We start from the raw sequence: 57,671 nt of genomic DNA, 5'->3' as shown, positions 1-57,671 counted from the left end.
CTTTATCCAGCTGCTTTTGAAATGGCGGCACGACTTCATGAGAGATTGCTGGCTTTGCTGCTGCACGCGTCTTTGGTGGTGTGATAGTGAGATAAAAATGTTGCCCGCGCTGGCTATAAATCATCCGGGGCTGCGGCATGGCTTGCAAAGATCCATCAAACAACTCCGAAAAGCTACACCTGCCTAAATCCTCCCAAGTTAAACCCAGCCAGTGTAGTGCCACACGATTGGCCGCAATCAGTGTGGCACCTGCAAAACCCAGCACGCCTTCACGCGGCGAGCCAAGTAATTCGGCGCGCGGGTGCAAACGCATCAGCCAATGCTCATCACTGGCCAGCCCCAGCCAGCGGTGCTCAATCTGCTGCGCCGCCAAACGCACCAAACCCAGCGCATGCAAATGATGCAAACGCGCATCCCCGGAAACATTCAGTACCCCGGCAAGGCGGCCATTGGGCGCAAAGATGGGCGCGGCCGAACAGGAAATACCCATATTTTGCGCAAGGAAATGCTCGCCACCGCGCACCTCAACCGACTCCCGCAAAGCCAGCGCCGTGCCAATGGCATTGGTGCCCTTAGTGACCTCATCCCAGCTCACCCCAGGCAAAAGCGCCACCTGCTCGGCCTTTTTCATAAACTGCGGATTGCCCGTGGTATTCAGAATCAGCCCGCTGGCATCGGTCAGCAACACCACACTTTGAGTGCCCAGCACCTGCTCGTATAAGCCATCCAGCTCCGGCAGCGCCACCCGCAGCATCTGCGCGTTATCGGCCAGCGCACCTTGCAAATCAGCCTTACCCAAACGCTCAATCGCCGCATCAGCACACCCCTGCTGCTGGCAACGCAGCCAGGACTCAACAATTTTCGGCGGCAAATCAGCAGGACAAATCCCCTCCTCAAAAAACTGGCGGCGGGCAGTGGTATGCACAATGCTCATGGGGGGCTCCTTTAAGTGCTCGCAAAGAAAACCAAAAATCTGCGGAGTAAAAAACAAAAGATCTGTCGACACAGAAAATACGGAATTAAAAAGCAGAACACGAAGAAATCATGGGGGGCGGGTGCAACTCCATATGCGCTAAGAAAATTGTTTTTCATTAACAAACAGCGAAAAAGCATAACAACCACGCTCTTTGCATAGGGCTTTTTAAAGTCCCCTTGAAACACGCCGGAGCGAGGAACAAGCGGGGCGGGGTTTCGGCCAGGGAGCGAGGCAGCGAGCTAATCCCGCCTGCCGCCGACTCGATTGTCCGCAGCGCAGGGGCCTTCGTGTTTCGTGGGGCGGCCTTCTTTGGCTTCGTTTCTTGGCCGTTCAAGAAAGGAAGGCCCCCGCGGTGGCTACCGCTCCAAAACCAACGTGCCGAAGGCACTATCTTTTTGACTTTGCTTAGCGCATATGGAGTGAAACCCGCTATTTATTGGCTTTTGAGGAGTAAATCTGGCGGGTTGCACCCGCCCTGCAGACGCGCCCGCTAATAATGAAACCTCTGTTGCACCACCCCTCACCCCACTGTTGCAAATTGCAACACTAGTAAGCAATTAATCAACATGAAATATACCCTAAGCGCTTGTAAACAAGAAAAATAATGCCAATCCGCCATCCCGCACCGCAATATCAAAATAATTTATCCCAGCTTTCAAAAGTATTTCACCCATATTGCAGCGCACTATCCAACTCACCCGGCACGCTTTCTGCTCATACCCAAGTACGCGGGCAAAATCGCCCCATACCATCAGGAGATAAGCATGAGTGCATTGATTCCAGGCCAGTATGGTTTTCCACTGCAATTAAAATCGCGCTACGCCAACTATATCAACGGCGAATGGCATGCACCGCTGGCTGGGCAATACTTTGAAAACATCAGCCCGGTTACCGGCAAGGTGATTTGCGAAGTGCCGCGTTCTGATGCTGCTGATATCGAAATGGCGCTCGACGCCGCCCACGCAGCCAAAGGCGCATGGGGAAAAACATCGACCACTGAACGCGCCAATATTCTGAATAAAATTGCCGACCGTATCGAAGCTAATCTGGACATGCTGGCCACTGTAGAAACCTGGGATAACGGTAAGCCGATACGTGAAACCCGCGCGGCCGATTTGCCACTGGCCATCGATCACTTCCGCTACTTTGCCGGGGCGATTCGGGCGCAGGAAGGCAGCATTGGCCAGATAGATAACGATACCGTGGCCTATCATTTTCATGAGCCGCTGGGCGTGGTTGGGCAGATTATCCCGTGGAATTTCCCGCTGCTGATGGCCACATGGAAGCTGGCCCCGGCGCTGGCCGCGGGTAATTGCGTAGTGCTTAAGCCTGCAGAGCAAACGCCGCTGAGTATTTTAGTGCTGATGGAAGTGATCGGCGATTTACTGCCCAAAGGCGTGCTTAATATCGTCAACGGCTTTGGCTTAGAGGCAGGCAAGCCACTGGCCTCCAGCTCACGTATCGCCAAAATCGCCTTTACGGGCGAAACCACCACCGGCCGCTTAATCATGCAATATGCGGCGCAAAACCTGATTCCGGTCACGCTGGAGCTGGGTGGCAAATCACCGAATATCTTTATGCCCGATGTAATGAAGCACGACGATGCCTTCTTTAATAAGGCCATCGAAGGCTTTGTGATGTTTGCGCTCAACCAGGGCGAAGTCTGCACCTGCCCCAGCCGCGCCTTAATTCATGAATCCATTTACGATGCCTTTATGGACCGCGCCCTGACCCGCGTTGCTGCCATTAAGCAGGGCAATCCGCTGGATGCAAGCACCATGCTGGGCGCGCAATCTTCTATGGAGCAAATGGAGAAAATCAGCGCTTACTTAGATATCGGCAAGCAGGAAGGCGCAAAAGTATTGGCAGGCGGCGCACGCGCAACGCTCGCAGGCGAATTAGCGGGCGGCTATTACATCCAGCCAACCGTCTTCCGTGGTCATAATAAGATGCGGGTTTTCCAGGAAGAAATCTTTGGCCCTGTTGTGTCCGTAACCACCTTTAAAGACGAAAACGAAGCTCTGCAAATCGCCAACGACACGCTCTATGGCTTGGGGGCTGGCCTGTGGACCCGCGACACGCATGCGGCTTATCGCATGGGCCGCGAAATCCAGGCTGGCCGGGTGTGGACCAACTGTTACCACGCCTACCCTGCCCACGCCGCTTTTGGTGGCTATAAGCAATCAGGAATCGGGCGTGAAAACCACAAAATGATGCTCGGTCATTATCAGCAAACCAAGAATTTATTGGTGAGCTATAGCCAGGATGCGCTTGGCTTTTTCTAAAATCGGGCCAGATAAAATCAATCACTGGCCCCACCTGGCGCGGGGCTGGGGAGCGTAAGTCTCTGCATGTGCTTGATGTGTTCCCCCTTTGAAAAAGGGGGAATCTGCAGCACTGAACTGCTGGCTAAAAATACGCAAATACTCAGGCGTTGGGAAGGATACATCCATGAAAAATCAAGTCAGCGCCACCCCGACCGCGCTTGCCCTGATTGAAACGCTGGCAGCCAAATATGGCCCGCTGATGTTTCATCAATCGGGTGGCTGCTGCGATGGCAGCTCGCCCATGTGCTTTCAGGCAGGTGAGCTCATCATTGGTGACAGCGATGTGCTGCTGGGTGAGATCGGTGGCATGCCGTTTTATATTGGCGCTGCGCAGTTTGCTTACTGGCAGCATACGCAACTCATCATTGATGTTGTGGAGGGGCGCGGTGGAATGTTTTCTTTAGACGGCGCAACAGGCTTACGTTTTTTAACCCGCTCTGAACTTTGCCCAATTTAAGCATAATGACTTACGTCTTATTTTAATTTTGAAAGATTATAAATAACCCAAAGAACAATGCAGTTGCTAAAATCGTGGGATCGATCACTATTTCCCTCACGAGAAAATAAATGCTCTCTAACCTTCGCTTTTTTAAAAGCTCGTTCATTGTTACGCTGATTGGTTTAGCAGCAGCATTCTGGCTGGGTGGCCCCAAAGCCATGTTTATTGCCGCTATTTTATCGGTTTTAGAAGTTTCTCTCTCTTTTGATAATGCAGTAGTCAATGCAACCGTTCTTAAAGATATGGATGCCGTCTGGCGTAAGCGCTTTATGACCTGGGGTATGCTGATTGCCGTATTTGGAATGCGAGTTATATTCCCTGTGCTTATTGTGGCCGTTATTGCACACCTTACCCCATGGGCCGCTTTAATGATGGCGGTGAGCCAGCCTGATCAATATGCAGCGGCTTTAATCTCATCCCATATTATGGTGGCTGGATTTGGTGGTGCATTTTTAATGATGGTGTTTTTAAAGTTCTTTTTTGATCAGGACAAAGATGTGCACTGGCTGCATGCTATTGAATCACCTTTAGTTAAAATGGGCAAAATGGGTGGAATTGAAATCGGCCTTTGCCTTATTCTTGCCTATGCTTTTTCTACTCAGCTGAATACTGCTGAGCAGCTTAGTTTTATTCTTTCCTCAATTACCGGTATTGTGACTTATATTGTTGTTGATGGATTTGGCTCACTATTAGGCGGTGAAGAAGGACACGATCAGACCGTTGTTGTTCGTACCGGCCTTTCAGCCTTTTTATATTTAGAAGTACTGGATGCCAGCTTTAGTTTTGATGGTGTCATTGGCGCATTCGCACTCTCCAACAATATTTTCATTATTGCAATTGGCCTGGGTATTGGCGCCATGTTTGTCCGGTCACTTACAATTATGTTTGTAGAAAAAGAAACGCTGGACCAATTCAGATTCTTAGAGCATGGTGCGTTTTATGCAATTGGCGCACTGGCCTTTATTATGTTCATTGGCACTTTCCATGAAATACCGGAAGTGGTAACAGGCTTAATTGGTGCAGGTTTGATTGGTGTTTCATTACTTGCATCTCTGCATTATAAAAAACACAATTAAAACTATTCAATCAGAAAAGGGGCGATCTTTGGATCGCCCCTTTTTTTTAAGCAAAACAATCAACTTCTGCCCCTGCTTTGCTAAACAAGCAGCAAAAAACTCTTACGTGCAAAATTCAAGAACTTTCAAAAAAACATAATAAAAACCATATCCGCTTATCAGCTTACTTAAATAAAAGGTTTTAAATACGCATAAACAGTCATACATTTCAAAGGTCATTCTGACCATTTTTGAGACAATCATGAAAGTTAAGAATAAGCTAATATTATTATCAGGAAGTCTGATCAGCATTATTTTAATGCTGACTGCGCTGAGCCTGTCTAGCTTAGAAAACGGCTCCAGAAACTTCCAAACCACAATCGCAGATCGTGTAATGCCACTGGTGCAGTTAAAAAATGTTTCCGATATGTATGCCATCAATATTGTCGACACCGTGCATAAAATCACCAATGGCAGCCTGACCCCCGCACAGGGGCTAAAAAATGTAAAAACAGCCAGAAAAACCATTGAGAAAGAATGGCAAATTTATAAAGCCACCGATCTGACTCCCACAGAAAATGAGCTGGTTCAGACCGCAGATAAAAGCATGAACCCTGCAGCAAAGAGCTTTGACGAGCTGGAGAAGCTATTAGAGACCAGTAATTTTGCGGCCATCAATGAATATGCAGCCACTACCCTGTATCAGCGTGTAGACCCGATTACAGAAGTGGTAGATAAGCTGATTCAGCTGCAACTGAATGTAGCGAGAGAAAACTTGGAATCATTTAAAGAAAGCCATCATCAGGCCATTGTGGGCGGGGCCATGTTTGTGATTATCGCTACCCTTGCTGGCCTTATTCTTACTTTATGGATTATGCGGTCGCTTTTGAATGATCTGGGCGGCGAGCCCAGCGATATGCGCTCGGCAGCTACACGAATCTCAGAAGGCGATTTAGCCTCGCCCGTGCATGTGCCCAGCAATATGCGTGACAGCTTGGCCGGTGCAATGGAATCGATGCGCACCCAGCTGGCAGCGCTGGTAGAAAACATTCAAAGCTCATCCACGCAGCTGGCCACCGATGCTGCACAAACCCGCAGCAGCAGCCAGGAAGTACACGAATCAGCCGGAGAGCAAAGCGATGCAGCAGCCAGAATGGCGGCAGCGGTAGAAGAATTATCCACAGGGATGTCCCACCTTAAAGACTATTCAAGCTATGCCTTTGAGGTAGCCAGTAATTCGGGCCTGCAAGCCGAGCAAGGTGCACAAGCCCTGCAAGAGCTGACCAGAGAGATGCAAATCGTCTCAGACAGCGCGCATATCGTCACAGATACGGTTAACAATCTGGAAGAGCACAGCGCCAGCATTGGCCGGGTAGCCCGGGTAATTCAGGATATTGCCGAACAAACCAATCTGCTGGCCCTGAATGCTGCCATTGAAGCCGCACGGGCAGGCGAGCAAGGGCGCGGCTTTGCTGTTGTAGCCGATGAAGTTCGCAAACTGGCCGAGCGCACCACCCAGGCCACCCGGGAAATCCAGGAAACACTGGGCACCATCACAAACACCACTCACGATGCCGCCACCAATATGCGGAACAGCCTGAGCCAGACGGAGCTGGCTTTAGAGCATGCAAACCGCAGCAGCGTCATGCTGGGGCTGATCAGGCAAAGTGCGGTGGAAACCAAGGAAGCCATGGCAAAAATCACCGATGCCCTTGCCGAGCAAAACACCGCTGGCCAGGAAATCGCTGTGAATGTGCAACTGATTGCGGTGATGACCGAGCGCTCATTCTCTGCATCTAAAGAAATCAATATCGCGGTAGACAACAACGCCCAGCTGGCACAAACACTAAGGCAGGCTACAGTGCGGTTTAGTTGCTAAGCGTAAAACAGCCTCTCAAATCTGAATGTGTTTCAGGATTTGAGGGGCTGAGAACATCAGACAGAGCTATTGGGATAATGATTCCGAAGCAGCCTAATCTTTAGATCCCTTTTTAAACCGCAAACCAAACCCAAACCGGTCATTCACCTGCTCATGTGCGCTTTTACCGTTGCTTTGGGCAAAGTACTCCACCAGCTTAGTCACTTGCAGATTGCCACCGATATTTTCAATCATGGCAATGGCACACATCGATGCATTGTTGCCCTGATCCAGACGCACTTCCACTGGTGCCCTGCCGGGTACTTCGATGGTGACTACGCCATCGGTTGCAGCCCAGTCTGGCGCGCCTTCGTAAATAAAAGTAAAAATCAGCAGGCGTTTAATCTGGCTGAACTGATCACCATTAATAAAGATATTTTCCCCGCCCGCATTACTGCCAGAGCGGTCATCGCCTTCCAGATGCACATAGGGCGGCTGTGTAAAGCTACCCCAGCTATTGCCCAAAGCTTGCACACCACCTGGCGTGCCGTCAGCCATTTGAAACAAACAAGCTAAATCAAGATCGATCCGATTGCTGGGCGCTGGTTTATTAATCAGCTTATTAAAAAAGCCGCTTTTTTCAGGCCCGGCCGGCTGTGCCGATTGATTCCAGTTTAAATTTACCCGGATACGGCCAAAGCCTCCGCTGGTGTTTTTCTCTAAGGAAACCTTATCGCCGCGTTTTTCCAGTGTAATTTTTGACAGAGAAATAGGTTTTGCTGCAGGCGCTGGTGCAGGAGCAGGAGCAGTTGCTTCAGCTTCAGTACCACCAAAATGCTTGAGCAAAGCCGATAAGCCACCATTAAAGCCCTGGCCTACCGCGCCGAAACGCCATAAACCATCCCGCCGGTACAGCTCACCAACAATCACCGCTTTTTCATCCTGAAAATCAGCGCCAGAAAAAGCAAACTCCGCGTTACCCAAACGCATCGAGCTGGCCCCCAGCTGACGCATCGCGCCTTCACTGCTGACCGAAACGGCAAAAACCAGCTTATGGATACTGTCCGGCAAACGAGCCAGATCAGTCATAAAACTTGCACTACCTGTTCCCAGCTCCAGCACCACGGCATTATTCGGGCACGATTTCTGATTAAAAAACACCATATAGCGATCATCAGACAGCTGATCATTGGCATCCAGACCAAAACAAGCGATATCCACTTCAATACCTGCCATATTCAGCAACACAGGAAACGATCCTGAGCAGCCCAGATCAGCCAGCTTAGCCTTCTGTCCACGCGCAAAATTTGTCATGATTCTCGATCTTTAATTAATTGAATAAGTGATTTGAAGTAGTGAAACCCAAATCTTGAAACACGGGGGACACAGAGAACACGGAGTTTCATGGAGAAAACTATGTAATAAATAAAGCCCTATTCTTTAAGTTGTCAGCATTCTCAAACCTGATAATCTGGGTTTTCATCACGGCTCGTAGCATGGGGCTTAAATCCCCCCTGAAGCACGCCGAAGCGAGGAATAAGCGGGGCGGGGTAGTCGTCAATTCGTGTTTGAGCGAAGCGAGTTGAATTGACGCCGCCTCGATTATCCGCAGTGAGGGGCCTTCGTGCTGTTTGGGGCGGCCTTCTTTGGCTTCGTTTCTTGGCCGTTCAAGAAAGGAAGGCCCCCGCGGTGGCTACCGCTCCAAAATCAACGTGCCGAAGGCACTAAAAAGATCTTTTTGACTTTGGTTAGCACCTATGGAGTTTCACCCGCCCTGCGCGCAACACTCCTCACACCATCGAATGAATCCCAAACACCCTTGCCTGCTCCAGCACCCCATGCGCCCAAGCGCGGTGGGTGGCTACTTCGCACATGGAATCGTGCATCCTGAATACGGCAGGGCTGGATTCGTCGATGATCCTCATCGCCACATCCACATCCCGGTGCTGCACCCGATAATGCTGCTCGATCAGCGCCACCTGGCTGGGGTGAATCGCGGTTTTGCCTATCATGCCGTGGGCTAAGTCTTCTTCTACTTCCAGAGCCAGCAGGCTTGGGTTATCTAAATGCTCAAACACAGGTGCAGTCAGCACAAAACCGTAGGGGCGAAAAATCGTCACCAGCTTTGAAATCACCGCCCCCAGCGGGGTTCGGTAAATTGTAAGATGCCGTGGCCTGCGAATGCCCAATAGCGCCAGCAAATCATTGCCACCAATCCGCAGCGCCTGAATATGATCCCGCACGCCTGGGCGCTCGAGGCAAAGGCGCAGCTGCTTCATCTCGGCATCATCAAACACTTCCACCGTTTCCAGCGTGGGCATCAGCATAAAATGCGTTTTGCGGATCTGCTTAAAATAGGCGTCAAAATTGTGCTGAGTAATTTTAGGCAGCACAAAGCCTGTCAGTTTTTCCACACCAGGCATTTCCAGCACACGCTTCAGCACCTCCGGGTTTCTGACCCGCACAAAACGCTCGGTTGTTGGCCGGTCAATCATCTGCTGCAAAACCAGCGACAGGCTGAACAGGGCGTAGCTCAGCTCGCTTTCTGCCACCGCGTCTTCGGTGCAAAAAATCACTGAGCGCAGCTCACCCAGCAACTCACCATCAGCAATCTGCTGCAAATCCTTGTGGGTAGCAGGCACGTAGAGCGACGCCCCCATGACTTTATGATTAGCCATCTAAAACACTCCCAATCAGTGATACCGCTTGATAAGGCAGGCCCGCATCCACGATAAGCGGAACGTTTTTTTCTATTGCCAGCAGCTTTAAATGCGCTACATCGGCCACAGCCGGATCACGCAAAATTAGCAGCCTTGGCACTCTGCGCAGCAACACTCGGGTGGCTTCGCCTATGCCGGGCTTAATCAGATTGACATCCTCAATCCAGTACTGCTCCTGAGTGGCTTGCAAAAAATCAGCTGAAATTTGCTCCATTTTGACCCGATTAATGGGCTGAGCAGCAGGCACGCCATGCTGTTCTGCCAAGGCAATAGCATCGGCCACAAGGCCATCAGAAAACAATTGCGACTGATCTTGTAACTCAAATTCATCGTAATAAACGCAGCCATGAAAATCACCCGGCCCGATCGAATCATTGAGCACCGAGCGGCTAACGAGGCCAGAAACCGTGGCATTCAGGATGCTCGACGGAATCAGATAGTCCTCGGCTGAGGCTGCACACGCGGCGGTGCCCGCCAGATCAGACAAAACATAGAGGCCACTATCGATGGCAACGCTATGCTGCAAATTAAAGGCATTTACCGCCTGCTCCAGCACGCGTGAAATCACGCCCTTGCCGGTCCAGCCATCAATAAACACAATAGATTCTGGGGAATGACCCTGCTGCAAAATATGTTGCAAGGCAACAATATCAATGCCGCGATCACGAATAATCGATACCGAGTAATGCACCACCTCCCGCCCCAAAACGCGTTGCAACAGATGCTTTAAAATAACGCCAACGGGGGTTCCGGCACGCACAAGGGAAACCAGGGTAACCGGCCCGCGGCGTCTTGCTGCAATCAGCGCCGCCAGCCTCAGGCAATCGCCTGCCATTTGCTGGCGATTAGCCGCGAGCGCATCCTTAAAAACCTGCAAATAACGCGGTGAAGGCAGGGATTCGGGCGAGAGCATTTCGCTGTAATGCCGCGCGCCGGATTGAATCAGGAATTCTTTGTTTGCCACATCAATAAACGGCTGTTGCGATAAGCGTTTAAGCAAAAAGCGCACATCATCCGGACGATAACTACCGCAAAAGCCACGATGACTCATAATGCAGCAACAGTCAGCCTGGCAAGCTGTGTGCCGTTTGGAATCAGGGCGTAATCGCAGCTGGCCATAAAACGCGCATCCGATTGGCTGTCGCCCATGCCGATGGTCATGATTTCACCGTGCTCTTTTTGCAGCAAGGAGCGCACATAATCCACCGCGCGGGCTTTATTCAGTGTTTTGGGCAGCACGGCTAAATTATTGCCATTGCGATGAATAAAGAAGTCTTTACCCTCGCCCGCCACCCAGGGCGCAACGGCTTCACGCTCGATTTGCTCCAGATTGGCATCGATCTTGTCGGGGTCTTTAATCAGCGCATAAAACGGCGTATTACAATCCTCAACCAAACGGGCACGCCCCTTTAAACCCGCTTTTTCGCAATAATCATCAATCACGGCCATCACAGCGTGCAGGCCTGGCAGTGCCTGCTGCATATCCGCACGCATGGTTTCCAGCCAAAATTCATCCACGCTGCCACAGGGCTTGAGCACCACACCGCCATAATCAATGATGGAATAACTGTTAAAAGGTAAATCAACCCGGCGCAGGGCATCTAAATTACGCGCCGTGCTTGGAATCATGGTCATGGACGCGCTCATCATCTCGAAGAACGCACGCTGACGCGGTGTTGTGAATGAAATTGCAACACCATCTTTCAGATAGCCAACCGGACGTAAATCATCCACCCCGGCGCACTTGCCCAGCGTTTGGAACAGGGTGTCATCTAAATCAACGAACAGATATTTCTTCAATATGATTCTCAGATAAGAAATGGAATAAACGCCCGCCTACAGCCTGCGCAATACGCTGTAGCGCTTGATTCGGCGGGGTTTCATGGCAAACCAATACATGATCGTACTGGCCGAGTGTGACGTTATAAATATAGTTTTCGACCCCCTCGCCATAGTTATCTGCAAAGCTCAGCGCATGGCTGACCGCCCCCCATTTCAGGATGGGTGAGCGTGTGGTCGATTGCACCTGCACATCACAACCTAAGGCTTCCAAAGCGCTGCCCAGCAGATAAGCCGGGTGCATAAACTCACCCGTACCTAAAACCAAGACCCGCTCATCCGCCCCAATAGCAGCGGCTAATTTTTTGGCCAGCGAATCAGGCGCAGCAAGCGCACGATCGAGCCCAAGGCGGCCAAAACCGCCATTTGCACCGCGATCAGCATGCGCCTCAAATACCTGCGCCGCGCGGCTGGATGGCTGTAAATCGCCAGCTGTGAACACATATTCCCCACTTAAGCTGGCGGCAATTGAAACGGGAATACCAAAGCGCTGCGACAGAGCCTCGTTTGCAGCCTTGCCCATAAAATTGGTAATGGTGGCAAGGTGAACGTGCCCGATGTTTGGATTGAGTACCCGGCAGGCATTGCTTAGATTTAAAAAGGTGTTGCCGGTGCTGGCTTCATCGTCCACCAGCACCAGGGATTTGGCATTCAGTAATAAGGCCCGCAGCCGGGCATCTTGCGGCATATGCAAAAACTGCCTTGGCGCATGGCTGTGTGCTTCGGCAAATTCGATAATCTCTGCCCCGCCAACGTGATAACGCGAGGTGTGCAAAAACAGCGCTTCTGTATCCGGGTGAGCGTTTTTATAAGCTTCAAAAACGCCCTGCCCCAGGCCAATTGCCGTTTCGGCCATAGCGATAAACACCACCGGGCCGGGTAAACCGGCGGGCACTTGCCCGGCCAGATTTTCATGAATTTTGCGCATCAGCGCAGGGCGCACCGGCCAGTGTTTGCCCAGCACCTTGCTTAAAAACAGAAACCCCCGCTTGGCATTCGCTCTTGCTGCAAAGCCCATCAGCTCATCCACGCTGAATGCACCCGCATCCACATTGAGCTCCATCAGGCCGGTGGGTAGTTCAACTTTAATGCTTTCGGGCCGGCTCATTGCAATGCCGCACACGGTACTTCAGCTGCTGCCAGCACTTCTGCATCAACCAGCACAGCAGCACGGCCCAGCTCGGCCACGCGAATGCCATGCGGCACTTCCGGGATATGCAAGTTATCAAAACCGCGATCAAAACCAGCCAAAGCTAGATAAGGTAAATTAGGCCCGCCAAGGCAGGCCATGGCGATGCCGCCAGACATACGCGGGTTAATTTCCAGGAGGCCAAGGCCGCCTGCTCTTTCTTTAAATTGCACATTGAAATTGCCATTCAGGCCAAAAGCTTCGGCCAGCTGGCGCACGCTGTCTAAAATATCGCTGCGCATTTCGATCATCTGGCCACGGCCTGCCTGCTTCATTTTTTTGCGCGGCACGGCGCAAACCAAGCGGCCATTGTCGCCAACGCAATCCACGCTGTATTCATGGCCGTCGAGATATTCCATCACAATCATGGTTTTAAAGGTGCCCATGGCAGCAAAACCCCGGCGCAGATCATCAAGGCCAATATAGTATTGCACGCCTTCTGTCAGCAGCTGCGCGCTGGAGCGCTCTTCATCGATAATGGCAAAACCCAGACCAAATACCGATTTGGCCGGCTTAATACATAGTCTAGCGTGATCTTGCCTGAGCGCCTGATAAGCCGCCTCAAACTGCGCGGCGGTTTCTACCACCCTAAACGCAGCAGGTGGCGTGCGCGGCAAATCAACAGCCTGATAAAACGCAGCCTTATCGTGCAGCAGCTCCAGCATTTCAGCGGATGCCACAGCTAAAACGCGCGTGCCCTGCCGCTCAAAGCGCTCGCGCTCTGCGCTAATGAGTACAGCTTCCTTACCGGGAATAAAAATAGTGATGGCGTGGTCAAGACAAAATTGTAAACACCATGCCAGATACGCTTCGCCCTGCAGGCCGGAAGGCTCTACCGCAAATTGATGCGCTGCTTGAAACGATGCTGCATATGGATTGGTATGGCTGGAGACGATGTGATAATCGCCCGCAAGATCGGCCTCGCGAATCAGGCTGATTGCTGCGGCAACAGAGGAAAATGTTTTATTAAACCAGACGTGCTGCATAGATGCCTTCAGGAAACGAGCCAGCAAACAGGCCGGGCTAAATTCCTGACTAAAAAGAGCCCGGTTTATTTCCAGCCCGAGCTTTCAAAAGCGATTCGCCTTTAAAAACCCAAACAGAAACTTTAATCAGACGGCTCTTTACCAGCGGCACTCAAACCCGACACATCGCCAGCAAGGGACTTGCTTCCAACAAGAATATGGAAACAAGCCCCCACGCGATAGAGAACTACAATGCTTCTTTTTACAGGTGAGTCGTGATTTGTGGCATCAGCTCATCAAAGGTGCGGCCCCATTACCAATTTCACCGATGGCGTGCATTTTCCACTCCTCACATTACAGATGCGGTGTAATTTGCGGCATCAGCTCATCAAAGGTGCGGCCATTGCCAATTTCGCCAATGGCGTGCATTTTCCACTCATTATTATGGCGATACAGCTTGGCCATAATCTGCGCATTGTGTGAGCCCAGTGCAGACAAATTAAAACGCGCCACTTCTTTGTTATCACTGGCGTTCAAAATACGGCAAGTGGCATTGGCAATTTGCGAGAAATTCTGGCCGGTGAAGCTGTTTACCGTGAAGACCAGGCTTTTCACATTGGCAGGCACACGAGTCAGATCAACCACGATTTGCTCATCATCGCCATCGCCTTCACCGGTACGATTATCACCCGTGTGGGTGATTGAGCCATCTTTAGATTTCAGCTGACGAAACCAAACCGCATCCACTGGATGGCCTTGCTCGTCAAACAAAATGCACGATGCATCCAGATCAATATCAGGTGCGCTGCCACCAAAGCCCAGGAAGCCCTTGGATTTCACTGCATCCCAGGCGAGGCCCATGATGACTTTACTTAATGCAACACCAGCCTCTTTCTCGAGGGAAATCTTCTGGCCTTTCTCTAGGTTAATCGCCATGCTGTACTCCTTGATGAATTAAGTATTTTAGGGCGGGAGGAACCCGATCCTGTCAACCGAAGAACAATCCGCAGCCTGGCTTAGCAGTCTGCGTATGAGGCTTGCCTCACTCTGTGTATATCGCGTAAGCCAACATTCTTTTTCACCTGTTTACGCTGATTTGCATCGCCCCAAAGGCCATACAAACCAGCTGAGCCAGGCTACTCAAGGCGGATATTTAGCCGCCGTTTTTTTTCTTCAGCCACTCGGCAAAAGAATCACGGTTTCTGGAGCAAATAAAGACCTTACCTGTGCCGCTAAAGCGCAGCACAATGCCTTCGCCGCTGGTCACACTATTGACTAAATTACCCAGCATGCCGCCAAGGCCACCGCCGGAATTACCTGTAGTTACAGAGATCTCATAGCGCAGGCTATTGTCCCAGCACACCACATGCGAGTTATCAATAATCACGTCTTTGCCCGGGGCCACGTCCAGCTCAAACATCGAGCCAAAGCCTGACACCACCACCTGCCCCGTGCCTGAGGTTTCCATCACAAAAAACCCGCCAGACTGGGCAAACAGCGCGTTACCGATATTTTGCATACGCACTTTCATTTCTGTGCCCGATGTCGCCGCAACAAAAGCGCCATCGTTTAATAAGTATTGTTTTGCGCCTACATCAACAATTTGCATGGCACCGGGCAGAGTGGGTGATAACAGGCAATCGCCCTCACCCCTGACCGCTTCAATCTGCTGCTGAAAGAAAGACTCGCCATTGGCAAAGCGTCGCATAATTGCCCCGCCTATTCCGCCATTCATGCTGCCTTTCAGATCCAGATTGGCTTCCATCATCACCATTGCATCAGATTCGCAATAGATTTTGTCGCCCTTTTGTAAGGACACATGCAAAAACGGATCAACATCACCGGTAGCAGTAAACACTGTCATGCTTATAAATTCCCGCAATTGCAAACAGCTTGGGCGGTTGAAACCCCTGCCGCTTTACGATCATCAAATACAACATGCCTCAGAGGAAAAAATCCCCCCGAGGCATCAACATCAGCTTATTAAGCGCTAATACCGAAAGAGCGTGCCAGCGGCGCTAAGCCACCCGCAAAGCCCTGACCCACTGCTTTGAATTTCCACTCTGCACCAGCACGGTAGATTTCACCGAAAACCATGGCTGTTTCTGTGGAGCTGTCTTCAGACAGATCATAACGCGCGATTTCTTTATCGCCATTGGCATCAAGGCAGCGGATATACGCTTTACCTACCATGCCAAAGTTTTGCTTGCGTGCTTCAGCATCATGGATGGTTACACCAACGGTGATTTTATCGATGTCTGCTGGCACTAAAGCCAGATCAATCACGATCTTTTCATCGTCGCCGTCACCCTGGCCGCTGGTATTGTCCCCTGCATGGGTAACAGAGCCGTCGGTTGATTTCAGGTTGTTGTAAAAAATGAAATCAGAATCAGCACGAACCTTACCGTCAGCTTTGAGCATAAAAGCACTGCCATCCAGATCAAAAGCAGAGCCATCTGTAACGCGTGGATCCCAACCTAAACCAATCACCAACTTTTTGAGGGAAGGCGCTTCTTTACTTAAATTGACGTTGCCGCCTTTTTGCAGACTGATAGCCATAAACGAAATTCCTTTAAAAAATTAACGACACGCCTGACTAAACCCGGCGACACCCAAAAAAACTGCTCCTGCTTAAATCATCCTCCCCCGGACATTTTTATCCGGGCTCAGATCATTCAAGTTATACCAAACCATAATTAAGCTTTATAGATTTGTTCGCCTTCCATCATTTTCAAGCGAAGCAAGCTAAGTAATTATATTTATTAATAATTTCTTGCTAGCAATATCAGCAATAACAGCCGCGTAACCGGCATTCTATTCAGCTTAAAATATTCCCGGCTTACAGAAGACAGGACAAAGACATATAAGTTTCATCCGCTTCAATTTTTATCGTCAATTTTTTCCATAATCCATCAACTATCTGCGCGCCTCTCCCACCATCTGTACCACCACCAGCCGCCCCCCTTCTGCTTTATCGAGCAAGATTTGCTGGCCGTCTTTCAGCTCCAGCTTGCCGCCAACGGCTACCGTTTTCTTGCTTGCCACATCCATTAAATCAGGCAGGCCAACGTTAAAAATCCACCACACATTATGATAGAAAATAAAATAGGCCACGCGCTGCTTATGTTCATCCGCCAGCTTTTCATTCGGGGCCAGTAAATAATTGGCGTGCCAGGGGTAAAGCGATTGTCCTTCCCACACCATCAGCCGGTGGTTATCAGGGCGGAACTGCCCTTCCTGACGGGATGAATACAGATTAAGCACTGGCAGCTGGCCATGATAAGCCAAGCCACAAAACGGGCAGGCGGGCTGGGTGGAGTTATCAAACACAAACCATTTCTGCTCGCAGCGGCAAGGCAGGGCCAGATCAATGGTTTTAAGCAGCGCCGTTTCCCAATCATTGGCCGAAGGGCGCTGATTAGGCTGATGCAGGCCATCAACAAATGCTTGTTTAAATAGCGGAGTCAGATAAGGGCCAGTCAGGGTATAAGGCAGCTTGCTGCTGTCTGCCCACGGCAGCTCGGCGGGCCTGGCCTCTGCCAGATTAATGCGATTGCTTGTATCTGTGGGATGCTCAACAAACAGGGCACGCTCGCCCATAGACAGCGCCTCGTCCCGCTGCTCATCATTCATATCGTGCACTTTGCCGCCGCGCAGAGGGTGGCGGTACAGCAGATACATATAAATCAGCACGGCCAGCGCATGCTGGTCTGTTTCGCGGCGCGGCAGATTGCGCTGCGGGTCTCCCTTGGCTAAATGACTGGTGCTGACCACTTCGGGCGCAATAAAATCAGGCGTGCCCACCACATCCGGCGGATAGCGGCCCGGCACCACCAGGCCATCCACATCAATCACGCAGGCAAAGCCACCGGACGGATCGACCAGCACGTTTTTATAAGACAAATCAGAATGCGCCAGCCCCGCCATATGCATACGACGCACCGCACGGGCAATCAGCACGCAGATTTTTAAATGGCTCAGCCAATCGCCCAGCTCGCGCTGATCGACAAAACGCTGGCGTAAATTGGCGGCAGCAAACCACTTGCCTTCCTTTTCCTTGCCCCTGATCTCGAGCATGTCATGGTTTTTGGAGCCGAATTCAAAGAAAAAATGGGCAGGATAAGTGGGAGCGATTAAGCCTAGTTTCCCTTCATATTCCAAAAGCGCCGTTGGCCAGCAAAACAGGTTTTTCCAGTAATCGCCGCCCGCCTGATTAAAAATCCCCTCGCGATATTTGCCGATAATCATCTGCAGCCGCTCCAGCGCCTGAGCGTCCTGCTTATTCTTATAAAACGCCACCACATAAGACTTATCCGGCGAGAAGTACACCTCTTTCATCGCCCCGGAAGCAATCATCTCATCCACAAATTCGACGGTTTGCCCATCCAATGTGCGGCACTGAATCACCTTAGCCATGCTTAACTCCAGATTGCCTGCTGCAAGTCAAATTGTGAAGAAACCTAAATCTTGAGATCTAAAACCCAAATCTTGAACCACGGAGTTTGGGAGGACACGGAGGGCCACGGAGAAAACCTTTAGGATGGACAGGTTTTTATGCCCACGCGTTCATACGCGACTCAGCGAGTGGGCGCGGCCGTGTGCCCACCCTAGCATTTTGTTTATTATGGGTAAAAAAGGGATACAGAGAAAACTCAGCCTTGGGTTTTCTCCATGAAACTCCGTGTTCTCTGTGCCCTCCGTGGTTCAAGATTTGGGTTTTAGCAGATACCCCAACTCAAGCCCAAATCAGCGCCATGCTTCGGTCATCATGATGGCCAGGGATGAAAAAACCCATCCAATCCAGCAAACTTTGCTCAGGCTGATCCGCCGCCAAGCAAGGCGCGATCTCATCCCATAGAGCATCCCATTTATCGCCGCTGGCGAGTCCTTTATCGGTTTCAAATTTAGGGTCCGAAATCCCATCGCTCATCAAAACAACCGCCGAAATATCGCTGTAACGGCCAATTTTTACTCTTTGAGCAAAGCGATCAGACGCCAATGCTGCGCGGTCCAAAAAGCGCGTTTGCCCTGCAAATTCGCCACTATCGGGCTGGCCCATCAGCCGCACTTTGCCTCGTGGCCCATAAGCAGCAATCGCCCCATCACCGATCCAGAATGTAGCCAAAAAGAGTTGCCCGCCTTCCCGCTTAACCGCGGCAGCTAAAAGGGTGGTTGCGTAATCCCTGGCTTCACTCTGCTGTGATATTGCGGCTTGCTCTATGGCATCCACCGCCAAAACCGCGGCATCGTAAAACAAAGCATAAAACTGCTGGCCGATTTGCCCGCTGATGGATTCAGGATCTGCATCCCAGCCTTGCAGCGCATGATTGATGCCAGCCCCCAAATCCCCTTTTAAGGCTGCCAGCAAATGCTCACCCGCAGTTTCTACCGCCAGCTTTGCACCCCAGCGCGAATGCACCGCACTGCCTGCGCCATCGGCCACCAGCAGCACGCTCCAGCCTGATGCGGCATCGTGCTGCACATAAAAATCATCATCCCTGAACAGGCCTGCATGCTCATGCGAGCGGCCACGGCGGCTGGCGGCAGCCATCTTTAAACCACCAGCATTGAGTGCCTGCGTGGCACTGTGCTGCTTGGGGTAAATCGCATCGCTGGCTGGCTCATTGATCTGCCACAGGCTGCGCGGATCGGGGTTCACCAGCAGCACGCATTGCCCGCCATGCCACTGCACGCCATCAATCGACCACTGAAAGGTAATGAGATGATCGCCCGCTACGCCTGGCAAGCCTTGCAATTCACCTTCCTCACTCAAAGTCAGCGCCAGATTTTCGGGTAAGCCTGTCTCTTTGAATTGCAATACCCGGCCATTACCCGCCACTTCACGCAAGCTGCCGCGATAATCCTGCCCGGCCTTAGCATTAGGCGCTTGAAAAACCACCTCAGGACTCAGCGGCTGGCTGGCCACCGTGCCAGCAGGCGGTATTGCACCGGGCTTGTTGGATAAATGAAGAGGAGCGGATTCAGGCGAATTTGAATCGGAAGGAAGATGCATAGCAGTCTCGTGTATTCCCCGTTCGAATCAGTAACGAGGAAACATAAAGTTATCAGAGAGAACCGTATAAAGAATTGGGCACGAAGCTAAAGACAGCTGTTCGCCTTGCAATAAAACCCAAATCTTAAAACACGGAGGGCACTGAGAACACGGAGTTTCACGGAGAAAAACATCAAGGATGCTGGCTCAAAATAACTTAGTAATAAAGCACATCGTCATCCCCGAATAAATTTATCGGTGATCCAGCAAAGCCACTGGATCCCCGACAGAAGCACTCGGGGATGACGATCTTATTGGGAGAGCCATTCCGATATTCATCAGGTTTTCTCCGTGGCCCTCCGTGTTCTCTTTTTTCTCCGTGGTTTAAGATTTGGGTTTTGCGATTGCTCTGGCCATTACTACCCTCTCCCGCGCCCTACATCAAAACCACCGTCGTTGCCGGAAAAGCTGAACAAAACTAATTTTTTGCACCATGGGCAGAAGGCTTCTTCCGGGCCGTTGATGCACATGAGTTTTCCGCAGCCGCAAGCGGCAAAGGCGGTGTAGTTGCCGCAGTGCGGGCAGCCCGGCGTGCCGATTAAATCTTCGCTGTTTACTTTCAGATCCATGGCCCGCGGATCAGACCAAATAAAATAATCTTCTTCCAGCGGATAGCAGCCAGCAATCTCAAAGCGCGATACTTGCAGCTTAAAATCCTGGGTTGCTACATTTTGAATAGCCCGGTCGTACTTCATCAGATAGGGTTTGCGGGTCTTCTGACAGCGGCCCACCAGAGTGATGCACGCTTCGTCGGCTTGTTTGGAAGGCGGATTTTTGAAAATACGCATCAGGCTGGCATCAATATTAGCCAGAGATTGCGCATCGCTCTCGCCCACGCTTTTGCTTTGCGCCACCACCGAGGCCGTCACCCAGTTGATAAACTTTTTGAAGTCGCCTTCCTGCGAGTCTTCAAACATCATGGCGTTATCGGTCAGCCTGCCCAGCGTTTCAAAATCGACCGACTGCCCCAAGCCCACCGCAATCAGCGTGGCTTTTTTGGCATATTTGGCATTCCAGCGATCAATGGCCGCGTTGGGATTATCGGTTGGGCGGCCATCGGTAAACAGATAAACAATCGGCTTCCAGTCGCCTTTGCGATCGGGCGTGGTTTTCACCACGCTGCTATCCAGCTCTGCCATCAGCGTTTCTAAAGCCACGCCCAGGCTGGTCCCTCCGCCAAGCGGCAGTTTAGGCGGATAAAAAGAAACCAGCTCAACCAGAGGAGCAATGGTTTTAGCCACGCCCGCAAAAGCAATCACCGAAATATAAACGGTTTCTAAGGCATGGGGATCGGTTCTGAGCGCACGAACAATGGCCTGCAAGCCATCTTCCATTTTCTGCAGGCTGTCGCCCACCATCGATTCGGAACAATCCAAAACAAAAAACACCGGCAATCTGCGCATGGTTTTGCTCGTTTAAATTAAACCGTAGGGCGTAATAAGTCTGAGGCTTTATTCAGATGCATTGCGTCGTGTATGCCACACCACAAAATTACAAAACGAGATGAATTTCCGGTGGCGGAGGCGGCAAAGCCACATCGTTGCTGACGCCCGCGCTGCTGCTGCCCACGGCCACGCTGGCGGAAACCCATTTAAAGAAACCTGAAAACGCCGATGCATCCATGGTATCCAGTGTCACCACGCGATCGGTCAGCTCCAGCAGGTATTCCTGCTTAGCCTTGGGGCCTGCGGCGCAAGCAATCATGGCCCCAAACTGGCACTGCTTAATCGCCGGGATGGCTTGCCTGTAGGCATGCAGATCAGAGGGGCTGCCATCGGTCATTAAAAACATCAGCGGCCGCCAGTCGCCTTTTTCATCTTCGCTGCTCTTTTTAACATCGCGCTCAACACACGCAAGCAGCAGCTCTAATGCCGCGCCCATAAAGGTGGCACCAGCACTAGGGGAGCTCACTTCCTGCAGCTGCACATCGGCCAGCGGCGTGAGCGGCAGATATTCGCGCGCTTCTAAATCAAACGTAATAATCGACAGCGCTACACTTTCTAAAGCGTAGGGGTCCTGCCGAAGTGCACTCAGCATGGCCTGCAGCCCCACATTCACCGAGTGAATGGGCTCGCCACGCATAGAGCCTGAGGTATCAAGAAGAATATAAACGGGAAGGCGTCGGCTCATGATTTTCTCTTATAGGAAGCACAGATTGGATCGTCATTCCCGATTAGCCCGGCACAAATACGGAACAACAGGCATTGCGGGAATGACGCTGCCAAATCAGTCAGCACATCCTCAGCTGTATTGTTTAAGCCACTCTACAAATGAATCTGATTGCGATGGCGCGCCGATGGCGTTGAATTTCCAGCCGCCCGCTTCGCGGACTAATTCTGCAAACAGCATGGAGCGGCAGTTTTCATATTGCGCGCCGCCAGATAAATCAAAACGCGCCATTTCCTGACCCTTACCATCTTCAGCACGAATAAAAGCATTTTGTACTTTGCCAAAGCTTTGGCCGTTTTCCTGACCATTATAAATCTGTACTACAAACACCACTTTTGCATATTGCTCAGGCAAATCATTCAGCTTAACGATCACCTGCTCATCATCCCCCTCGCCTGCACCGGTACGGTTATCACCCGTCATCCAGATCTGGCCGGAATGATGGCGCATCGAGTTAAAAAAGATGATATCGCCGCCTACCAGAGTAGAACGCCCGCCTTCTGTGCTGCCAAAATTCTGCACCTTGCCATCAGCACCACAGAGAAAAGCGACCACATCCAAATCGTACTCAGCTTCTTTTTTAGCAAACAAACCGCCTAAAAAGCCTTTCTTTTCTTCCCGAATATCCCAGCCCAAGCCAATGGTTACCATGGAAAGATCGTTCTCGTTTTTTTTGAGACTAATCCCCTGGCCTTTTTTGAGGGTCACTGCCATAAGTTTATCCTTACAAAAATCGCCATTAGCAGGCGGAAAAACAAGAGAAGCACGCAAAGCCAATTCAGCAATCGCCAGGCCTTACTAAAATCAGCAAAGCCAGGCAAGCTGCAAATTAGCTGGCTGAAATACCAAACTGTGCACACAGAGGGCCAAGGCCACCTGCAAAGCCCTGACCTACCGCTTTGAACTTCCACTCGGCATTGTGGCGATACACTTCACCAAAAATCATGGCGGTTTCGGTACTGTAGTCTTCTGATAAATCAAAGCGCACGATTTCTACATTATTATCCAGATTAACTACCCGCATAAATGCGTCTTTCACCTGACCAAAGTTTTGCTTACGCTTATCTGCCTCGTGAATGGTGACGCACACGGCAATGCGTGTGACATCTGCAGGCACTTTTTCCAGATTAATTTTAAGCGCCTCATCATCGCCATCCCCGGCACCTGTGCGATTATCGCCAGTGTGCTCTACCGAGCCACAGCTTGATTTTAGCTGATTGTAAAAAATGAAATCAGCATCGCTGCGCACTTTGCCATTGTCGGCCAGCAAAAATGCGGTGGCATCCAGATCGAAATCTGCGCCATCGGTAGAGCGGGCATCCCACCCCAGGCCAAGCAGAATCGACTTCAGACCCGGTTCGGTTTTAGACAGAGAAACATTGCCGCCTTTGTTTAATGAAATAGCCATTTTTGATCCTTTTTGATTAAAAAAATCATTGCATCTCACAGGGCATAGCCGGCCCTTTTTGAGCAATAAAACCGTCACTTAAAAAATTATCTGTTCCATACTGCCAAGCGCGTTTTATACAGTCAATATTTTTACAAGCTAAGAAATATAGCACCAAACTTATTACCTTTTAAAGCTTACAAAAACCCTAATAAAATATTGTAAACCTTAGAAATGACAGAGTCTTATACAAAGTGCTGAACTGGTGCTCATTATCAAGTTTTTGGTCATAACTTCATTGATAAGACAAAATTTCACCTGACTGGGAAATTAACAAAGCTAAATAAACCAGCGCATTCCTCCACACGGCTCTATGTAGTTTGTAAAACCTGCTCTAACTGATCAAGAAACACCCTTGTTTTAGCGGGCATCAACCGGCGCTCAGGAAAAACCGCCCACGCGGGCACAGCAGGTAAACACCAATCCGGCAAAATGCGCACCAGTTTGCCCTCCTGCAGATAGGGCCTGGCAAATGACTCAGTCACCGCAAACACGCCCATACCCTGACACGCCAGCCGCACCAGCAGCTGAGGCGAATTAATACTGAATTTGGCCACCGGCTGAAAGTGATGCTGTGTTTTGCCCTGCTGCAATATCCATGGCATGGCGCCCCCCTGCCGGCTGAGTACAGCCAGCGTGTCGTGCCCGGCAAGTTGACCGGGATGCTCGGGCAAACCACGCTGAGCAATATATTGCGGCGAGGCATAGAGGCCCGAGCCAAACAAAGCCAGCCGCCGTGCAGACAGATGAGCATCGCTGGGCAGCTCGCCAATTCTGATCGCCAGATCAAAATTTTCGCCCAGGATATCCACCCTGCGCGGCGAGATATCAATCTCAAAGCGGATCAGCGGATAGCGCTTGCTAAAGTCGCTTAAAAAGCTATTCATATCCCAGCACCCCATAAAACTATTCATATCCCAGCCCCCCATATCCCCCGGCAAAGAGATCCGCAGCAAGCCGCCTGGCTCTGCCTGCCTGTGCTCAACCAGTGCCACAGCCGCATCTACTTCGCTGGCAATTTGCTGAGCATGATCCAGCACATGCTGGCCAAACTCGGTGAGCATCAGCTTGCGCGTGCTGCGGGTTAACAGCCGCTCGCCCAGCACCGTTTCCATATTGGCAATCCGCCGCGATACGGTTGATTTTGGCAGGCCGATACGCCCGGCCGCTTTGCTAAAACTGCCGCACTCCACCACACGGGCAAACAGCACTAAATCATTTGCTTCAATCTTCATCATTCTGGCCATTGTTCCATTAATGGAACAATACTATCCATTTTATGGTCTTCTACCCATTAATGCCTTGGATTACATTAGCGTCATTCCAACGCAATACAGAAGAGATCAATCCATGAACATCTTACAAATCAACTCCAGCGCACGCAGCAACGGTGCTTTTTCTACCCAACTGGCGAATGTACTGGCTGAAAAACTGCTCGCAGGCCACGCTGGCTCCAAACTGGTTTTGCGTGATTTAGCCATCAACCCGCATCCGGTACTGGATGAAGCCACATTAGGCGCATTGATGACCGCCCCGGAAGTACGGACTGCAGAGCAAGCCGCCAGCGTAGCCAGAAACGATGCTCTGATCGCAGAAGTGCAAGCTGCCGACACCTTAATCATCGCCGCGCCGATGTATAACTTTGGCATCACCGCTCAGCTTAAAAACTGGATCGACGCCATTGCCCGCGCAGGCGTCACCTTTAAATACAGCGCCAATGGCTCAGAAGGCTTGCTGACAGGTAAGCAAGTGTATGTGGTACTTACCCGTGGCGGCGTGCATCGCGGCACCGCAGGCGACACCATCGCCGACTATATGCGCACCGTTTTAGGCTTTTTAGGCATGAAAGATGTTGAATTTATCTACGCCGAAGGCCTGAATATGGGCGATGAAATGCAAAGCAAAGGCATCGGCCAAGCCAGAAGCGAGATTGAGCTGGCTGTGGCTTAAGGCTCAAATCTGAAAAAAGATTGGGTTTTGTTGGCACACGATAAATGGAGAACCACCATGAACACCGAACTGGTAACCCGCCCACGCACTTTAGAAAAAAAAGTACTGGGCCGCGCCGTGATGGAAGGTGCCGGGGTCAAGATTAACCGTGCGCTAACCCAATCTTTGCAGCAAAGACTCGACCCATTTTTAATGCTCGACGCCTTTAAAAGCGACGATCCGCAAGATTATCTGGCTGGTTTTCCAGAGCATCCACACCGTGGCTTTGAAACCGTCACCTATATGATTGCAGGCAAAATGCGCCACAAAGACAGCGCTGGCCACGAAGGCTTGCTGGAAAACGGCGGTGTGCAATGGATGAGCGCTGCCAGCGGCGTGGTGCATTCCGAAATGCCCGAGCAGGAAAACGGCAGGATGGAAGGTTTTCAGCTGTGGCTAAACCTGCCCGCAAAAGAAAAAATGAGCGCGCCTTGGTACAAAGATTTTAAAACCGTACCCAGCATCGTTACCGATGCAGGCGTGGCCGTGCATGTGATCGCAGGCCAAAGCCACGGCTGTAAAGGCTTGGTTGAAAAAGCAGCCACCCAAGCGCTGTATTTAGATCTGCATTTGCCCGCAGGCAGCGAATTTAGCCAGGCTATCCCTGCTGGGCACAATGCCTTTATCTATGTTTACCGCGGCGATGTGGAGGTTGAAGGCAGTAACGTCGCCAGCGAGCAACTGGCCATTTTTGCCAATGAAGAGAGCAGCGACGGCATCCGCATCCAAAGCTCCGCTGCCAGCCGTGTACTGCTCTTCTCTGGCAAGCCACTCAAAGAGCCCATCGTGCAATATGGCCCTTTTGTGATGAACTCTCAGGCAGAAATTTCGCAAGCAGTGGCTGATTTTAGGGCGGGGAGATTGGGTGAGTTGTAAGGCTAAGCAGTTATCACCATTCGCAAAGCTTGCTTGACCAACTTAGCCCTGAAGTGAGCTTCAAGGCTAAGCTGGCAAGCTTAGCTCACCTTCATCGCATCAGCGCTAGTGCTTGTATAGCCATTACGTTGCTCTGGCAGTTGGGAGGTGTATTCAACAAACTCAAACTGAATATCCTCCCCCAGCATAAAGTAAGCGCTATCCCGATATGCATCGCGCCCGCCTGCGTGATCGAGCATAAAGCCCGCACTTTCTAAGCGCTGCATGGTCTGCTTTAAAGACGGCACCACAAAGCCCAGATGCTTTACGCCGACCAGATGTGTTTTCCAGCCCGGCCCTTCCCCTGTTCCGCCACTTTGCAGGGCGATATAGGCAAAATCATCGCCGATATGCAGCCAGTCGATTTCTGCCCCAAACCAATCCATTTTGCCCCTACCGCGGATTTTCCAACTGGGGATAGCGATTTGTATAAAACGCACGGCCCGGTCCAGATCGCTCACCGTGATATTTGCATGCTCCAGATATGCTTGTTTCATGATTGCCACTCCTTATGATTTAAATGCCATATCACTATGCAAGTTAAAGTAAACTTTAAGTCAAGCAGGTTTTGGAGCTTTTTAAATGACAACTCTGATTTCTATCGGCACTCTGGCCAAACGCTCTGGGGTGAAAGCCAGTGCACTGCGTTTTTATGAAAGTAAGGGGCTAATCAGCAGCGTACGCAGCAGCGGGCAAACCCGGCAGTTTCCAAGAGAAGTGCTGCGCAGAGTGGCCTTTATTCGTGTAGCGCAAAACGTTGGCCTTAGCCTTGAAGAAATAGCCGCCGCGTTGGCCTCATTACCGCAGCAAAGAACACCTTCGCTCGAGGACTGGGCGCAGCTATCGCAATCCTGGCGGCCCATGCTGCAAGCAAAGATAGACGCACTTCGCGCATTGCAAACGCAATTGGACTCATGCATAGGCTGTGGCTGTTTATCACTACAAAAATGCAGCCTGTATAACAGCGACGACCAGGCCCGCCATCTTGGCGCAGGGCCACGGTTTTTAATGGGGGATAGCGCAGCTGATTTGGTTTTGAAGGAATAAAGGCATTTTTAGCTTACTGATATCACACTGTTTTTTAACATTTCCAGCAAATTTTCTGGAAAAACAATCTCATCTGTCAGTGCCAGCTCCTCTGGCGTCCACCAGCGGTGTTGCTTCATCACTTCCTTTTCTAATGCGCTCCAGGCCGCCCGGTCAGGAGCAACTTTATCCATCCGTACAATAAAATATCGTTCGTCCGAAATCACAGATTCGCCATCCGGCAATCTCATCATAAATTCCTGCCTGGCCATTTCCTGGCTAATTGAATAATTGTGCGGACCAATTTCTTCGGCAAATTCCCGCGCAGCAGCTTCTGCAAAACTCTCGTTTTCTTCAACGCCCCCTCCAGGAGTGGCCCAGTAGGACTTCCCGGCCAAAGCCCCCCTTGTAAATACAAAGTGAAATAATAAAATATGATTTTCTGGTGACAACACCAGTAAACGTGCAGATGGGCGACGCCGCATGGGGTAAATCCAAATAGTGGTATGTTTGTTGATTAACTCAATTAACTACAGATTAAACAGGCAATTGGGACTGCAATTATGCGTTTAGCCCCCGTATTCCATTCAAATATCTTTATCCGCCGAGCAATCATAAAACGAATCACTCCAAACAAAACACGTATCACATCCTCAGACTTAAACCCCTCGCTGGCAAATCCGCCCAATTTACATTTCACCTCAGCACGCCAGGCTACAAAACCCGTTAAAATAGCGGCCTTTCTTTGCACAAAGCGCTTCGATGAACCGCACGGCCTTACTTATTCCTCACTTTAATAATCCACAGGGCCTTGCTGCGTCTTTGGCTTCTGTGGGTAAGCATGAACAAATTGATGCTTTTATTGTGGATGATGGCAGCAGCAGGCAGCGCGTCGATGAGGCGGCTTGTGCAAAAGCCTGGCAGGCGGATGGCGAGTTGCACTTTATTTATTTGCCGCAAAATCAGGGCATCGAGCATGCACTCAATACTGGCCTGCAGGCGATTCTTGAGGCGGAGTATGAATATATTGCCCGCTTAGATTGCGATGACCTTTGCGCACCGGATCGCTTTGTCAAACAGGTGGCTTTTTTAGACAGTCACCCGGATGTGTATTTATTAGGCAGCGCAGTGACATTTTTTGATGCCAGCGGCGATCGTTTTACGATTAATCAGCCGCAAACGCATAATGAAATTGTGCGGCAGATGCATGATGACAATGCCTTTACCCATCCCACTGTGATGTTCAGGGCGGCAGGGGTAAAAGAGCTGGGGCTTTACCCGACCGACTGTAAAGCAGCGGAAGACTTTGCTTATTTCTGGCGCTTTGTGGCGCGTTATCAAACGGCCAATCTGCCTGAGGTGCTAACCCGCAGCGAGTACAACGACGCAGGCATCTCTATGAGCCGCCGCCGCCAGCAACAAGCGATGCGCATCAAGCTGCTGTGGCGCTACTTCGATTACTCGCCGCGATCCTTCATAAAAATCAGCAAAGCCAGCCTGTCCTTCGCCCTGCCAGTCAGCTTCACCCGTAAAATCAAACGCCTGCTGGGAGTGGGGAAGTGGGATTGATAAGAAAAAGAACGAGTTCATGCTTAGAATGCAGTTTTTTTTACATCAGCATACAAAGAAAAAAATGACTACCACGCTCTCAGCGAAGGGCTTTTTCCCATCCCCTGAAAACACGCCGAGCGAGGAACAAGCGGGGTGGGGTAGTCGTCAATTCGTGTTTGAGCGAAGCGAGTTGAATTGACGCCACCTCGATTGTCCGCAGTCGAGGGGCTTTCGTGTTTTAGGGGTCGCCTTCTTTTGGTTCTTTTCTTGGCGAAGCAAGAAAAGAACGCCCCTGCGGGGGCTCCCGCTCCAAAACCAACGTGCCGAAGGCACTAAAAAGTTCATTTGTATTTAGTGAGTACCTACGGGTTACCCGAAACCCACACATTCAAACGCGAAGCTGCACTCGCAAAAACAGAAGCACACATGACACGCCTTATTTTACTGATACCGCATTTTAATAACCCTGCCGGGCTGATTAAATCTTTAGCCTCCATCGGCCCCAACGAGCAATGTGATGTGCTGGTGGTGGACGATGGCAGCACTCGTGCGCCAATCGAGCATACTGCGGCCAGAAATGCGTTTAAGGCTAAGGGCGAGCTGCGGTTTTTAAATTTGCCGGTCAATCGGGGTATTGAACATGCGCTTAATTCCGGCCTGACGTGGATTACATCGCGCGGCTACGAGTTAATTGCCCGCCTAGATTGTGGTGATGAAAACCTACCCGACCGCCTTGCCAAGCAAGTTGCTTTTTTAGACAGCCACCCCAATGTGATGCTGCTTGGCGGCGCGGCTAGCTTTGTCGATCAAACCGGTGCCGAGCAATTTGTGCTGCGCCACCCCTGCGATCACGCGGCAATTAGCCACACTATGCGTAATAACTCGGCCTTTATTCATCCGGCAGTGATGTTCAGAACAGCCGCACTAGCCAGCACCGGCCCCTATCCACTGGATACGCCTGCCGCAGAAGACTACGCACTGTTTAGTGAATTCACCCGCCAGTTTAAAGTGGCCAATCTGCCCGACGTGCTGATCCGCTACGAGCTGGACCCCAGCGGCATTTCACTGAGCAAACGCCGCCAGCAGCTGGCATCCCGCCTGGCCGTACAAAAAAAATACAGCGATGGCAGCCTTGCCGCCTTAGTCGGCATGGCCAGAACGCAGCTTTTACTCTTGCTGCCCTACTCCCTGGTGTTTAAGCTCAAATCCAAATTAAGAGCCAAAAAAGCATGAGCCTGATTCCCGTAAAACGTGCAGCTAAAATTGTGCATATTGTGGAGGCCTTTGGCGCTGGCACACTGTCTATGGTGTCGGCGATGGCCAATGCGCAGGCCAAAGACGGCCATAGCGTCACCATTATCCATTCCGTGCGCGAAGAAACGCCGGATAACTGGCGCGCGCTGTTTGCCGATGCGATTCACTTTATTCAGCTGCCTATGGTGCGCGCCATTAACCCAGCCGCCGACTGGCGTGCGGGCCGTGCGCTTTACCACTGGCTGCGCGAATTAAAGCCCGAAGTGGTGCATATGCATTCATCCAAGGCCGGTGCGCTGGGGCGAATTGTCAGTTTATTTATTCGTGGGAAATCTGCGCCCAAGTGGTTTTTCTCACCGCATGGTTTATCGTTTTTGCAGCGGGCTGAAGGGCGTTTAAAAAATACCATTTTTCTGACCGTCGAAAAAATCCTCTCAGAAATCCCGACCACCTTTATCGCATGCTCACCTTCTGAAGGCGCAGAAATCCGCCGTCATCTCGGCAGCAATGTGATGGTGGTGAATAACGCGGTCGATCTGGCGGCGATCCACCCCGCTCAGGGCAATCAGGATATCGTGCGCATCGGCACCGTGGGCCGGGTTACCCTTGCCCGCAATCCCGAGCTCTTTGCCAAAATCGCCAGCCAGGCAGCCCAGCCCGGCGTCGAGTTTGTGTGGATAGGTGGCGGCGATGTGGCCTCAGAAAAAAACCTGAAAAACGCCAATGTAAAACTCAGCGGCTGGGTAGATCGCAAAGAAGCGCTGCAACAGCTGGCCAGCTTAGATATTTATATTCAGACCTCGCGCTGGGAAGGCCTGCCCGTCGCCGTCATCGAAGCCATGGCCGCTGGCCTGCCGGTATTGGCCACCAATGTGGTGGGTAATAAAGATTTGGTGGTTGACGGCGAAAATGGCTATCTGTGCAAAAACAGCAGCGACTTTGTAAAACACCTGAATACGCTGATTGAAGACCTTAGCGCCCGCCAGAAACTTGGCGCACAGGCAAGGCTGTTTGCTGAAACGAATTACTCGCTGGATAAGATGATGGCGAGTCTTTATAAGGCTTATGGGCTATCTTAGGGCGGTTGCTTACCCGCCATTTTGATCGCTTTTTAATAATATTGCCGGCGGGTTTCACCCGCCCTACAGATCTTTTGCTTGAAAATCAGGAAGTAAAATGAATAAGCATTTACAAGCCGAAAGGGCTAAGCCTTTGTTGGCGCTGGCCGATTTTGCTGCGCTCACCGCGTCTTTTTGTGCGGCGCTAGCCATGCTGAGCTTTTTTCGGCATCAAAGAATTGGTGGCGACTTTGCCGCTTGGTGGTGGTGGGAAGGCTCCCAACAAAGTACTGCCTTTTTATTTTTAGCCGTACTCACCGTGGGCAACTTCTGGTGGCGGGGCCATTACAGCCTGCGCCTGCCGTTTTGGGATGAGCTGCTGGAAATCCTGCGCGCCCTGCTCTTGGCTGCGCTGTTAAATGGCATGCTGGTACTACTAGGTAAATTCACAGTTTCACGCTTTTTATGGCCCATGTCTTGGAGCCTGGCGCTGCTGCTCTTGCCACTATTACGCTCGCAAATGAAAAACTGGCTGCTGTCCAAAAAACTCTGGCAGCTGCCCACGGTAATTATCGGGGCCAGCAACAATGCAATCGATGCCTGCCGCGCCATGCACAGCGAGCGTCAGCTGGGTTTTGATGTACAGGCTTTTTTATCCATCAATAAAAACGATCCGGCCGGGCTGACTATAGACGGGCAAACCAGGCCAGTGATTCAGCTCGATGAAACCGGGCTGCTTTCATGGCTGGATAATAATAATCGCCCTCATGTAGTGGTGGCGGTGGATGAAGACGAGCTGCGCCGTCTGGGGCCGCAAATTGAGCTGCTTTCGCTTAAATATAAAGACATACACATCATTCCGCCGATTGCGGGCTTGCCGCTGTTTGGCGTGGTGCCGCACCACTTTTTCAGCCATGAAGTGCTGTTGCTGCGCGTGCGCAATAATCTGTCCGTTAAATCACTGACCACTTTAAAACGCGCTTTCGATTTATTTGGCGCCAGCGTGGGCCTGCTGCTGCTTTCGCCGCTCTTAGCCTATGTGGCGATTCAGATTAAGCGCCAGGGTGGCCCCGGCAGTATCTTTTTTGGCCATGTGCGCGTCGGTATTAACGGTAAGCCGTTTAAGTGCTGGAAATTTCGCACCATGGTTTCCAACAGCCAGGAAGTACTGGAAAAACTACTCGCCAGCAGTAGCGAAGCCCGTGCGGAATGGGATAAAGACTTTAAACTGAAAAACGATCCGCGCATCACACCGATAGGCGAGTTTCTAAGAAAAACCAGCCTCGATGAAATCCCGCAGCTGTGGAATGTGATCAAGGGAGAAATGAGCTTAGTTGGCCCGCGCCCTATTATTACTGCCGAGCTGGAGCGCTATGGCGATCACGTTGATTTCTATCTGGAAGCACGCCCAGGCCTGACAGGCCTGTGGCAGGTATCGGGCCGCAACGACACCACGTATGCTGAACGCGTGGCGCTGGATGCCTGGTATGTAAAAAACTGGAATCTCTGGTACGACGTGGCGATTGTCTGCAAAACCATCAAAACCGTGGCGACCGGGCGCGGAGCTTATTAAAAAATCCAGGGGCGTGCTCTGATTGCTAAGTGGCAAAAAACCGTCACACGCAGCACTTAGCGTACGCCCCGCTGCTCTTTCTACATCTTAAATCCATACCTCAGCACCAGAAAATCAGCGCCATAATTTGGCGTTTTAATATCTCCATTTGAGTGGTGCTGATACAACAACGTTAAATCTTGTGACCTGCGCTCGCCAAAACGCACCCCTGCCCCCAGCTGTTCGCCAAATTGAAAAGCCGTGCTGAAGGGGCCTCGCTTGGCATAATCTGTGCGCGAAAACACATGCCCACCCACCCCTGCTTCTACAAACCACTGTAAGTCCTGATCAGCTGCGGCCCACTCATAGCGCAGCTCGGGTGTAATAAATAATTCACCGGTATTCAGATCATCACCGCGCCATAATCCCGCCCCCAAAGCCAATCCGGAGCTCAGCTTCCCTGTTTTTGTCTCATACCATGACCATGGCAAATCCGTGCGCCACGCCACTCTGAATAAATGGTGCTGCTCCACATGTTTAGGTTGTATGCCCTGCCCGGCGCTGACTTGCCACTCAAACGCCTCTGCACCAGCCACTGCAAACAAAATGCAGGTCAGGCAAAACCGGATGACAAATGCAAACATAGCGAGGCTCCTTATCGGTGGCGTCTTTACAATATAGACACAGCAATCCTTTTATATTTTTCTAGCTGACGTTATCCTTTGTGCAAAGCACATCATTTTTTTAGGAATACCATGCAAGCCGATGAGTTCGTCCAGTCATTCCGCCTGGCCGCCCCTTATATTCACGCCTTCCGTGGCCGCACATTTGTTATTGCCTTAGGGGGAGAAGTCGTCCGGGATGGCAAATTTGCCACCATTACCCATGACATCAATCTGCTGACCAGCCTTGGCGTACGCCTGGTTGTAGTGCATGGCGCAAGGCCGCAAATTGAAGCCCGCACTGCAGAGCGCGGGTTAGAAACCCGTTATCATCACGGCTTACGCGTAACCGATTTACCCACACTTGAATGCGTCATTCAGGCGGTAGGCCAGGTCAGGGTAGAAATCGAATCATGGTTATCGATGGGCCTGGCGAACTCTCCCATGGCCAATGCAGATATCCGCGTTTCTGCGGGCAACTTTATTACCGCGCAGCCTATGGGTATCCGTGATGGCTTAGATCTGATGTATACCGGCGAAGTGCGCAAGGTAGACACCACGGCCATCCGCTATCGCCTTGATGATGGTGAGCTGGTCTTGCTGTCTACCTTAGGGTACTCACCCACTGGCGAAGTTTTCAATGTGCCGCTCGAAGACGTGGCCACCAGTGCGGCCATTGCCTTGCGTGCCGACAAGCTGATCTTTTTATTGGGCCAGCAGGGAGTGGAAGATTTAGCCGGCGAGCTGCTTACAGAGCTGACCGCTTTACAGGCCGATCAGTTTCTCAGCACCCATCCGCATCCACACGAAGACATCCGGCTTTATCTGCCCTGTGCCATTAAGGCAGTAAGAAGCGGGGTGGCGCGGGCGCATCTGGTCAGCCATCATGTAGATGGCGCTTTGCTGAAAGAATTGTTTACCCATGATGGGATAGGCACCATGGTTTCCCGTGATTCGCTGGAAACCATGCGTGAAGCCACGATTGATGATGTAGGCGGTGTATTGGCGCTGATCGAGCCACTGGAAGACGATGGTGTGCTGGTTAAACGGGGGCGTGAGCTGCTGGAGCGTGAAATCCACCGCTACTCGGTACTGGAGCACGACAGCAAAATTGTGGGTTGCGTAGCGATGTATCCATTTCCTAAAAGCCATATGGCAGAAATGGCTTGCCTGGTGATTCATCCAGACTATCGTGATGCCAATCGGGGTGAGCAATTATTGAAGCATATAGAGCAACACGCCAGAAGCTTGGGCGTACGCGAATTATTTGTATTAACAACGCGAACCGCACATTGGTTTGTAGAACGGGGGTTTGCGCTGGCTACCGTTGATGCATTACCAATAGAAAGAAAACAGCTCTACAATTACCAAAGAAGATCTAAAGTATTTATTAAACAGCTGCGTAACTAAACGCTATTGTGTAAATTAAATATACGATATTTCTATTACTGATTATTATTAATCATGCGCCACTGCCAAAAACATCTCTTTTTGGCAGTGTTTAATTTGGTAAAGATGCTTTAGCAAAGAAAGCGATCAGACGCCATCATCAGCACGACGCGTTTGACCTTTAATTAAGCAATCATTTCACGACAGGTTTGCATGGCATCGCTTCCGTTTTTTAATTCGCTTCGCACACGTTTAATCGTGGTCAGCACGCTGGTGCAATGTACGATTTTAGCCATTCTTTTACTCAATACATCGAGAATATGGTCAGAAATGGCCACACACGCCACCGAAGTGCGTGTTCAGGAATTATCCCGCCTGTTAAATGCAGCTTTTGCCACGCCTTTATCCACGGGCAATCTGGCCCAGGCCGCTGATTTACTGGAAGGTATTCGCACGGCAGAAGGCATTGATTACATTCTTCTGCTCAATAATAAAAAACAAATTATTGCCGCAAGGGGCTGGGATATCGCTCACCCGCTGCCCCCTGTTGATAAACTATCGCTGGAAAAAAACCTGCCTGCGCTCATCCATGCCGCCACCCCGATTGAATTTGCGGGCGAGCCCTATGGCGAATTGCGCTTTGGTATTTCCACCGAGATTATGCGCGGTGGGGTAAATCAATTACTGATGCAAAATGCCGTCACCATGGTGGTGGGTATTTTACTTTCCGCGCTGATGATGGGGCTTTTTGGCGTTTGGCTCAGCCGCCATATTCACCGCCTGATTAAAGCCGCAGAAAACGCAGCCCAGGGTAATTACAATAATGTTGCCCCCATCCCGCACGGCCAAGATGAAATCAGCCAGCTCACCCGCCGCTTTAATGAAATGACCAGTTTAATTAAAGAGCGGATTGACTCACTGGTCATGAATGAAGAAAAATTTCATACCATTGCCAACTACACCCACAGTACCGAACTATGGCTCTCCCCCGAGGAGGGCCGGCTGGTATGGATTAATGATTCGGTGACCCGGCTTTCCGGTTACTCGGTGAATGAATGCATGCTGCTGGGCGATTTTCCTTTATCGCTCACCATGCCGGAAGAGCGCGCCCGCGTTACAGAAACACTCAAACAGGCACTTGAGCACCGCAGCGTGATCCAGGATTTTGAATTCAGAGCAGTTCGCCGGGATGGCCAGCCATTCTGGGCCTCGGTATCCTGGCAGCCAATTTACGATTCCAATGAAAATTATTTAGGACTGCGCGCCAGTATCCGGGATAACAGCGAGCTGAAAGAAGACCGGCTGTCACTGCGCAAAGCCGTGATCGAGCTGCGCCAGATTCAATCCCTGGGGCAAAGCTATTTATCTCGTGCCGAATCAGAGCGTGCACGGCTGACCGCCTTGCTCTCTGCCATGCGCTTTGGTGTGCTGTTTGTCGATAACGACAACCGGGTGGTATTTCACAACCCCGCTTTCTGTGATTTATGGGGGCTGGGGCCCGGTCATCAGCTACCCGGCAAACCCATTGGGCAGATTCTGCAAATCGCAGAAAACCGCCCTGCACTTGGCGATATTATTGCCAATTACCTAGAAGAGCTGGCACTGTCAGACGATAAAGTCGATTTTGGTGAGCTGAGCATGAACGATGGCCGGGTCATTACCCAGCATGGCTTCAGGGTACTGGACAGCCAGGGCACGGCGAATGGCCGGATGTGGATTTACGAAGATGTGACACAGCAGCGTGAGCTGTCCGAGCATATGATCAAGCTGGCCGAGCGCGACGCCCTCACTGGCCTCTATAACCGCCATCGCTTTCAGCAAGAGCTCGATCGTATGGTGTCCGAAGCTGACCGCAAACAAAGCGCTATGGCCTTGGTGTTCTTTGATCTGGATGAGTTTAAACACGTCAACGACACCTTTGGCCACGGCGTGGGTGATGATTTACTGAAATGTATCGCCCAAACCATCGGTACCCAAGTGCGCCGCCACGAAGTGTTTTCGCGTCTTGGTGGTGATGAATTTGCGATTTTAGTACCCGATTGCAATGAATTTGAAGTCAGTAAACTGGCCGAGCGCATTGTCAGCTCCATCTCACAGATTCCGTTTACGGTTGAAGGCCATGTCTTGCGCCCTTCTTCATCGGTAGGCGTGGCGCTGTTCCCCAATCACGCCAGCAACTCGCTGGAGCTGGTCGCCCATGCCGATTCGGCCATGTATCAGGCCAAATCGGCGGGTAAATCCACATGGCGGATGTATCGCCAGGATGCCGATCCATCCAGGTCGGCCATTACCCGGCTTTCATGGAAAGACCGTATTACAGAAGCATTGGAACACAATGGTTTAGAGCTGCATTTCCAGGGCATTTACTATCCCAGAACCCGCAAACTTGCGCATTTAGAAGCACTGGTACGGATGAAGGATATGCAAAAACCTGATGAAATCATTATGCCTGGGATGTTTATTCCCCATGCAGAAAAAACCGGCAAGATTATTGATATTGATCGCTGGGTAATTCGCACCACTATTGAATTACTCGGCAAAAAAGCAAATATTCCATCCATCGCCATTAATATCTCTGGCCGCTCATTTGATGAGCCGGAAATGCCGGAATACATCAGCCAGCAGCTCAAGCTGCATAAAGTAAACCCGGCCCGGTTATTGGTTGAATTAACCGAAACAGCAGCCGTATCGGATATCCGCGATGCAGAGCGCTTTATTGATGCACTGCGCGCCACAGGCTGCACCGTATGCCTTGATGACTTTGGTACAGGCTTTGCATCCTTTGCCTATTTAAAACAACTAAAAGCTGACGTACTTAAAATTGACGGCTTTTTTATTAAAGATTTAATCAGCGATCACGACAGCCAGGTCTTTGTACGCGGCATGGTCAGCATGGCGCATGAAATGGGCAAAACAACCATTGCCGAGTTTGTAGAAAACGAAGCCATCTTTAATATGCTGATTGAATTGGGGATTGACCAGGTGCAAGGCTATTACCTTGATAAACCGATGAAAGATCATCCGGGGTTGAATATTATTTAACGGATGATATAAACCCAAATATTGAACCACGGGGCTCACAGAGAACAAAGAGTTTCACGGAGAAAAACAGGGTGTGAATTAAGTTCGTGTTTCGTGGGGTCGCCTTCTTTGCGTACTATGATTTCTGGCGAAGCAATTAAAGACTTCGCGGGGAACTCCCGCAGCTAAACACCGTGCCGAAGGCACTAAACAAAACTTCTGTGTAACCTCAGCTAAACAGGGTATTCCCCCATGAGCATGACCATCTGGCTGACTTTTATTGCCACTACCTTTTTTATTTCCGCCACGCCTGGCCCGAATATGCTGCTGATGCTGTCGCACGGCACTCGCTATGGCTGGCAGGCCACACTGGCGACGATGAGCGGTGCACTGGCAGGCTTGTGTTTATTGTTTGCGCTCTCGGCCTTTGGCATGGCCACTATTCTGGCAACATCCGCCACGCTGTTTTTGATTTTTAAATTAGCCGGTGCCGTGTATTTAATTTACCTGGGCTGGCAATGTTTTAAAGCCGGGAACAATTTAGAAATGCCCAATGCTTCTGCCGATTCGGCAGCAAGGCGCTTTCGTCTGGGATTAACCGTAGCGCTATCAAACCCTAAGGCTATTTTATTTGCCGGTGCATTTTTGCCGCAATTTATCAACACCGCACAGCCGCAGGCCGGGCAATGGGCTATTTTGCTAGGTAGCTTTTTTATCATCGAAGCAGGCTGGCAAGTGGCCTACGCAGCAGGCGGTGCAAGGCTGGGTAACTGGCTGCAAGGCCCGAACCGCATCAAACGCTTTAACCAGGGCTGCGGTGCGGCGTTCTTTACGGTAGGCGGATTGCTGGCAACGGCACAGCGTTGATTGGGAGTTGGGAGTTGGGAGTTGGGAGTTGGGAGTTGGGAGTTGGGAGTTGGGAGTTGGGAAATTTAGCCTCATCCCCAAGTAAAGCAACTCACCACTCCCTACTCACCACTCCCTATTTCCACCAAAAAAAATCAAACCCCGTAACGCTCGCTCACCACACGCTCAAAGTCCGCAAACATTTGCGCGTCTGATTGCGTGTTATCTGCCAAGAGCTCCGCGCCATGCACGATGCGAATATGTGCATCCAGATTTTTAAGCGGGGATTCAGGGTAAACCCGGCTTGCTGCTGAGTTAATTTGCGCCAGTGCATCAGCCCATGCTGCTTCCACCGTCTGATTACATGCATTGGCTAAATACTTGGCATTAAAGGCTTCACCCGTCAGGCTGATCAGCGTGGCATTGTGATTGATGCTGTTGCCCGGCGCCCAGTAATGCTTAGCTAACAATGGGCCAATCTGCGGGTTATCGGTGAGATAGCCATATTCGCGCTCAAAGAATGCGCGGGTCTGATAAACCGCCATATTGGCCAGTAAATAGCCATGATAAGCCGCCGCCGATTCCTGATTCAAAAGATGCGGAATAGCCAGTAATGGGCGAGGAGCCAGCTCCAGGCCCAGGATTTTCATTTCAAATTCGCGGGCCAGAGCTAAGACATTTTCTGCCTTTAGCTCAGCATCAGAAAGCAGGTACAAGGCGCGTTCAAAATAAGGCACCACCAGAATATTGCGCTCGTTCAGCGCTGCAAAGGGCTGGCTTTTTTCGATCCGCGCTTTAATCAAATCATTCGGTACGGATTCACCGGCCGCATTTTTAGCGTAGCGCTTCAGCCAGTCTGCATCTTCCAGCAGGCTGTCGCAAAACATGGATTGCGTTTCAGCATAAGCCATGGAGGTCGGTGCGAATTCTTGTGAGAAACAAGGTGAATTCTGCGTCACATTAGCAAAGTGCGCCGCATGCCCGCCTTCGTGGAACAGGGTATTGATTGCGCGGGCACCGCTGCCTACCTGATCAGGCTTGGCTTCGGCTGTAAAGTTAATCTGCCCAGCTACCCAGCGGCCATCCGCCTCAAAAAAGGATGGAATCGGGCCATGGCAAAAGCCATTCTGGTACTTACCCTTACGCTCCAGCAAATCCAGCTGCATGGTGGCACCGCGGTAAGAGATACCCAGCTTGCGAAAGCTTTCTACCCAGCGCTCCAGCCCTTTCGCAAAAGGCAGGTAAGGATCCATCTGGCGGGCAACATCTCCGCTGATGGTGTAGCGGAAATTCCATGGCAGCAGCGCGTCTTTACCATGCTGCTGTGCCAACTCCTGTAAGCCACGCTGATTAGCTTCGCGGGTACGCAGCTCAAAATCATCCAGAATGGCAAATAATTCTTCGACCGACATCTGCTCATTCTTACGCACTTTATATGCAAAATAATCAGAAAAACCCTGGGCGCGGGCAAAGGCATTGCGCTGCTTCACAATCTCTAAAAAGCCGTTTTCCAGCACCCAATGCTCAAGCCCTGCCATCGCATCAAACGAGCTTTTACGCGCCGCTTCAGATGGATTTGTCGACATATTGGTCGCCAGCGTGCTTTGTGTGGCTTCCTCGCGCTCGCCTTTCTCATTGATATGCGTTTGCACATAATCGCGCTTTTTCGCAAACAATGCGGCTTCCTGAGCAATCAGCTGGCTCATTAAAGTACGCGCTTCATCGCTGTCGATAATATTGCTTTCAAACAGCGCCAGCCAGCCTTGCAGGCCATGCTTAAGCTCAGCAGCACCGGTCGTTTTTAAACGCGCCAGTGCCTCACGCACTTCAGCCAGCTTTACCGGATCAGAAATAAAATTTTTATAGGCTTCTTCTGCTTTGGCAAAGCCATCATGATCGTCAGAAACGGCCATGTAAGTATCCCAAAACAAATCTTCTTTGGTTTTATGAACGGCAAGATAGTCGCGATTGAGTGCGGCAAATAGCTGACGTGCTGCTTCCAAGGTGCTCTCCGGTGACTTATATAAGTTGGCAAATGCCTTATGCCAAGTAAATTACATGAGGCAGAAGAAGTGTGCAAATTTACTATTTCTCACAGCATTTAATTTCAGCACTTCGCAACACCTGATCATTTTCCTGCGTAAAGCCAGCGCCCGCGCTTAGCAATATCGCCCAGTTTGGAGATGCTTAAATCAACCACGCCTGCCCCATAGCTGCGCGGGTTAATCCAGACTGTTTTCATGCCCAGCTGTTTAGCCGTTTTCAGGTTTTCCAGGGTGTCTTCAACCAGAATGCAGCGGCGCGGGTCCAGCCTGAAACGCGCCAGTAGCCTGCGATAAGCCGCAATATGCGGCTTGGGAATCAGATCGACATCTTCTACGCTCACCACGGCACTGAAGCAATCGTCGATTCCCAGCGCCAGCAGCATCGCCAGCGCGTAATGGCGCGCGCCGTTTGTAAAAAGCAGCTTCTCGCCTGGCAGGCTTCTTATCGCTACAGATAAACCAGGCATGGGATGCACGATTCTCAGCAGCTCATTGAGGGGATGAGACAAAAGCAAAAAATGCCGTGGATTAATATGCGGGTGGTGACGACGCAAGCCCAGCATTGTTGCCCCGTAGCGCAACCAATAATCAACACGTAAATCCGTAGCCGCCTGCTCACTCAATTGTAAGTGGTGGGCAAGATAAGCCGTCATGGCCCGGTTGATCACCGGAAAAGCATGCAAATCGGCATTGTGTAAGGTGTTATCGAGGTCAAAAATCCAGACGGGTTTCATTATTTCAGCGTAAAAAAAGACCAGCCTTGCTGGTCTTGCGGGTGGCTGAGCAGGCCGCTCAGGAATGGATATAGTGCTCCAGCTGGGCAATCGTAAATTTTTGCTCTTCGATAATTTCCCGAACCAGATCGCCAATCGATAACACACCTAATACTTTATCGCCGTCTAAAACGGGCAAGTGGCGAATACGTTTTTCGCTCATGATGGCCATACATTCATCAATGGTGGCCGTTGGCGGCACACAGAGCAATTTGCGGGTCATGATTTCTGATACTGGCGTGCCCGCCGAAGTTTTGCCCATCAGAATCACTTTTCTGGCGTAATCACGCTCTGAAAAAATCCCAACCAGGTGGTTTTCTTCCATCACCAGCAATGCACCAATATTTTTTTCTGCAAGCATCTGTAAAGCCTGATAAACCGAAGCCTGCGGAGTAACTGACAAAATATTATCTATGGCTTTTTCTGCGAGCAGCTGGCGTGCTGTTTTCATACGGGCATCTCCCTGATGGCTTTGAAGTTTAACTTTAGTAGGCCAAACGTAACATGCAAGGAAGACGTAGTTTACTTTTCACAAAAAAACAAGATCAACAACCATAAAACCCGGCCGGGGCAGCAGAGAATACAAAATCTGCATACTCTGGCCAGGTTGATCTGCAGAATTTATTTAGCGCGAATCATCGTTCCCACACCCTGCTCGGTAAGTACTTCCAGCAGCAGCGCATGTTTTACTCGGCCATCAATAATGTGCACCGCGTTCACGCCGCTCTTGGCCGCATCCAGCGCGGATGAAATTTTAGGCAACATGCCGCCAGAAATCGTGCCATCCGCAAACAGCTCGTCGATACGTTGGGCAGAGAGCTTCGTAAGCAGATTGCCTTCCTTATCGAGTACGCCGGGGGTATTGGTCATCATAATCAGCTTTTCGGCGTGCAGCACTTCTGCCAGCTTACCTGCCACCAGATCAGCATTGATGTTATAGCTTTCACCATTTCTGTCCACGCCAATCGGCGCGATCACAGGGATAAAATCACCTGCATCAAGGTGGGCCACGATCGTAGGATCAATCGATTCGATTTCCCCTACCTGGCCAATATCCAACAGCTCATCCGTGCCGTCTTTTAAAAACATTTTACGGGCCTTAATAAAGTGCCCGTCCTGGCCGGTTAAACCAACCGCCTTACCGCCATGCTTATTGATCAGAGAAACAATTTCCTTGTTCACATGACCACCCAGCACCATTTCTACCACATCCATCGTTTCGGCATCGGTGACGCGCATCCCCTGGATGAACTCCCCTTTTTTGCCAATACGATCAAGCAATTCATTAATTTGCGGGCCACCGCCGTGTACCACAACGGGGTTCATGCCCACTAATTTAAGCAGCACCACATCGCTGGCAAACCCTTCTTTTAACTCGGGTTCGGTCATCGCATTACCACCGTATTTGATGACGATGGTCTTATCAAAAAAACGCTGAATATAAGGCAAGGCTTCCGAAAGAATTTCGGCTTTTTCTTGCGGGGTAATCGTGGTCATGGCGTGTCCAAAAGCTTGCAGCCTGTCGGGCTTAGGCGGCTCGTAGAAAAATTGCATGATTGAGCACAGATTTTGCCGGATTTGCAGCCAATAAGGATTTATTCGGCCAAAAACCCGGTGAAATATGAGCCAACCAGGTGATTTTGCAGCCAACCGATACTAAGCCCGGCGGGCTGCTCTGGAGTTTGAGCAGAATTCTAACAGTCTCAAGCCTGCCCGCGCTTTATTTTTGACAAAAATAGTCAGTCCCCCAATAATAAATGAATATTTATTTATTAATTACAGGTTCATCATGTTATGTAAACGCTGGACCCGCAGGAAAGAAGCCCGCCCGCAGGAAATTTTAGAAGCGGCATTAGGGCTGTTTGTCAGCAAAGGTTTTGCCGCAACTAAAATGACAGATATCGCAAAAGCGGCAGGTGTAACCTGTGGCACGCCATATATTTACTTTGCAGGCAAAGAAGAGATATTCGAAGCGGTAATGCGTGAGATATTATTACCGCAGCTTACTATAGGCCATGAGTTGCTTGCAAGCTTTCAAGGCAGTTCAGCCGACTTACTTAAGGCCATGCTTAAAACATGGTGGCAGGCGATGGGGGAAACCCAGCTTTCCGCTTTTCCTAAACTGATGATTGCAGAGGGCAGCAACTTCCCTCAAATCGCAAAAATATACCAGGAAGAATTTGTCACCCCCGGCAATAAAATTTTGCGGCACATTCTGGAGCGTGGAATGGCCAGTGGCGAATTCAAAGTAGCCGATATTGATTACGCCATCGAGGTGATTTCATCCCCCATTATCGTTGCCATGCTGATGAAACACTCACTCATCAACTGCCTGCCTGCGACTTTAGAGCCCGAAAGATTTCTGAATACCACAATTGACCTCCTCCTTAACGGCCTGCTGGCCTCACCCAAGGATCAAGCACATGAATAAAGCAATTCCGCTGCTGCTAGTGAGTGCAGCACTCTTAAGCGCCTGCAAGGAAGAAGCCAGGCCTCAGGAAGAAATTCGCCCCGTCCGTACCATTACCCTCGCCGCCGGCACTGCAAACAGCCATGCAGAATTCTCCGGTGAGCTGCATGCCCGCCAGGAAAGCGCCCTTGGATTTAGAATTCCGGGCAAGCTGATCAGCCGTTTAGTCGATATTGGTGCAGAAGTAAAAACGGGCACGCCGCTGGCCAGAATTGATGCACAAGATATGGTGCTCAATGCCGCCGCCGCAAAAGCACAAACTGAATCGGCACAAAGCCAGCTCGATCAGCTCAAGCTTGATCTCAGCCGCTCACAAGAGCTGCTGGCCAAAAAATTTGTAAGCCAGGCCGATGTCGACCGCCGTCAAACAGCTGTCATTGCCGCGCAAAAGCAATTAGTTCAAGCGCAATCACAGCAGCAAGTCGCCCAGAATCAGGCGGGCTATACCACGCTGTTGGCCACCAGCGATGGCGTCATTACTGCCACACTCGCTGAGCCAGGCCAGGTATTAGCAGCCGGGCAGCCTGTCGTGCAGTTAGCCAAAGCAGGCGAAACAGAGGTCTTTATTGATTTACCAGAAGCCCGCAGCACAGATTTAAAACCCGGCCAAAAAACAGAAATCAGCTTCTGGGCTCTGCCGGGAAAATCCTTTAACGGCAAGGTGCGTGAAGTCTCACCCGCAGCCGATCCGCTCAGCCGTACTTACCGCGCCAAAGTGTCATTAGAAAATCCGTCTGCGGAAATTCGTTTAGGCATGAGCGCCACAGTGAAAAGCAGCCAAAACAGCCATGCCGAAAACTCAACCACCCTGCCTCTGACCGCCATTTATGGAAAAGACAAAGAGCAGCGTGTATGGCTGGTGGAAAACCAGCGTGTAAAAAGCAAGCCGATTGATGCGCAAATCGATGCTCAGCACAAAAATAGTGAACAAGTTCAGGTTAAGGGGCTAAAAGCCGGTGATGTTGTGGTTACTGCGGGCGTGCATCTCTTGCGTGAAGGGCAAGCAGTCAGACTGCTGCCTGCTCAGGGAGAATAACATCGTGGAAAAACCTGATCTTACTAAGCAACGCTTTAACCTCTCAGCCTGGGCACTCAAGCATCAGTCGCTTGTGCTGTATCTGATGGTCGTACTGACTCTTGGCGGTATTCTGGCCTATGGCAAGCTGGGCATGAAGGAAGACCCGGAATTCACTTTCAAAGCCATGGTGGTCAGAAGCTTCTGGCCTGGCGCCAGTGCGCCAGAAATGGAGCAGCAGGTGACCGATAAGCTGGAAGAAGCGCTGCAGGGTATCGCTTATATTCACTTCACCAAAAGCTACTCCCGCAGCGGCGAATCACTGATCACGATTATGTTGCACGAAGATCAGAAAAATAATGTGGCCGATGCCTGGTATCAGGTCAGAAAGCGCATTAACGATGCAAAAGGCAAACTCCCCCCTGGTGTATCCGGCCCCTTCTTTAATGACGAGTTTGGCGACACCTATGGCAATCTCTATGCATTTACAGGTGATGGGTTTACCTATCCTGAGCTTAAGAAATATATCGAGCTGGCCCGCACCGAACTGCTGCGTATTCCAGATGTAAACAAGGCACTGCTTATTGGCCAGCAGGATGAAAAAATCTATGTGGAATACTCCAATGCCAAGCTGGCCAGCCTTGGTATTTCGCCTTTTCAAATTAATAAAGTTATTGCAGCCACCAATACCGTAACCCCGGCGGGGGCCATTGAAGGCAAAGATGAACACGTATATTTACGCGTAAGCGGCGGCTTTAATGCCGTAGATCACCTGCGCAGCCTTCCCATTACCGTGGCAGGAAAAACCTTCCTGCTGGGCGATATTGCACAGATATTCCGGGCCACAATTGACCCGCCACAAACCAAAATGCGCTATCAGGGGCAGGATGCGGTTGGCCTTGGAATCTCCATGCGTAAAGGTGGCGATGTCGTAAAGATGGGCCAGCAAATTGACGCGTCATTAGCCAAAATCAGAAGCAACCTGCCTGTAGGGATTGAAATTCATACCATTTCTGACCAGCCTGCCGTGGTGAAAAACGCCATTCATATTTTTATGAAATCACTGCTGGAAGCGGTAGTGATTGTACTGGCAGTGAGCTTTTTAAGCCTAGGCTGGCGTACCGGGATTGTGGTGGCATTGTCTATCCCGCTGGTTTTGTTGCTCACCTTTCTTGGCATGAATATTTTCAATTTGGAGCTGCAAAGGATTTCGCTGGGCGCACTGGTGATCGCGCTGGGCTTACTGGTGGACGATGCCATTATTGCCGTGGAAATGATGGCATTGAAGCTGGAGCAGGGCTGGAGCCGTTTTGATGCGGCCACTTTTGCCTATACCTCCACCGCTTTTCCCATGCTCACTGGCACTCTGATTACAGCAGCCGGCTTCTTGCCTGTGGGGCTGGCCAAATCAGATGCGGGTGAATATACCTTCTCGATTTTTGCGGTGATTGGTATTGCCCTTGTGCTTTCCTGGATTGTGGCCGTGGTGTTCACCCCCTATATGGGCTATCACCTGCTGCCGGAAACACCGCGCCATGAAGAGCACGATGTGTATCAGGGTGGTTTTTACGCGCGTTTTCGCAAGCTGGTGACATGGTGCGTCACCTGGCGCAAAACAGTGATTACAGCCACCCTGGGCGCGTTTCTGGTGGCCCTAGCTACCTTTGCCCTCTTTATCCCTCAGCAGTTCTTCCCGGCCTCTGCACGACCCGAGCTGATGGTAGATATGTGGCTGCCCTACACCGCCTCGTATGAAGCCACCGAGCGCGAGGTTAAGCGCATGGAAGCCATTGCAATGAAAGACCCCGATGTGGCCCATGTGACCAGCTATATCGGTGTGGGCTCGCCACGCTACTATCTGCCGCTTGACGAGCAAATGCCCAACTTAAACTTTGGCCAGCTCACCGTCATGACCAAGGATGAAAAAGTACGCGAGAACGTTTACAAACGTCTGAGCCAGAAATTTGCTGACGATTTCCCGCTGGTGCGGGGACGTGTCACCCGGCTGGAAAACGGCCCTCCTGTGGGTTATCCGGTGCAGTTTCGTATCAGCGGAGAAAACCCTGCCGAGCTGAACCGCATCGCAGCCCAGGTGGCAGATGCAATGCGCCAGAATCCGCATACCCGGCAAGTTCATACCGATTGGGGTGAAAAAGTAAAAGTTGTCCGGCTGCAAACAAAGCAAGATCGTTTACGCCAGTTGGGGCTGACTTCGCAAGAGCTGGCAACATACCTGCAAATGGCCGTATCCGGCATTACCGCCACTCAGTATCGTGAAGCGGATCAGAGCATCGATGTGGTCACCCGCCTGACCAGTAACGAGCGCACCCGTCTCGATTTTCTGAAAGATTTACGTGTGCCTCTGCCATCAGGGCAATTTGTACCGCTTTCCCAACTAGCAACCTTGCGGCTTGAGAACGAAGAAAGCCTGATCTGGCGGCGTAACCGGGTCGCCACGCTCACCGTACGTGCGGATGTGGCTGGCAGTGCCCAAGCCCCTGATGTGAGCAATGCACTGATGCCTGCGGTGCGTAAAATCGAAGCGAAGCTGCCACAGGGTTACCATATTGAAACCGGCGGCACGCTGGAGTCATCAGCAACGGGCCAGGAATCAATCAATAAAGTCATGCCCTTGATGCTGCTGGTGGTCATGACCCTGCTGATGCTGCAACTGCAAAGCATTCAGCGCATGATTATGGTGCTGCTCACCGCCCCGCTTGGCCTGATTGGCGTTGCGATTTCCCTGCTGCTGTTCCAAGCCCCGTTCGGGTTTGTGGCGATGTTGGGCGTCATCGCACTTTCAGGCATGATTATGCGTAACTCTGTCATTCTGATGGATCAGATTGAGCAGGACCGCGCGGCAGGGGATGATGCTTGGACCGCAGTGATTGAATCCGCAGTAAGGCGTTTCAGGCCTATTATGCTGACCGCTGCGGCAGCCATTCTGGCCATGATTCCGCTCACTCGTGACACTTTCTGGGGGCCAATGGCGATTGCCATTATGGGTGGTTTATTTGTTGCTACCGTTTTAACGCTATTATTTTTACCCGCTTTGTATGCCGCATGGTTCAGGCTAAGCCCGCCGGAAAGCAAAAAAGTATAATGCCCGGTACATAATTCATACGAAATTAAGACAATTTTAAAAAAAAGAAAGGGGATATTATTTTGCTTAGGCAAATTCCCCTTTTTTCGATCTGACAGCCGTAAAGCTTCACTCTCAGGACAATACCCGGCGCGTGAAAGCCCTGACTGCCCTGATAAAAATTTAACAGCCTATTTAACAGACACCTGAGACGCTAAAGATGAACAAAACTTTAATTGCACTGAGCATCGCCCTGCTTTCACAACCGCTCTTTGCAGCAGATTTACTTGAATCATGGCATGCAGCACAAAAATACGACGCTAATTTTGCCGCTGCCCGCGCAGGGCTTGATGCAGGCAGAGAGAAAGCCGAGCAGGGTAAAGCTTTATTACTGCCGCATATTACTTTATCTGGCAACGCCAATCGGGAGCAAACAAGCTACAGCCCTGAAAACTTTGACAGCACCACCCAAAATGGCAATAGCTATGGCTATAAATTAGGCCTTATCCAGCCTATTTACCGTGCAGAGGCATTTGCAGGCGCTGATCAGCTAAAAAAACAAACCGAACAGGCCGAAGTTATTTTCAGGGTAGCGGAACAAGACTTAATTCTGCGAGTGGCAAAAGCCTATTTTGAAGTTTTGGGAGCAGAAGAAAAAGTAAAACAAACAACAGCGCAAAAAGAAGCGGTAGCCCAGCAACTTGCTCAGGCAAAAAAATCTTTTGAAGTGGGTGTTTCTACTATTACCGATACAGATGAAGCACAAGCCCGCTTTGATGCTATCAACTCAGCTGAAATTGCCGCACATAATGATATGGCAATTAAACGAAATGCCTATGAGCAGCTCACTCAGCTCAGCCCGCTTAATCTGAAGCCAATCAGCAATCGCCAGCAGCCTGTACCACCGCAGCCTAATGATATGAATACATGGCTGCAACGCAGTGACAATGGCAGTTTAGTGATTGCAGGTCAACAATTAGGCTTAGATGTTGCCAGCCGCGAAATTGATAAATACCGCTTAGAAAGCTCCCCTACTCTCGATTTAACCGCTGGTTATGGAAATACCTGGAATTCAGCCGGCATATCCAAATCGGGTGGATTAGACCGTGCCAGCTCGGGTCAAATTGGTTTGCAATTATCAATTCCTTTGTATACGGGGGGGGATCGTTCATCCAAATTACGCGAAGCGCTCGCGAAAAAAGAACAACAACGCCAGACAGTAGAAGCCAGCCGCCGTGATACGGCTCAATTTACAAAACAAGCATTTTTAGGCGTGAGTTCTGGTGCGGCACAAATTGTCGCTTTACAGCAGGCGCTTAAATCAAGTGAATCATCATTAGCATCAACTAAATTAGGCAGAGAAGTTGGAGTACGTACAACGATTGATGTACTTAATGCCGAACAAACTTATTTCTCCACTCGTTATGACCTTACCGTAGCACGTTACACCTATTTGTATGCCCGTCTGCAATTGGCTGCAACCAGCGGAGAATTGTCTGAAAAAGATCTAAATTCAGTAAATCTTTGGCTAGGTAATTAAGAAAGCTTGAATTGTGGAGAATAGATATCCATAATCCGTTCGGTGGAGTACCCCAATTCAAAGACCCAAGGAGAATTACCATGATTGATCTATCCCCACTGAGCTATAGCGAGTTAGTTGAACTCAAAAAAAACCTGGAAGTTGAAATTGTTCGCCGCAAAGAATCAGAAAAGCAAAATCTGATTGCTGAACTGCAAAACCTGGTTGCTTCTAAAGGCTTCTCATTGTCCGACGTATTGGGCACAAGCAGCGACAAAAAAGCAGCTAAAAAAGCAGCTTCTACAGCTAAAGCACAATTCCGTAATCCAGCTGATGCAGAACAAACATGGACTGGCCGTGGCCGTAAGCCACAATGGGCAATTGAATTCCTGGCAACAGGCCGCTCATTAGAAGAATTGCGCATTGCTTAATTGACTGCGTTTTTTATGAAATGACGAATAGACCCGTAGTGCCTTGATCTGTAAGAGATCCTGACGCAATAAGAAATCAGATATCAATCTGATTCCTTCTGCCAAAGACCTTTTAAAAAGAAAAAGAAACCGTAAATATCCGTGTAATTTTATAAAAAATTAAAGCTATGCACGTAAGACCAAACAAGGCAGCCCAGGCTGCCTTGTTTGTATTGAGCCGTACAAAATCCCCTTCCTTACCTGTGAATCATTGCCATGTCGCATCCTCTCACCGCAAAACTGAATCCTGAACAAGCCGCAGCCGTTGAATTACCTCCGGAACATGCGCTCATTCTTGCGGGTGCCGGCAGTGGTAAAACCAGTGTGCTCACCACCCGTATTGCTTGGCTTTTATCAACCGGGCAATGCAGCCCTGCAGGTTTATTGTCTGTTACCTTTACCAATAAAGCCGCCAAAGAATTGCTGATGCGTATTACCGCCATGATGCCCCTTAATCCGCGCGGATTATGGATTGGGACATTTCATGGTTTATGTAATCGTATGCTGCGTTTGCACTGGCGGGATGCTGGCTTACCCGAAACTTTTGCAATTTTGGATTCTGCCGAACAACTGTCGTTAATTAAACGCATATTGAAAGCTTTAAATATAGATGATGAAAAGTATCCGGCAAAAGTAGTCCAGCAATATATTAATGGGCATAAAGAAAATGGCCGCCGGGCCGGTGATACAGACGCATGGGATGATTATTCGCGCATGCTGCGATTAATTTATGAAGAATACGAGAAACAATGCCAGCGGGAAGGTGTCGCTGATTTCTCTGAATTATTACTACGCTGTTACGAATTACTTTCTAAAAATGAATCTTTGCGTGAACACTATCAAAGCCGTTTTCGCCACATTTTAGTCGATGAATTTCAGGATACAAATAAGCTGCAATATGCTTGGTTAAAACTTTTAGCCGGCCAGAATAATGCGCTATTTGCTGTAGGTGATGATGATCAGTCGATTTACGCATTTCGCGGTGCAAATGTAGGAAATATGCATGATTTTCAAAGCGATTTTTCTGTAAAACATGTGATTCGCTTAGAGCAAAATTACCGCTCCCAAGGCAATATCTTAGATGCTGCCAATGCGGTAATTAGTAATAACCAAAATCGTTTAGGTAAAGAATTGTGGACAAGCGAGCCAGCTGGCGAGCCAATTCGTGTTTTTGAAGCTGCCACTGATTTTGAAGAAGCCGCATTTATTGTAGAAGAAGCTCAAACCCTGATGAGGGAAGGCACGGCAGCCAACGATATTGCAATTCTCTACCGTGCGAATGCCCAATCCCGTGTGATTGAGCATGCTTTATTTACAGCAGGCGTACCTTACCGGGTGTATGGCGGTTTACGCTTTTTTGAACGCCAGGAAATCAAGCACGCACTTGCTTATTTACGGCTAATTGCCAACCCAGGCGACGATAATGCCCTGCTGCGCGTGATCAACTTCCCCACACGGGGCATCGGCGCCCGCACCATAGAAAGCATTCAGGAAACCGCCCAGCACAGCAGTACCACGCTTTGGCAGGCTGCCTGCTCGGGAGCAGCCGGACGCGGCGCGGCTGCGGTCAGAAAATTCGCTGAAATCATTGAAACTATGCGCTCGCAGGCAACAGGCCTTGCCATGCCGGAGCTGGTCGATATGATGCTGGATCTCTCTGGCCTGCGCGCCCATTATCAGGCAGATAAAGAAGGAGAAGAGCGGCTGGCCAACTTGGGCGAGCTGATTAATGCAGCCACCAATTTTGTGCAGGAAGATGAAAACAATCTGATCGCCTTCTTATCTCATGCCAGCCTTGAGGCTGGAGACCATCAAGCGGGCGCTCACGAAGAAGCCCTGCAGCTGATGACCGTACATGCATCCAAAGGTCTGGAGTTTCATGCCGTGTTTTTATGCGGCCTTGAAGAGGGGCTTTTCCCCCACGACAACAGCATGAATGATGCAAGGGCTGTGGAAGAAGAGCGCCGCCTGATGTACGTTGCGATTACCCGTGCACGCCGCCGTCTTTACATTACCCTTGCACAAAGCCGTATGCTGCATGGGCAAACACGATACGCCGTAGCCAGCCGCTTTATGCAGGAGATTCCTCAGCAGCTGCTAAAATTTCTGAATCGTGGTTATGCGCCGCAAGGTTATTCGGGCCCGGCCACCGTAGCCAGCAAAATCAAAGCCCCCACACCAGAGCATGGTCTTGCGATTGGCACAAATGTAGAGCATCCAAAATTTGGTCAGGGTGTCGTTACCGATCATGAAGGCGGAGCCAATGGCAATGTGCAGGTCAATTTTGCAACGGCAGGATCTAAATGGCTAGCAGTGGCTTACGCCAAGTTAAAAGTAATCTGATAGCTGTTGTTCAGCCAGCGCCACAGGGAGGAGTCTGTATGCGGGCTGACTCAACAGAAATTCTGCGCCCTGCCCGGTTAATCTATGGCAGGATTGATGCGTTTTAAACGGACAATACGCCTTAAATCATGGCTGAAAAAATAAGCGCCTTCTCGGTTATCTCCTCTGCCACAGCCAAGCGTAAAGCGGCCAATGGAATCCCCGATGTCGCCTCTTTACGTGTGCTGATTATTGATCCGCTGGCGGAAGTCAGACGCAGCCTTGGGATGATCCTGGGCCAATACGGCACCAGCCATATTGATCATGCCAGCAATAGCACTGAAGCCTTAGCCAGTATGAAAAAGCTTAAATACGAGCTGATTCTTTGCGAATATGACTTAGGCAAAGGCCAAGATGGATTGTTTTTATTTGATGAAGCAAGGCGGCTTGATTTACTTAAAGCGTCTTCAATTTTTATCATCACCACTGCCGAACGACAGGCGCAAAAAGTACTGGGCGCTGCTGAGCAATCCCCCGATGCTATTTTGCTCAAGCCCTTCACTGGCGAAATGCTCTACAGCCGGGTACTCAGTGCCTTACAAAAGAAAGTGCGCTTTAAATTAGTTGATGAAGCCATCATGGCGCATGATTTCTTAAGTGCGATCCAGCTTTGCAGCAAGGCGGCCAATACCAGCGCCGAATACACCCAGGATTTTTTACGCCTTAAAATTCATCTTCTGCTGCGCATTGGCGATTGGGTTAGCGTGCGGGATCAGTGCAGGCAGCTGTTGGTAGAACAAGAATTACCATGGGCAAAAATGGCTTTGGGCAAAGCACTCTACCAGCTGAAAAACTACTCGGAAGCACTGACGGTTTTTAAGGCCATTATCAGCGCACATAAACACGCACTGGAAGCCTACGACTGGCTGGCCCGTGCACAGCAGGCCATCGGTGAAGATAACGCCGCCCAGGAAACGCTGAAGCGAGCGATTAATAAATCCCCTTTTGTGGTCACCAGGCAGCGTCAGCTGGGTGAAGCCGCGCTTAAAAGCGGAGATCTGGCCACGGCCGAAAACGCCCTGCTTGAAACCGTAAAAATCTCCAGACACTCCTTTTTACGCAACCCCGCTGATTACGGCCAGCTGGCCGACGTGCAGATCAGCCGGGGAGATGTAGCCGCTGCCAGGCTCACCGTAGAAGAAATCCGTAAAGACTTTAAAGACCCTCAGGTCAGCGTGCTGGCCGATGCGTTGGATGCAGACATTTATATGCATCAGGGCGATATAGAAAAAGCTCAGAATCAGCTCAGAACAGCGCTGGGGCAGCTGGTTCAGCTTACCCTGCCGCCATCAGTAATGGTGGGCATGGCGCTGGCTAAAGCCTGCTTTAATCAGAAGCAGGAAGCCCTCGCTGAGATTGTGGTGCGTAATCTGCTGAAAAACAGCCATGATGATCTGAACCTTGCCAGCAAAATCACCACGCTTTACCGCCAGCATGGTCATCAGGATCAGGCAGAACAACTCATTAAAGAAAACAGCGCCAGTATTGTGGCACTCAATAATGAGGCCGTAAAAATGGCACGCAGTGGCGATCTGGCAGGCGCGGCAGAACTGTTTATCCGCGCAGCCACCGATATGCCTGGAAATATACAAGTGCTGCTGAATACTGTGAACGCCCTTCTCGCCTATACCAATCAGCATGGCTGGCATCAGGAATGGATGCAGCTCAGCAATGATTATTTGCTGCGCATCCATGATCTGGATCCCGGCAATGGCCGGGGTTTGCAACTGCAAGAATTTTTTCGTAAAACAAAACAGCGCTACGGCATCAGCGAGTAAACCAGCGGGCAAATCGATCAATCCCCAGCAAAAACCCAAATGCAACTCTACAATAAGGAAGAAGCCAAAGTACTGCTTGCTTACAAAATGCAACAGCAAGAGACAGAGTCAAGATCAACGAGGAACAAAATCATGCAAACCAGCACCAAGATTGACGATCATAAAGGCCGGATTATGCTGAACGGCAATTTTACGTTTGAATCGCACCGCGAGTTTAAACAAGCCACAACAGCAGCACTTGAGACTCCAGGCCTTACTGAACTTGAAATGGATTTCAGCGCCGTCGACTATATGGATTCCGCCGCCTTGGGCATGCTGCTGCTGCTGAACGAGCGGGCCAATGGCCGCAAAGTGACCCTGATTAACTGTAGAGGCACTGTGAAAGCCGTACTGGAAATTGCTAATTTTGGCAAAATATTTGAAATCAAATAATAAAAAAAGAGCACCGTCATTTGAATACGGTGCTCTTTTTAAAATGCCAGTCAGCACTGATCTGCTTTGGCACTTCCTTTTACCCAGCTTCCCAGCAGGGCGTAACATACTGCTAATAACGTCGGGCCTAAAAAGACCCCCAATAAACCAAATGACAAAGCCCCGCCCAAGACGCCAAATAAAATCAAAATAAATGGTAAATCGCTTTCTTTACCAATAAAGAGCGGTTTCACCACATTATCAGCAGTTCCCACTACAAAAATCATCCAAAGCGCCAGGAAAACTGCCCAGCCCGTATGCCCCTGATAATAAAGCCAGGCCGCAGCTGGTAAACCAATCAGCCCGGGCCCGCCCGGTAAAATAGAAAGAAAACAGCTGGCAAAACCCAATGTCAGAGAATTAGGCACACCGGCAATCAAGAAACTAAACCAAGCTAAAACCCCTTGCACTAAAGCCGTTCCTAAAAAGCCATAGACCACGCCTCTGATCGTGCCTGCTGCAACCTGTAAAAGTGATTCTGCTTTCTCACCTGCAATACGCCACATCATGCCTTTCAGCCATACAGCAGCGCGTTCCCCGTGTAAATAAAAGAAAAAGGCCACAATCAAACTTAAGGCCAGTAATAAAAATCCGCCACCAACAATACCGCCAAAACGTAATAAACCCGATGCCACAGGCCCGCTTAAACCACGAATACGCTCTAATAGCGCAGGATCACCCTGACCAAGCTTGATCCAGAATCCATTGATCCACTCGCCCAAATAGGGAAACGTACTCACCCAGGCAGGTAAATCCGGCCAGCCCAGCTGAAATTGCAAACTCACCGTTTTAATCAATGAACCCGCCTGACTGGCAAATTCAAACCCGGCAAGAAGCAAAGGTAAAACTAAAAACGTCAGTAAAGCCGTAATAAAGAGCAGGGCTGCAGTAAAACGACTACCTCTGCAAAGTCTTACTAAATACTGATAAGGCTTCCAGGTGGTATAAACCAGAATGGCCGCCCAAATAACTGAAGCAAGAAATGGGGCCATAATCATTAAACCCAACCAAATTAAAGCTCCGACAGCCATAATTGCTGCCAGAGGCTCAATCAAATCAGAACTACGTATACGCATATCAGCTCGCCTTTAGCCTTCGGAATGGGCGCTGTTAGCATACCCTTAAATAAGCGCTCTGGCCGTTACATATTGCCTGAGAATATTCCTTTTTTTTACTTTAGTATTTTTAATCAAAGCTGATTATGCAGAAGACAGCCCGATCAAATACCCGCCTTTTTTTTCAGTATTGAAAGCTGATGTATCTGAAGTGCCATATTCTTTAACAACGCACAGCCTTCCCCTGAGGCTGCGTTTTACCCTGTTTTAAATAAGTTTTTTTAAGATTTAAATCAGCATATAAAAACAGTCTGATTTAGTCATGATATAGGTGTGAAAACCGCTTGGTCTGGGCAATTAAGCCCGAAACGATCACAGCAGCCTCATGACGGCCAGCAATCGTATTTATTTTTTCATCACATTCTTCCAATGCCAAATGAATCTCACAAGCCAAATGAAACAATAAGGTTTCTTCCTTTAAAGGTGCCATGGGAAGGTAGTAATTAATTTCATCAACGATATGATCCGCTAATTCATTAGAATACTGTGCTGGAGATGTCAAAATACGTTCATATAAACGCACGCCGATCACACCAAGCGCAAGCAGCTGGGTGGGCATGATTAAACTCCTATTCCATAAACATTAATCCACTCTAGCCTTTACTAAACACCACAATTGCCCCTCCCGTCGGATGGTGATTTTGAGTGGGGTACTCCACTCGATTTTTGTAATTAATTACAAAAAAATCCACCCCAGATGCAAAAAAATATGCCGTGCAATCATGCTTGTAAGTAATTCTCCGCCCCCTGAAGCCTGAACCGGCTCCACGACGGATTTCAGATTGTCATACACCATGCGCAGCGGCACGCCGCCGAAGAAGGCAAAGGCGCGATCATGCGCATCGAAGACCATCTCTAGGGTTTCCCGTTGATAGACCGCCGTAAAGCATTTCCGACTATAGGTTATAGCGAAAATGGGCCACTTTAATGATCTGAAGTACGCCAATAATTTCGACCTGCTCATGGCTCCAGTCAAACTAACAAACCTCGCCCGGCGCAAAGACCAGCGGGACAAAGGGCTGCTTGCTGCCGGATGCGACGGCGCTGGACTTCCACTGTCTAACGAAACGCTGAATGCTGTAGTAGGCCCCGGCCTAGGGTCTGTTGACGTTTCATTCACAATTGCGCACGAGATGACGACACCGTATTTCGGCAATGATGTCCATAGATAACACCCTAAGTTTCTCTGGCTAAATACCGGATGGCTATACAACTGGGGTGGAAACTACCCCCTGTGTCAGGATAGTTGAGATACTCCCTTTTCAGGGATTCCAACTTACTCAGGGGGCTGGTTACTTATCATGTCGCGTATTCCCAAGGCTCGTAAAGATGCCATTTTAAGCAAAATGCTTGCTCCTCATCCGGTCAGCATCAGGCAGTTGGCATTGCAAGAAAACCTCTCCGAAGCCACGCTGTACAATTGGCGCAATCATCTTCGCCAGGAGGGCCGCTCCGTGCCCGAACATCATCGCAGCAGTGAAAACTGGTCTGCCCAAACCCGCTTTGCCGTGGTCGTCGAAACCATTGCCATGTCCGAAATCGAGCTCAGCGAATATTGTCGTGCCAAGGGTTTATTCCCGGAGCAAGTGAAACAATGGCGCGATCTCTCCATTCAGGCGCAAGGCCAGGCTGAAGCCAGCACGCCGGAGCAGGCACAAGAAAACAAAACCCTACGCAAGCAAAACAAGCAGCTGGAGCGGGAAATTCTGCGTAAAGATAAGGCACTGGCGGAGGCGGCCGCGTTGCTGATTCTGCAAAAAAAGGTGCGCGCCCTTTGGGGCGAACCCGAGGAAGACTGACATCATTGGATCAACGGGAGCGGCTGACCACTTGGATCAGACAGGCGTGCCAAGCCGGTGCGAGCTTATATCGTGCCTGTGAAACGATCGGCATTTCGGTGCATAGCTGGTATCGCTGGCAAGCCGCAGGTAAGGTGATCGCGGATCAGCGGCCCTTGGTCAAACGGAACGATCCGGCGAACAAACTCAGCGAAACGGAGCGCCAAGCGATTTTATCGGTCTGTAACAGCCCACGTTTTAACAGCGCTCCACCCAGCCAGATCGTACCTATTCTGAGCGACGAAGGTCGCTATTTAGCTTCTGAATCAACGATGTACCGCGTACTGCGTCAAGCCAATCAGCTTCAGCATCGTGGGCGGGCCGCCAAAGCGGTGCGCAAAGCCAAGCCGACCA

50 protein-coding genes and 1 pseudogene (1 of these 51 running past the window's edge) are annotated in these 57,671 nt (G+C 50.3%); 24 read left to right on the top strand and 27 right to left on the bottom strand.

Annotated elements, in window-relative coordinates:
- Positions 1-934, bottom strand: partial view of a sigma-54-dependent Fis family transcriptional regulator gene (locus CSQ88_RS03350; RefSeq protein ID WP_099396685.1) — the 5' portion only. 851 nt of this gene lie to the left of the window's left edge; only the first 934 of its 1,785 coding nucleotides appear in the window; its start codon is at positions 932-934; its stop codon lies beyond the left edge, outside the window.
- An 806-nt stretch (positions 935-1,740) separates the two neighbouring features.
- Here CSQ88_RS03350 and adh point away from each other — a divergent pair.
- The 4 genes from adh to CSQ88_RS03330 all read left to right on the top strand — a co-directional run bounded on the left by adh (position 1,741) and on the right by CSQ88_RS03330 (position 6,736).
- Entirely contained in the window at positions 1,741-3,261 is a 1,521-nt protein-coding gene (gene adh, locus CSQ88_RS03345) for an aldehyde dehydrogenase (RefSeq protein WP_099396684.1), read from the top strand.
- A 166-nt stretch (positions 3,262-3,427) separates the two neighbouring features.
- Positions 3,428-3,760 carry a DUF779 domain-containing protein gene (locus CSQ88_RS03340; RefSeq protein ID WP_099396683.1) on the top strand — a complete coding sequence of 111 codons (333 nt, stop codon included), beginning with the start codon at positions 3,428-3,430 and terminating at the stop codon, positions 3,758-3,760.
- A 110-nt stretch (positions 3,761-3,870) separates the two neighbouring features.
- A complete protein-coding gene (locus CSQ88_RS03335; protein ID WP_099396682.1) occupies positions 3,871-4,878 on the top strand; it encodes a DUF475 domain-containing protein in 1,008 nt (335 codons plus the stop codon).
- A gap of 241 nt (positions 4,879-5,119) precedes the next feature.
- Positions 5,120-6,736: a methyl-accepting chemotaxis protein gene (locus tag CSQ88_RS03330; RefSeq protein ID WP_099396681.1), complete on the top strand. Its 1,617-nt coding sequence runs from the start codon at positions 5,120-5,122 to the stop codon at positions 6,734-6,736.
- A gap of 93 nt (positions 6,737-6,829) precedes the next feature.
- Here the strand turns inward: CSQ88_RS03330 and CSQ88_RS03325 are convergent, their stop codons facing one another.
- The 16 genes from CSQ88_RS03325 to CSQ88_RS03250 form a co-directional block, all read right to left on the bottom strand.
- On the bottom strand, positions 6,830-8,029 hold the full coding sequence (locus CSQ88_RS03325; protein WP_099396680.1) for a TerD family protein: 1,200 nt from the start codon (positions 8,027-8,029) through the stop codon (positions 6,830-6,832).
- A gap of 476 nt (positions 8,030-8,505) precedes the next feature.
- On the bottom strand, positions 8,506-9,393 hold the full coding sequence (locus CSQ88_RS03320) for an HpcH/HpaI aldolase/citrate lyase family protein (protein WP_099396679.1): 888 nt from the start codon (positions 9,391-9,393) through the stop codon (positions 8,506-8,508).
- Complete coding sequence (locus CSQ88_RS03315; RefSeq protein ID WP_099396678.1) at positions 9,386-10,486, bottom strand: cysteine protease StiP family protein; 1,101 nt, start codon at positions 10,484-10,486, stop codon at positions 9,386-9,388. Before CSQ88_RS03315 ends, CSQ88_RS03320 begins: the two co-directional genes overlap by 8 nt.
- Positions 10,483-11,235, bottom strand: coding sequence for a hypothetical protein (locus CSQ88_RS03310; protein ID WP_099396677.1), 753 nt, complete (start codon positions 11,233-11,235; stop codon positions 10,483-10,485). Before CSQ88_RS03310 ends, CSQ88_RS03315 begins: the two co-directional genes overlap by 4 nt.
- Positions 11,213-12,382 (bottom strand): phosphoribosyltransferase domain-containing protein, encoded by a 1,170-nt coding sequence (locus tag CSQ88_RS03305; protein ID WP_099396676.1) that lies wholly within the window; start codon positions 12,380-12,382, stop codon positions 11,213-11,215. The genes CSQ88_RS03310 and CSQ88_RS03305 overlap by 23 nt, the downstream gene beginning before the upstream one ends.
- Positions 12,379-13,449, bottom strand: a complete 1,071-nt coding sequence (locus CSQ88_RS03300; RefSeq protein ID WP_099396675.1) for an ATP-grasp domain-containing protein — start codon at positions 13,447-13,449, stop codon at positions 12,379-12,381. The genes CSQ88_RS03305 and CSQ88_RS03300 overlap by 4 nt, the downstream gene beginning before the upstream one ends.
- Positions 13,450-13,782: 333 nt before the next feature.
- Positions 13,783-14,364 carry a TerD family protein gene (locus CSQ88_RS03295; RefSeq protein WP_099396674.1) on the bottom strand — a complete coding sequence of 194 codons (582 nt, stop codon included), beginning with the start codon at positions 14,362-14,364 and terminating at the stop codon, positions 13,783-13,785.
- A gap of 217 nt (positions 14,365-14,581) precedes the next feature.
- On the bottom strand, positions 14,582-15,292 hold the full coding sequence (locus CSQ88_RS03290) for a TIGR00266 family protein (RefSeq protein ID WP_099396673.1): 711 nt from the start codon (positions 15,290-15,292) through the stop codon (positions 14,582-14,584).
- A 119-nt stretch (positions 15,293-15,411) separates the two neighbouring features.
- Positions 15,412-15,987 (bottom strand): TerD family protein, encoded by a 576-nt coding sequence (locus CSQ88_RS03285; RefSeq protein ID WP_099396672.1) that lies wholly within the window; start codon positions 15,985-15,987, stop codon positions 15,412-15,414.
- Between the two features lie 357 nt (positions 15,988-16,344).
- Positions 16,345-17,844: a helix-hairpin-helix domain-containing protein gene (locus CSQ88_RS03280; protein WP_099396671.1), complete on the bottom strand. Its 1,500-nt coding sequence runs from the start codon at positions 17,842-17,844 to the stop codon at positions 16,345-16,347.
- 319 nt (positions 17,845-18,163) lie between these two features.
- Positions 18,164-19,441, bottom strand: a complete 1,278-nt coding sequence (locus CSQ88_RS03275; protein WP_218962985.1) for a PP2C family serine/threonine-protein phosphatase — start codon at positions 19,439-19,441, stop codon at positions 18,164-18,166.
- Positions 19,442-19,839: 398 nt separating this feature from the next.
- Positions 19,840-20,883 carry a TerY-C metal binding domain-containing protein gene (locus CSQ88_RS03270; RefSeq protein ID WP_099396670.1) on the bottom strand — a complete coding sequence of 348 codons (1,044 nt, stop codon included), beginning with the start codon at positions 20,881-20,883 and terminating at the stop codon, positions 19,840-19,842.
- 88 nt (positions 20,884-20,971) lie between these two features.
- Positions 20,972-21,610 carry a VWA domain-containing protein gene (locus tag CSQ88_RS03265; RefSeq protein WP_099396669.1) on the bottom strand — a complete coding sequence of 213 codons (639 nt, stop codon included), beginning with the start codon at positions 21,608-21,610 and terminating at the stop codon, positions 20,972-20,974.
- A gap of 111 nt (positions 21,611-21,721) precedes the next feature.
- A complete protein-coding gene (locus tag CSQ88_RS03260) occupies positions 21,722-22,363 on the bottom strand; it encodes a TerD family protein (protein WP_099396668.1) in 642 nt (213 codons plus the stop codon).
- A 115-nt stretch (positions 22,364-22,478) separates the two neighbouring features.
- Positions 22,479-23,057: a TerD family protein gene (locus tag CSQ88_RS03255; protein ID WP_099396667.1), complete on the bottom strand. Its 579-nt coding sequence runs from the start codon at positions 23,055-23,057 to the stop codon at positions 22,479-22,481.
- A 350-nt stretch (positions 23,058-23,407) separates the two neighbouring features.
- Positions 23,408-24,334, bottom strand: a complete 927-nt coding sequence (locus CSQ88_RS03250) for a LysR family transcriptional regulator (protein ID WP_257212442.1) — start codon at positions 24,332-24,334, stop codon at positions 23,408-23,410.
- A 112-nt stretch (positions 24,335-24,446) separates the two neighbouring features.
- Between CSQ88_RS03250 and CSQ88_RS03245 the strand changes: the two genes are divergently transcribed.
- On the top strand, positions 24,447-25,046 hold the full coding sequence (locus CSQ88_RS03245; RefSeq protein WP_099396666.1) for an FMN-dependent NADH-azoreductase: 600 nt from the start codon (positions 24,447-24,449) through the stop codon (positions 25,044-25,046).
- 57 nt (positions 25,047-25,103) lie between these two features.
- Complete coding sequence (locus tag CSQ88_RS03240) at positions 25,104-25,961, top strand: pirin family protein (protein WP_099396665.1); 858 nt, start codon at positions 25,104-25,106, stop codon at positions 25,959-25,961.
- Between the two features lie 80 nt (positions 25,962-26,041).
- On the opposite strand, the gene CSQ88_RS03235 is transcribed toward CSQ88_RS03240, so the two are convergent.
- Positions 26,042-26,497 (bottom strand): VOC family protein, encoded by a 456-nt coding sequence (locus CSQ88_RS03235; RefSeq protein ID WP_099396664.1) that lies wholly within the window; start codon positions 26,495-26,497, stop codon positions 26,042-26,044.
- Positions 26,498-26,582: 85 nt separating this feature from the next.
- On the opposite strand from CSQ88_RS03235, the gene soxR reads away from it, so the two are divergent.
- Positions 26,583-27,047: a redox-sensitive transcriptional activator SoxR gene (gene soxR, locus CSQ88_RS03230; protein ID WP_099396663.1), complete on the top strand. Its 465-nt coding sequence runs from the start codon at positions 26,583-26,585 to the stop codon at positions 27,045-27,047.
- An 8-nt stretch (positions 27,048-27,055) separates the two neighbouring features.
- On the opposite strand, the gene CSQ88_RS03225 is transcribed toward soxR, so the two are convergent.
- A complete protein-coding gene (locus CSQ88_RS03225) occupies positions 27,056-27,511 on the bottom strand; it encodes an NUDIX hydrolase (protein WP_099396662.1) in 456 nt (151 codons plus the stop codon).
- Between the two features lie 277 nt (positions 27,512-27,788).
- On the opposite strand from CSQ88_RS03225, the gene CSQ88_RS03220 reads away from it, so the two are divergent.
- From CSQ88_RS03220 to wbaP, 4 genes are all read left to right on the top strand, one after another.
- On the top strand, positions 27,789-28,595 hold the full coding sequence (locus CSQ88_RS03220) for a glycosyltransferase (protein WP_099396661.1): 807 nt from the start codon (positions 27,789-27,791) through the stop codon (positions 28,593-28,595).
- Between the two features lie 408 nt (positions 28,596-29,003).
- Entirely contained in the window at positions 29,004-29,810 is an 807-nt protein-coding gene (locus CSQ88_RS03215; protein WP_099396660.1) for a glycosyltransferase, read from the top strand.
- A complete protein-coding gene (locus tag CSQ88_RS03210; protein WP_099396659.1) occupies positions 29,807-30,910 on the top strand; it encodes a glycosyltransferase in 1,104 nt (367 codons plus the stop codon). The genes CSQ88_RS03215 and CSQ88_RS03210 overlap by 4 nt, the downstream gene beginning before the upstream one ends.
- Positions 30,911-31,007: 97 nt before the next feature.
- Positions 31,008-32,462, top strand: a complete 1,455-nt coding sequence (gene wbaP / locus CSQ88_RS03205) for an undecaprenyl-phosphate galactose phosphotransferase WbaP (protein ID WP_099396658.1) — start codon at positions 31,008-31,010, stop codon at positions 32,460-32,462.
- Positions 32,463-32,542: 80 nt separating this feature from the next.
- Here wbaP and CSQ88_RS03200 read toward each other — a convergent pair whose 3' ends face one another.
- Positions 32,543-33,085: an acyloxyacyl hydrolase gene (locus CSQ88_RS03200; protein WP_099396657.1), complete on the bottom strand. Its 543-nt coding sequence runs from the start codon at positions 33,083-33,085 to the stop codon at positions 32,543-32,545.
- 111 nt (positions 33,086-33,196) lie between these two features.
- On the opposite strand from CSQ88_RS03200, the gene argA reads away from it, so the two are divergent.
- The 3 genes from argA to CSQ88_RS03185 all read left to right on the top strand — a co-directional run bounded on the left by argA (position 33,197) and on the right by CSQ88_RS03185 (position 38,380).
- Positions 33,197-34,513, top strand: coding sequence for an amino-acid N-acetyltransferase (gene argA, locus CSQ88_RS03195; RefSeq protein WP_099396656.1), 1,317 nt, complete (start codon positions 33,197-33,199; stop codon positions 34,511-34,513).
- A 192-nt stretch (positions 34,514-34,705) separates the two neighbouring features.
- On the top strand, positions 34,706-37,534 hold the full coding sequence (locus tag CSQ88_RS03190) for an EAL domain-containing protein (protein WP_099396655.1): 2,829 nt from the start codon (positions 34,706-34,708) through the stop codon (positions 37,532-37,534).
- A 231-nt stretch (positions 37,535-37,765) separates the two neighbouring features.
- Positions 37,766-38,380 (top strand): LysE family translocator, encoded by a 615-nt coding sequence (locus CSQ88_RS03185; protein WP_099396654.1) that lies wholly within the window; start codon positions 37,766-37,768, stop codon positions 38,378-38,380.
- Positions 38,381-38,514: 134 nt separating this feature from the next.
- Here CSQ88_RS03185 and CSQ88_RS03180 read toward each other — a convergent pair whose 3' ends face one another.
- The 4 genes from CSQ88_RS03180 to argB form a co-directional block, all read right to left on the bottom strand.
- Positions 38,515-40,362 (bottom strand): M3 family metallopeptidase, encoded by a 1,848-nt coding sequence (locus CSQ88_RS03180; RefSeq protein WP_257212441.1) that lies wholly within the window; start codon positions 40,360-40,362, stop codon positions 38,515-38,517.
- Positions 40,363-40,487: 125 nt separating this feature from the next.
- Positions 40,488-41,138 (bottom strand): pyrimidine 5'-nucleotidase, encoded by a 651-nt coding sequence (locus CSQ88_RS03175; protein WP_099396653.1) that lies wholly within the window; start codon positions 41,136-41,138, stop codon positions 40,488-40,490.
- Between the two features lie 58 nt (positions 41,139-41,196).
- Positions 41,197-41,628 (bottom strand): CBS domain-containing protein, encoded by a 432-nt coding sequence (locus CSQ88_RS03170; RefSeq protein WP_099396652.1) that lies wholly within the window; start codon positions 41,626-41,628, stop codon positions 41,197-41,199.
- A gap of 170 nt (positions 41,629-41,798) precedes the next feature.
- Positions 41,799-42,674, bottom strand: coding sequence for an acetylglutamate kinase (gene argB, locus CSQ88_RS03165; RefSeq protein ID WP_099396719.1), 876 nt, complete (start codon positions 42,672-42,674; stop codon positions 41,799-41,801).
- Between the two features lie 292 nt (positions 42,675-42,966).
- On the opposite strand from argB, the gene CSQ88_RS03160 reads away from it, so the two are divergent.
- The 8 genes from CSQ88_RS03160 to CSQ88_RS03125 all read left to right on the top strand — a co-directional run bounded on the left by CSQ88_RS03160 (position 42,967) and on the right by CSQ88_RS03125 (position 54,325).
- On the top strand, positions 42,967-43,608 hold the full coding sequence (locus tag CSQ88_RS03160; RefSeq protein ID WP_099396651.1) for a TetR/AcrR family transcriptional regulator: 642 nt from the start codon (positions 42,967-42,969) through the stop codon (positions 43,606-43,608).
- Complete coding sequence (locus CSQ88_RS03155; RefSeq protein ID WP_099396650.1) at positions 43,601-44,683, top strand: efflux RND transporter periplasmic adaptor subunit; 1,083 nt, start codon at positions 43,601-43,603, stop codon at positions 44,681-44,683. Before CSQ88_RS03160 ends, CSQ88_RS03155 begins: the two co-directional genes overlap by 8 nt.
- 4 nt (positions 44,684-44,687) lie before the next feature.
- Positions 44,688-47,765 (top strand): efflux RND transporter permease subunit, encoded by a 3,078-nt coding sequence (locus CSQ88_RS03150; RefSeq protein ID WP_257212439.1) that lies wholly within the window; start codon positions 44,688-44,690, stop codon positions 47,763-47,765.
- Between the two features lie 199 nt (positions 47,766-47,964).
- Entirely contained in the window at positions 47,965-49,284 is a 1,320-nt protein-coding gene (locus CSQ88_RS03145) for a TolC family outer membrane protein (RefSeq protein ID WP_099396648.1), read from the top strand.
- 80 nt (positions 49,285-49,364) lie between these two features.
- Entirely contained in the window at positions 49,365-49,694 is a 330-nt protein-coding gene (locus CSQ88_RS03140) for an H-NS family nucleoid-associated regulatory protein (protein ID WP_099396647.1), read from the top strand.
- A 255-nt stretch (positions 49,695-49,949) separates the two neighbouring features.
- Positions 49,950-52,076 (top strand): UvrD-helicase domain-containing protein, encoded by a 2,127-nt coding sequence (locus tag CSQ88_RS03135; RefSeq protein ID WP_099396646.1) that lies wholly within the window; start codon positions 49,950-49,952, stop codon positions 52,074-52,076.
- A 128-nt stretch (positions 52,077-52,204) separates the two neighbouring features.
- Entirely contained in the window at positions 52,205-53,893 is a 1,689-nt protein-coding gene (locus tag CSQ88_RS03130; RefSeq protein ID WP_099396645.1) for a response regulator, read from the top strand.
- Positions 53,894-54,025: 132 nt separating this feature from the next.
- Positions 54,026-54,325: an STAS domain-containing protein gene (locus CSQ88_RS03125; protein ID WP_205836270.1), complete on the top strand. Its 300-nt coding sequence runs from the start codon at positions 54,026-54,028 to the stop codon at positions 54,323-54,325.
- A gap of 50 nt (positions 54,326-54,375) precedes the next feature.
- Here CSQ88_RS03125 and CSQ88_RS03120 read toward each other — a convergent pair whose 3' ends face one another.
- The 3 genes from CSQ88_RS03120 to CSQ88_RS22685 all read right to left on the bottom strand — a co-directional run bounded on the left by CSQ88_RS03120 (position 54,376) and on the right by CSQ88_RS22685 (position 56,443).
- Positions 54,376-55,440, bottom strand: coding sequence for an AI-2E family transporter (locus tag CSQ88_RS03120; RefSeq protein ID WP_099396644.1), 1,065 nt, complete (start codon positions 55,438-55,440; stop codon positions 54,376-54,378).
- Between the two features lie 295 nt (positions 55,441-55,735).
- The gene (locus CSQ88_RS03115) at positions 55,736-56,038 is read right to left on the bottom strand and encodes a hypothetical protein (protein ID WP_099396643.1); all 303 of its coding nucleotides are present in this window, start codon (positions 56,036-56,038) and stop codon (positions 55,736-55,738) included.
- A gap of 117 nt (positions 56,039-56,155) precedes the next feature.
- The gene (locus tag CSQ88_RS22685; protein WP_143449397.1) at positions 56,156-56,443 is read right to left on the bottom strand and encodes a DDE-type integrase/transposase/recombinase; all 288 of its coding nucleotides are present in this window, start codon (positions 56,441-56,443) and stop codon (positions 56,156-56,158) included.
- Positions 56,444-56,780: 337 nt separating this feature from the next.
- Here CSQ88_RS22685 and CSQ88_RS03105 point away from each other — a divergent pair, with 337 nt between their 5' ends.
- Together CSQ88_RS03105 and CSQ88_RS03100 are read left to right on the top strand one after the other, a co-directional pair.
- Positions 56,781-57,278, top strand: coding sequence for a hypothetical protein (locus CSQ88_RS03105; protein WP_099396641.1), 498 nt, complete (start codon positions 56,781-56,783; stop codon positions 57,276-57,278).
- 5 nt (positions 57,279-57,283) lie between these two features.
- Positions 57,284-57,671, top strand: a pseudogene (locus tag CSQ88_RS03100) (helix-turn-helix domain-containing protein); the annotation flags it as partial.

It is taken from the genome of Iodobacter sp. BJB302 (assembly GCF_002735645.1).
Lineage (GTDB): Bacteria > Pseudomonadota > Gammaproteobacteria > Burkholderiales > Chitinibacteraceae > Iodobacter.
The sequence above is the reverse complement of the archived record's forward strand: the minus strand, read 5'-3'. Positions and strand labels throughout refer to the sequence as shown.

Bases quoted from the DNA above. Each gene is read 5' to 3' on its own strand.
- CSQ88_RS03225 (WP_099396662.1), bottom strand. From the start codon at position 27,511: ATGCGGCGTCGCCCATCTGCACGTTTACTGGTGTTGTCACCAGAAAAT.
- CSQ88_RS03290 (WP_099396673.1), bottom strand. From the start codon at position 15,292: ATGACAGTGTTTACTGCTACCGGTGATGTTGATCCGTTTTTGCATGTG.
- CSQ88_RS03315 (WP_099396678.1), bottom strand. From the start codon at position 10,486: ATGAGTCATCGTGGCTTTTGCGGTAGTTATCGTCCGGATGATGTGCGC.
- CSQ88_RS03325 (WP_099396680.1), bottom strand. From the start codon at position 8,029: ATGACAAATTTTGCGCGTGGACAGAAGGCTAAGCTGGCTGATCTGGGC.
- CSQ88_RS03200 (WP_099396657.1), bottom strand. From the start codon at position 33,085: ATGTTTGCATTTGTCATCCGGTTTTGCCTGACCTGCATTTTGTTTGCA.
- CSQ88_RS03115 (WP_099396643.1), bottom strand. From the start codon at position 56,038: ATGCCCACCCAGCTGCTTGCGCTTGGTGTGATCGGCGTGCGTTTATAT.
- CSQ88_RS03160 (WP_099396651.1), top strand. From the start codon at position 42,967: ATGTTATGTAAACGCTGGACCCGCAGGAAAGAAGCCCGCCCGCAGGAA.
- argA (WP_099396656.1), top strand. From the start codon at position 33,197: ATGCAAGCCGATGAGTTCGTCCAGTCATTCCGCCTGGCCGCCCCTTAT.
- CSQ88_RS03320 (WP_099396679.1), bottom strand. From the start codon at position 9,393: ATGGCTAATCATAAAGTCATGGGGGCGTCGCTCTACGTGCCTGCTACC.
- wbaP (WP_099396658.1), top strand. From the start codon at position 31,008: ATGAATAAGCATTTACAAGCCGAAAGGGCTAAGCCTTTGTTGGCGCTG.
- soxR (WP_099396663.1), top strand. From the start codon at position 26,583: ATGACAACTCTGATTTCTATCGGCACTCTGGCCAAACGCTCTGGGGTG.
- CSQ88_RS03155 (WP_099396650.1), top strand. From the start codon at position 43,601: ATGAATAAAGCAATTCCGCTGCTGCTAGTGAGTGCAGCACTCTTAAGC.
- CSQ88_RS03145 (WP_099396648.1), top strand. From the start codon at position 47,965: ATGAACAAAACTTTAATTGCACTGAGCATCGCCCTGCTTTCACAACCG.
- adh (WP_099396684.1), top strand. From the start codon at position 1,741: ATGAGTGCATTGATTCCAGGCCAGTATGGTTTTCCACTGCAATTAAAA.
- CSQ88_RS03125 (WP_205836270.1), top strand. From the start codon at position 54,026: ATGCAAACCAGCACCAAGATTGACGATCATAAAGGCCGGATTATGCTG.
- CSQ88_RS03130 (WP_099396645.1), top strand. From the start codon at position 52,205: ATGGCTGAAAAAATAAGCGCCTTCTCGGTTATCTCCTCTGCCACAGCC.
- CSQ88_RS03295 (WP_099396674.1), bottom strand. From the start codon at position 14,364: ATGGCGATTAACCTAGAGAAAGGCCAGAAGATTTCCCTCGAGAAAGAG.
- CSQ88_RS03305 (WP_099396676.1), bottom strand. From the start codon at position 12,382: ATGAGCCGGCCCGAAAGCATTAAAGTTGAACTACCCACCGGCCTGATG.
- CSQ88_RS03175 (WP_099396653.1), bottom strand. From the start codon at position 41,138: ATGAAACCCGTCTGGATTTTTGACCTCGATAACACCTTACACAATGCC.
- CSQ88_RS03270 (WP_099396670.1), bottom strand. From the start codon at position 20,883: ATGCGCAGATTGCCGGTGTTTTTTGTTTTGGATTGTTCCGAATCGATG.
- CSQ88_RS03235 (WP_099396664.1), bottom strand. From the start codon at position 26,497: ATGAAACAAGCATATCTGGAGCATGCAAATATCACGGTGAGCGATCTG.
- argB (WP_099396719.1), bottom strand. From the start codon at position 42,674: ATGACCACGATTACCCCGCAAGAAAAAGCCGAAATTCTTTCGGAAGCC.
- CSQ88_RS22685 (WP_143449397.1), bottom strand. From the start codon at position 56,443: ATGAGCAGGTCGAAATTATTGGCGTACTTCAGATCATTAAAGTGGCCC.
- CSQ88_RS03300 (WP_099396675.1), bottom strand. From the start codon at position 13,449: ATGCAGCACGTCTGGTTTAATAAAACATTTTCCTCTGTTGCCGCAGCA.
- CSQ88_RS03135 (WP_099396646.1), top strand. From the start codon at position 49,950: ATGTCGCATCCTCTCACCGCAAAACTGAATCCTGAACAAGCCGCAGCC.
- CSQ88_RS03105 (WP_099396641.1), top strand. From the start codon at position 56,781: ATGTCGCGTATTCCCAAGGCTCGTAAAGATGCCATTTTAAGCAAAATG.
- CSQ88_RS03215 (WP_099396660.1), top strand. From the start codon at position 29,004: ATGACACGCCTTATTTTACTGATACCGCATTTTAATAACCCTGCCGGG.
- CSQ88_RS03335 (WP_099396682.1), top strand. From the start codon at position 3,871: ATGCTCTCTAACCTTCGCTTTTTTAAAAGCTCGTTCATTGTTACGCTG.
- CSQ88_RS03260 (WP_099396668.1), bottom strand. From the start codon at position 22,363: ATGGCAGTGACCCTCAAAAAAGGCCAGGGGATTAGTCTCAAAAAAAAC.
- CSQ88_RS03330 (WP_099396681.1), top strand. From the start codon at position 5,120: ATGAAAGTTAAGAATAAGCTAATATTATTATCAGGAAGTCTGATCAGC.
- CSQ88_RS03250 (WP_257212442.1), bottom strand. From the start codon at position 24,334: ATGATGAAGATTGAAGCAAATGATTTAGTGCTGTTTGCCCGTGTGGTG.
- CSQ88_RS03120 (WP_099396644.1), bottom strand. From the start codon at position 55,440: ATGCGTATACGTAGTTCTGATTTGATTGAGCCTCTGGCAGCAATTATG.
- CSQ88_RS03185 (WP_099396654.1), top strand. From the start codon at position 37,766: ATGAGCATGACCATCTGGCTGACTTTTATTGCCACTACCTTTTTTATT.
- CSQ88_RS03170 (WP_099396652.1), bottom strand. From the start codon at position 41,628: ATGAAAACAGCACGCCAGCTGCTCGCAGAAAAAGCCATAGATAATATT.
- CSQ88_RS03190 (WP_099396655.1), top strand. From the start codon at position 34,706: ATGGCATCGCTTCCGTTTTTTAATTCGCTTCGCACACGTTTAATCGTG.
- CSQ88_RS03220 (WP_099396661.1), top strand. From the start codon at position 27,789: ATGAACCGCACGGCCTTACTTATTCCTCACTTTAATAATCCACAGGGC.
- CSQ88_RS03240 (WP_099396665.1), top strand. From the start codon at position 25,104: ATGAACACCGAACTGGTAACCCGCCCACGCACTTTAGAAAAAAAAGTA.
- CSQ88_RS03140 (WP_099396647.1), top strand. From the start codon at position 49,365: ATGATTGATCTATCCCCACTGAGCTATAGCGAGTTAGTTGAACTCAAA.
- CSQ88_RS03245 (WP_099396666.1), top strand. From the start codon at position 24,447: ATGAACATCTTACAAATCAACTCCAGCGCACGCAGCAACGGTGCTTTT.
- CSQ88_RS03275 (WP_218962985.1), bottom strand. From the start codon at position 19,441: ATGCATCTTCCTTCCGATTCAAATTCGCCTGAATCCGCTCCTCTTCAT.
- CSQ88_RS03265 (WP_099396669.1), bottom strand. From the start codon at position 21,610: ATGAGCCGACGCCTTCCCGTTTATATTCTTCTTGATACCTCAGGCTCT.
- CSQ88_RS03210 (WP_099396659.1), top strand. From the start codon at position 29,807: ATGAGCCTGATTCCCGTAAAACGTGCAGCTAAAATTGTGCATATTGTG.
- CSQ88_RS03285 (WP_099396672.1), bottom strand. From the start codon at position 15,987: ATGGCTATCAGTCTGCAAAAAGGCGGCAACGTCAATTTAAGTAAAGAA.
- CSQ88_RS03280 (WP_099396671.1), bottom strand. From the start codon at position 17,844: ATGGCTAAGGTGATTCAGTGCCGCACATTGGATGGGCAAACCGTCGAA.
- CSQ88_RS03255 (WP_099396667.1), bottom strand. From the start codon at position 23,057: ATGGCTATTTCATTAAACAAAGGCGGCAATGTTTCTCTGTCTAAAACC.
- CSQ88_RS03340 (WP_099396683.1), top strand. From the start codon at position 3,428: ATGAAAAATCAAGTCAGCGCCACCCCGACCGCGCTTGCCCTGATTGAA.